The organism is Streptomyces sp. NPDC054863, assembly GCF_053610825.1.
This window is the reverse complement of the sequence record NZ_JBSGZD010000014.1, coordinates 1-55953: the sequence shown is the minus strand read 5'-3', so window position 1 is coordinate 55953 and position 55953 is coordinate 1. Positions and strand designations below refer to the sequence as shown.

Sequence of the window (55953 nt, the reverse complement as noted above, 5' to 3'; positions counted from 1 at the left end):
CCTGTTGAACGGCCCGTCCGGGCACGTCGAGGACGGCGAGGACGTGCGCCGGGCGATGATCCGCGAGGCCGCGGAGGAAATCGGCATCACCCTCTCCCCGGAAGACGTGTCCGTGGCCCTGGTCATGCAGCACCGGGGCCCCGGCGGCCGGCCGCGCACGGGCTGGTTCTTCGAAGCGTGGTACGACCCGGCCGACCCGCCCGCCAACCGCGAGCCCGACAAGTGCTCCGGCCTGTCCTGGCACCCCCTGTCCGCGCTGCCCGACGACATGGTGGCGTACTGCAGGGCGGGCCTGGAGGCGTACCGGGCGGGGGAGCGGTTCGTCCTCCACTGGCACGAGGACGGCGACCCGATCGCCTACGAGGAAGCGGCACGCGACCGCAAGGTCTGGCTCCGGGAATCCGGGACGGTCGGCCCCTGAGCACGGCTGGGTCCTGCCCTTTGCCGACCGTCATCCGTACGCGGGAGGGCTGCGGACAGGTCGTCCCGGGAGAGATCACTGCGCGGCATACCTGGAGGATCGAAACGGATACGAGGTCGAGATCGTGGTGGAAGGCGTCCGGGTGGGGAACGGGTGTGCGCTTTGATGGGGGTCATGAGACATGGAGCGCGGAGGACGTCCGCAGTGCTGCTGCTTCCGCTGGTGCTGGCCGGGTGCGGGACGGAGACGTTCGGGGCGTCCCGGGGCATCGACCGGGGCGAGCTGAAGAAGCGGGCCGGGGAGTCCGCGCTGGAGCACGTCTATGTGACGGAGATACCCGGCTTCACGCTGGCCGCGCAGTCGGTGAACGTCATCGGGCACGACGGCTTCTCCGGTACGTACGTCTCGTCGGGCGGCGGCGGGCAGATCCAGCTCTCCGTGGACCGCGGCACACTGCCCGCCGACGGCTGCGCAGGCTGCACCAAGGACGGCGACCACTGGTACAGCTCCGCCCAGGGTGAGAGCGCGTACCTGCGTGCCGAGGACGGGCACGTGGTGCGGCTCACCGGCTCCGGAGGTGCGGACCGGGCCACGGTCAAGGCCGCCGCGGAGAAGGCCCACCACGCGAGCCCCGAGGAGATGGACGAGGTGCTGCCGGAGGCGGAGGGGCAGGAGCGGGGCGGTTCGCCCGTCGAGCAGGGCGGCCCGCCCGTCGAGCGGGGCGACCTGCCGCCGGTCGGCGACGGAGCACCCCGCAACGACGTGGGTGCTAGCGGCTGACCAGGAGGTCGGTGAACTCTCCTGTACGGGCCGCGAGTTCGAGCGCGTCCAGCGTACGGACGGCCTCGGCCGCCGCCTCGGGGTCGCGGTCCGCGAGACCGCTCTCGGCGAACTCGTCCTCGTCCAGGCGCAGTACGCTCGTCCCGTCCGCCGACCGCCACAGGTCGAGGTCCAGGTCCTCGACCTCCACGCTGGTCACCGGGCCGTCCGCGTGCACGACGGCGGGGCGGGCCACGTCGCAGTACCAGCCCTTGAGGGTGCCGTCGCCGGAGCGGACCTCCTTCACCGCGTACCACCGGTCCCGCCAGTAGTGCTCGACGAAGACGTCCCCCGGCGCGAACTGCACGAACCCGAAGTCCTTCACCGTCTCCCGCGCCCAGTCCGCGCGCACGGTGAGGTGCGTGCCGTCGTCGGAGAGCAGGGTCGCCGGGTAGCGGATCTTGAGGCGGCCGGCCTTGGTGAGGGCGATCTCCACGGGCCCGGCCGACACGGCCGACACGTCCGTTCCGTGTGTGTCAGCCGAGGGTGCGGACATATTCGATCTCCGTGTTGCCGTGTTCGTAGCCGAACCACTTGTTGATGGCCCGCATCGGCCCGTTGACGTCGTCGTTGCTGGTGAACGCCTCGCGGTAGCCCGCCGCGCGGGCCCGGACCAGCGAGTCGTGCTTGGCGGCCTTCGCCAGGCCCAGCCCCCGGAAGTCCCGGCGGGTGCCGGTCATGCCCGAGAGGTAGCGGGTCTCGCCGTCCGTGTGGGCGAGGCTGAAAGAGGCGACCGTACCGTCGTCGGTCACGGCCAGGGTGGTGAGTTCGCGGTCCAGCAGAGGCCTGTTCCAGACGCTCACCAGCCACTCCTCGTACGACTCGATGACCACGGGCACGGAGTTCGGCTCGTCCGCCGCGGCCTCCGCGTCCGCGTCGTACAGCGCACGCGGATCGTCCCCGAGCCGGGCGGCGGCGACCAGCGTCAACCCGTCGGGCAGCGGCGGCGGTTCCGGCAGGACGCGGTCCGCGAGGGCGAGGCGCTGATAGTGCATGGAGTGCGCGGGGGTGCATCCGAGCTTCTCCGCGTAGCCGGCGGACCGGGCGTCCAGTGCCCAGGCGTGCAGGATCGTCGCCCCGTGCAGGGCCAGATGCTCCTCGCCCGCCCGCACCAGTGCGGAACCGATTCCCTGTCCACGGCGGTCCGGGAGGACGACGGGGCCGCAGGCGGCGTGGCCGGGCTCGGCGCTCGTGTGGTGCAGGAAGGCCTGCAACGCGCCCACGATCTCGCCGGTCGTGGTGTCCTCGGCCACCAGGAAACGGGTCTTGGCCTCGGCGGGAGCGGACGCCACGGTGGCCGCGACGCTCGCGGCGGTGGTCAGGTTGAAGGGGAGGGCCGCACGCCGCAGCCGCACCATGGAATCCAGGTCGGAGGTCTCGGGCCGGTAGTCACGGATGATCAGTGTCATATGCGGCGACGGTACGCACCGGGAGGGTGAGGCCGCCTCTTCTTTTTCGGCGGCGGTTCTGCGGTGGGGGACAATCCCTCGCGTGACCGTGACTCTGAAGATCGTCGTGGACTTCGACGACGCCATCGCCCCGTACGAGCAACTCCGCGTCCAGGTCTCGGAGCAGGCCCGCTCCGGGAAGCTGCCGGTCGGCTACAAACTGCCGACCGTACGAGGCCTTGCCGCCGACCTCGGCCTCGCCGCGAACACCGTCGCCAAGGCGTACCGGGCGCTGGAGGCGGACGGGGTGATCGAGACGCGGGGCCGGAACGGGACGTTCGTGGCGGCGGCGGGGGACGCGGCGGAGAGGGAGGCGGCGTCGGCGGCGCGGTCCTACGCGGAGCGGGTACGGCGACTCGGGCTGAGCCGGGCGGCGGCGATCGCGGCGGCGGAAGAGGCGGTACGGGCCGCCTACGCGGACTGACGGGACGGTCGCGAGGGCGTCCGATCGAGGGCCGGGGGCAGGCATTTAGGGGCGCGGGGCTCTCTCCCTGTGCGGCTCCGCCGCGTGGGCGCGACCAGCCACGACGCACCTGCACGACGCCCGCCCCCGCCGACGTCCTCCGGCCGCACCTGCACGACGTCCTCCGGCCGCACTCGCACAACGACCCCCGGCCCGCTCCCTCACAGGTACAGCCCCGCATCGGCACCCCCCTCCCGAGCCCCCGGCACGGCCGTGGGTGACACCCCCCTTCGCAGCGCGTACAGCTCCGCCAAGGTGGCGCCGTCCCGCCCCACCCCCTCCTCCGTCCCCAGCCACCCCACCGCCTCGCGCCGCGACAGCGCGCCCACCTCGATCCGGGCCAGGCACCGCCCCGGCCGTACCACCGCCGGGTGCAACCGCTCCAGGTCCTCGTTCGTGGTGACGCCCACCAGGACGTTCCGGCCCTGCCCGAGCAGGCCGTCGGTCAGGTTCAGCAGCCGGGAGAGCGCCTGGCCCGCCGTGTGCTTCGCCTCGCCCCGGATCAGTTCGTCGCAGTCCTCCAGCAGGAGCAGCCGCCACCGGGACCTGCCGGTGGCCCCGTCGTCCTCACCGATCGCGATGTCCATCAGGTAGCCGACGTCGTTGAACAGCCGCTCCGGATCGAGCACGCAGTCCACCTGGCACCAGTCCCGCCACGACCTCGCCAGTGTCCGCAGCGCGGACGTCTTCCCCGTTCCCGGCGGCCCGTGCAGCAACAAAAGCCGGCCCGCGATGTCGTCCGGCGTCACCTTCATCAGCCGGTCCATCGCGTCGGCCACCGGAGCGGTGTAGTTGCCGCGGACCTCCTCCCACGTCCCGGCCGAGATCTGCCGGGTCGTACGGTGCGGGCCGCGCCTCGGGGACACGTACCAGAAGCCCATCGTGACCGCTTCGGGCTGCGGCTCCGGCTCGTCCTGCGCGCCGTCGGTCGCCTCGCCGAGCACCTTCTCGGCCAGTTCGGGCGAAGTGGCCGTGACGGTCACGTCCGCACCCCGGTTCCAGCGCGACACCAGCAGCGTCCAGCCGTCGCCCTCGGCGAGCGTCGCGCTGCGGTCGTCGTCCCTGGCCGCGCGCAGCACCGTCGCGCCGGGCGGCAGCAGATCGGCCCCGGACCGTACCCGGTCGATGGACGAGCTGTGCGAGTACGGCTGCTCGCCCGTCGCGAACCGGCCCAGGAACAGCGCGTCCACCACGTCCGAGGGGGAGTCGGAGTCGTCGACGTTCAGACGCAGCGGAAGCGCGGACTCCGGGCGTACGGGGCCCGCCGGTTCCGGACGTACGGGGACCTCCGGCACAGCACTCGCGGACTCGCGGTTCGCAGACATGCGGCACATGATCCGGCACCCGGCCGCCCCGCGCACGGACTTTTGCCCCCTGCCGGTCCGTACCGCGACCCGCCGAAGTGCGCCTGCCCGATCCCGGCCGGATCCCGACAAGCCCACCGGAATCCCCACCCCCGCCGCTACTCTGAAAGGTGATGGGACGTCATGGGTGGGACTCGGGGGCGCGGCGGTGGCGGTTCACCGCGCTGATCGGCGTGGGCATGGCCGCACTCGCGCTCGTACTGACCATGTGCACCGCCTGGCCGGGCGACGACGGCAGAGGCGACAGCGCGGGCACTTCCACGGACGGCGCCAAGGTGCACGGCACCCCGCCACTCGACCCCGACAAGCCGAAACCGGACCTCGGCTGGGGCTTCACGCACACCCAGTTCAGCGCGGACGCGGGTGACGAGCGCGCCCGCTCCAGGGCCGAGAAGCTCCTCGCCGCCCAGAAGCTGCCGCAGATCCAGCACCTGATGGGCTGGGGCTCCAACAACCCCGAACCCTCCCCGGGCCGCTACCAGTTCGGCGAGATGGACAGCCGCATCGACCTGATCCGCAGGACGGGCGGCACCCCCGTCGTCACCCTGTGCTGCGCCCCCGACTGGATGAAGGGCGGCAAGAAGGGCGCCGCCAACACCGACTGGTCCAAGAAGTCCCTGGAGACCGCGCCGAGCCCCGCGCACTACGCCGACTTCGCGAAGCTCGCCGGGGTCGTGGCCCGCCGCTATCCGGACGTCAAGCACTTCATCGTGTGGAACGAGTTCAAGGGCTTCTTCGACGACGGCGCCAAACGCTGGAACTACGAGGGCTACACCAAGCTCTACAACCTGGTGTACGCCGAGCTCAAGAAGGTCGACAAGGACATCCTGGTCGGCGGCCCCTACCTCGTCATGGACAGCCTCGAACCCCGCGCCACCCAGGACGCGTCCGCCGTCAAGGGCCCCTGGGGCAGCCTCGACCAGCGCTCCCTGGACGCCTTCACGTACTGGAACGAGAACAAGACGGGCGCGGACTTCGTCGTCGTCGACGGCTCCAGCTACACCAGGGACGACGAACTGCTGCCGTCCGACTTCGGCGCCACCGACAAGCTCACCGCCGTCAGCCGCTGGGTGCGGCAGCAGACCGGCGGCAGACTGCCCCTCTGGTGGGCCGAGTACTACGTCGAACCCGGCGACGCCGAGGACGAACGCGACGGCTGGAGCGAACCCCACCGCGCCGCGGTCCAGGCCGCCGGCATGATCGCGCTCGTACGCGGCGGCACCGGCACCGCCTTCTACTGGAACCCGCAGAACGAGGGCGCGAAGTGCGCGGGCTGCCTGTGGACCTCCACCCAACTCGCCAACGGCGGCGCCGAGTTGACCATGATGAAGCTGATCTCCCGGTTCGCGAAGGAGTTCCCGCCCGGCACCCGCTACGACGACAGGGTCCCGGTCGCCGCCGACGACGTCCCCAACGTCCGGGTGCTCGCGAGCGCGAAGACCGTCCTCGTCGTGAACACCCGCGACCGCGCCATCAAGGCCGAGGTCGACGGCCAGGACTTCGACATGGGGCCCTACGAGGTGCGCTGGCTCACCCGCAGGTAGAGCCACCCGGCCGGCCCGTCAGCCCCCGGACAGCGCCACCCGACCGGCGCCGCCCGGCCTACGAACCCACCCCCGACAGCGACACCAACCGCTCCACCAGTGATCCGAGCAGCACCGCCAGCAGCGGCAGCGAGAACCAGTACGTCGACTGCATCCACCGGAGCTTGCGCACGCTCTCCGGCCGCGCCACCCGCACCACCTCCCGCACCGACAGCAGCACGATCAGCGCCAGCGCCGCCAGTGCGCCGATCACCGACCACGGCGTCCATGTCACCCTCGGCCCGATCGGCCCCGGTTCCGCCTTCGCGACCGGCCCGTCCGGCCGTTCGGCCATCGCGAAGAGCGTCACGTCCTCGTTGGCCAGGACCTTCTTCAGCTCGGGCCTGGCCTCCAGGTTCTTGACCAGGCGCCGCTCCCAGCTCGGCGCGTAGCCCGAGTCCATCTGGAGGTAGACCGTCTGACTGCGGTTGATCATCAGGTACGAGTTCGGGCCCGCGTCCTTCAGCGACTTGACCAGCCCTGCCACCAGGACCGGGTCGCGCGGCGCCTCCGTCGGTTCGTACTGCACCTTCTCCATGTCCTTGGCGCCCCACGGCATCGCAGGCGTGACGTTGTCGACGACGTCGTTGCTCATCCACAGCAGTCGCGTCGTCGGCTCGTCGTGCGCGTACACGAACTCCATCGCCGCGACCTCGCCCGCCCGTACCCGCTCGAACGCCTCGTTGCCCCAGCGCGCCACCAGGAAGCCGCCCATCAGGACGAGCCCGGCCAGCAGCGCGGCGAGCGGGGCGAGGCTGGTGCGGTCCGCGTCTCGTTCGGCCCGGGTCGCACCGGTACGGGGGAAGAAGGCAAGGCCCGCGAGGAGGGCCGCGCCCGGCAGCGCGAACATGAAGACGCGCAGCGCCATCTCGCCGCCGTACGACTGCATGCCGAGCATGAGGAACGGCACGAACGCCAGCACGAGCAGCGAGCGTTCGCTGTAGCCCGCGAACCGGCGCCGCGAGATGCCCCAGCAGGCCAGCGCCATCATCCCGCCGGCCAGCGCCACCCGTACGTACAGCACCAGCTTGTGCGTGGAGCTGCCGCCCTCGATGCGGCCGGCCACCGACGAGGACACGTTGTCGCCCAGCCCGCCGATGCCGCCGAAGAGCTCTTCGAAGTGCCCCGACCAGTACGGCTCGGCGAAGAAGCCGATCCAGACCGCGACCAGCACCGTCAGCAGGATCGGCAGCCCGCGCAGCGTGGAGCGCCCGCAGATCACCAGCAGCATGAGCACCCCGACCATCACGAACGGGGTGAGCTGGTGCGCCGGGACCGTCCCCGCGAACAGGGCGATCAGCACCACGAGCAGCGTCGCCTTCTCGCGCCGCCCGGCCGGCCGCACCTCCGCCTCGCCCGGCCGCCGCCTCGTCCAGATGACGCGCGGCTCGCGGAACCACACCAGCAGGATCGCCACGAAGGCGAGATAGAGCAGATAGGTGTAGCCCTGCGGCGAGAAGTAGTCCTGGCCGACCCAGCCGCTCAGTACGAAGAACCAGGCCCCCGCCCACTTCGCCCGCCAGCCCGCCCGCATCGACTTCATCAGCAGGAACAGCGGTGCCAGGTACAGGAGTTGCATGGTCAGCGGCCACCAGCGGATGACCTCCGACATGTCGGAGATCCCGCACGCCTGGGCCACGAACGTCGCCGCCGCGAAGAATCCCGGCCAGCTCCACCGTGCGTCCAGATCGGGCACCGCGGTCCCGGTGCGGTCGATGTAGTCCATGAAACCCAGGTGCTGCCAGGCCGTCGGGAAGCGCGGCGCCTCCTCAAGGACGGCGGGCAGCGCGTGCAGCGACACCACGGTCGCGATCAGCGCCACGGCGAGGAGGGCGGTCCTCGGCCGCTCCAGCCACAGCATCGACGCGAACGACACCACGAGCAGCGCGGCGCCGATCAACGTGGCCGGCGGCAGCACGGTGACAAGACCGAGCCCGCCGATCCGCTCCAGGTCCGCCTCGCCGATGCCCCGCAGTGGGATCCAGTACAGCAGTACGGCCGCCAACAGCACGGCTCCCACCGCCAGTTCGGGAAGTCGGTGCCGGACGGCGAGGAGGGCGCGGTGCGTCGGGGGAGGGGCGAAGGAGTCCGCGGAGTCCGCGCCGTCCGCCGCCGGTGCGGGCTTCTCGCTCTCCTCGGCGGACGGCGAGGCAACCGGTGTCGACGAGGTCGACGCGGCAGGCGCGAGCGCCGAAGTGCCTTGCGGCGCATGGGACTTCGCGAAACGGTCGGAGGAAGAACCGGGCAGCCGCAGCGCCCAGGTCGGCCGGTGCTCGCCCGCCTTGTCGCTCCGCTCCCCGCTCGCCTCTCCGCTCCCCGCGCCGCTCTCTTTTCCGCCCTCCGGTTCTCCGTCCTCCGTCTTCTTCATGCCCGGTACGACTCCGGAGGCTCCCCGGGGGATGTACAGCCCGGCCGCCGGAGTCTCCGGGCCGATCCGCACGTCCGGTCTGCGCTCCTGGTGGTCGAAGTCGATGTGGGTGCCCAGCGGCAGCGTCGTCGCGTCGCCCAGAGCGGTCCGCAGCGCCCACCGCGGTCCCTCACGGGGCGCCTCCACGGCGGCGGCGCCTTCCCCGGCCTCCGCCTCCGCCCCTTGCTTGTCCTGCGCCTCCTCCGGTACGTCCTCGGGCTCGGACTCCGTCCGTGCGGGAGCCTTCTGCGCCGGGGCGGACCTGACCACCCCGTACAGCTTGAAAGCGGCGATCGTCGCGATCAGCGCGAGGCTGGACACCTCGGCGACGCCCGCGCCCGTCAGGCCCATCCTGGGCAGCAGGAGCAGCGTCAGCCCCAGCACCAGGACACACAACCCGCCCTGGAGATAGGCGAGTCCACCGGTGCGGCTCTGTGCGCGCAGCACCGCGAAGTAGACCTCTATGACCACCCGCAGCAGCGCGCCGATCGCGAACCAGCGCAGCAGCGGAGTGGCCGCCTGCGCGTATCCCGCGCCGAAGACGTGCAGGATGTACGGCGCCCCGAAGAAGAGGACCGCCGCCACCGGCAGCATCAGCTTCGCCATCTTCTTCAGCGCCGCCCGGCAGTTGCGGGCCAGCGACGCCGGATCGTGCGCGCCCTCGACGGTGAGGGAGGCGCCCATGTTGATGGCGAGCAGGTTGACGGTGCCGCCGATGGTGGTGGTGATGTAGAAGTACGCGTTGTCCGACGAGCTGACCTGCGAGGCGACGATCACCGGCACCAGATAGACCACGGCCAGCGAGAACAGCGAACCGGTGTAGTCACCGGCCAGGAACCGCCCCATCTGCCGCGTCGTCGGCGCCTCGGTCAGCCCCTCGGTCGCCTTCACATGCCGCGGCACCAGCCTCCGGAACACCAGGAAACCCAGCGGAATCACCGACACCGCGATCGCCGCGACCCACGACACGAAGACGCCCGCGGTCGGGATCGACGTGGCGATCAGCACCAGCAGCACCAGCTTCACCGCCGAGAAGACGGTGTTGCCCACCGGCACCCACAACGCACTGCGCAGCCCCGTCAGCACCCCGTCCTGGAGCGTCAGCAGCGACCACATGACGACCGCCAGGACGAAGCCGAGACCGTTGAGCGGCCCGTGCAGGAATCTGTACGAAGGCCCCCAGAAGTCCAGCGTGAGCAGGAAGATCCCGGCCGCCACCGCGACGACCAGGGAACTCCCCGCGTACGTACGGAACACCAGCCGCCCGGTGCGGCGGCCGGACACCGGGATGAACCGCGCCAGGGCCCCGGTCAGGGTCAGCGCGGTCAGCCCGGCGAGCAGCTTCATCGCGGCGATCGCCGCCGACCCCTGACCGACCGCGGCGGGCGTGTAGTACCGCGCCGCGACCAGCCAGAAGCTCAGGCCGAGAAGTGCGCTGACCCCCGTGTTGAGCATCAGCGCGTAGGCGTTGCGGAAGAGTGGACTGCCGCCGCCCTTGCGGGGGACCGGCAGCCGCAGCCTCCTGGCCGGCGGGGCCGGCGGGCGCTCCCCGGCCACCGGTCTGTTCTCCCCGGTGTCGCTCCCGGCCTGGGTGGTGGTCGTGTCAGACACGGCTGGCGGCTGCCTCTCGGGACGGGCGCGCCTCTCGGAACTGCCGCGCGAGGCGGACGGCGGAGCGGGACCTGCGTACCACCGCGTATCCCTGGGTGAGCGCCCGCTCCCTGGCGAAGTCGCGGAAGGTCGCCCGGTTCTCCACCATCCGCTCGAACCGCCCGAGGTCTGTGCTGCGCTGAACGGTCACCCTGCGCAGTGCGTACGGGCCCTGGCCGCGCGTGGCCAGGTCGTTGTTGACCGCGAGGGCCTGCCGGAACCCGGCGTCCCGCACCGCCTGCCTGACCCGGCGGCTGGAGTAGCCGTACGGGTAGGCGAGAGAGACGGGAGCGCTCCCGAGCTCGTCGGCGACCAGCTCCCGGCAACGCAGCAGTTCGAACCGGAGCTGCGCGGCGGAGAGTTGGTCGAGCTGCGGGTGGGTGTGGCTGTGCCCGCCGATCTCGGCCCCCGCGTCGGCGAGAGCCCGGACCTGGTCCCAGTCGAGCATGGTGTCCAGGGCGCCCCCCTCGTCGTACCGGCCCTGCAGCCAGCCCGTCGTGACGAACAGGCTGGAGCGGAAGCCGTGCTTGGTGAGCGCGGGCAGGGCATGCCGGTGCACGCCCTCGTACCCGTCGTCGAAGGTGATCAGGACGGGCTTGGGCGGCAGGACGGTGCGTCCGGACCGCCAGGATTCCCCCAGTTCCCCGGTGGTGACGGGGGTGAAGCCGTTCGCGTCGAGCACGGCCATCTGCTCGGCGAAGGACTCCGGCGACACGGACAGCCCGTAGGCGGCCTCGGCGGGCCGGTGTCCGACGGCGTGGTACATCAGGATCGGAACAGCGGTCCCGGCGGACCCTGTGCTCCCGGTGGTGCCCGTGCTCCGAGCGGTCCCCGTGCCCCCGGCGGTCCCCGTGCTCACAGCGGTGCTTCTCATGCGTGCGCCCCCTCGCGTCCCTCGCTCTCCCCGCCCGCGCCGTTCGCCGGTGGTGCGATCGGCTGAGGCGTGAAACTCCCGCCTCCCCGACGGGCCCGTACGCTCCCGAGTACGTACCCGCCCGCCGCCGCGGCCACTCCGCACACGATGGCTCCCGCCCGGCCCGCCCCGCCCGGCCGGCCGAGAACCGCGTCCCGCAGTCCGCGCACGACGCCCCCGGGCAGCACCCGGGTCGTGTAGCGGCGTTCGGACTCAAGTCCCTTGCCCGCACCCACACTTCGCGCCACGAGCGCTTTCGACAAGCCCTCCGCGTACGCCCGGGTGCGGAAATAGCCGAACCTTTCCCGTACCGCGGGCACCTTGTGGTGGATGACCGCCCGGTCGTCGATCAGGAGCACCGCGTCCGGGAGCGCCTTGCCGAGCCGGATGCACAGCTCGGTCTCCTCGCAGCCCAGCGGCCGTCTGTCGCCGTCCCGGCCGATGCCGGTGGCGAAGCCGCCCGCCGCGTCGAAGGCGGACCTGCGGAACGAGGCGTTGCCGCCCAGGACGTTGCGGACCCGCACCTTCCCCTGCGGGATGCCCTTGTACGTACAGCCGACGACCCAGTCGAACTCCTCGGGGAACCAGGCGGGCCGCCCGCCGGACGCCCACGCGGGCATGGTCAGGCCGCCGACCGCCATGACGCGCGGATCGGCGTAACCGGCGGCGAAGTGGTGCAGCCAGTCCCGCTCGGCGACCGCGTCGTCATCGAGGAAGGCGACGAGCTCGCCGCGGGCCGCGGCGATGCCGGTGTTGCGTCCCGCGGAGAGACCGCGGGGGCCCGCGTTGGCGAGCACCCGCACCGGGCGTGCGGCGTCGACGTCCTTGAACTCCTTCTCCAGCCGCTCCTTCAGCGCCGGGTTGTGGTCCACGACCAGCAGCGTCTCCGCCGCCGGCCGCGACTGCGCGTGCACCGAGGAGACCGCCGCGAGGATGTCCTCCCAGCGATCCTCGGTGTACACGCAGACCACCACGGAGAACTCCGGTGTGGGCTGTCCTCTCAAGACGCCTCTCCCCGGCCGATGATCCGGCGGGGCGTGACCACGGGCAGTGCCGCGCGACGCCTGCCGTGCCGCTTGCCGCGCTCCTTGAGGATCACCCTCAGCACCCGCAGCCCGTCGCGCACCGCGGAGAGGTTGCTCATGCCGTGGATGCGCTCGAACTCGTGGCTGGGTATCTCCTGGACGCGCAGGCCCGCCTTGACGACCCGGATGTTCATCAGGGTCTCCACCTCGAAGCCGGTGCAGTCGAGGTCGATCTTGTCGAGGCAGTGCCGCCAGAAGGCGTTGTAGCCGTAGCAGAGGTCGGTGTAGCGGGCGCCGAACTTGGCGTTGACCACCGTGCACAGCACCCAGTTGCCGAGCTTGCGGATGGGCGTCATGTCGTCGGTGCCGCCGCCGTTGGCGAAGCGCGAGCCCTTCGCGAAGTCGGCGCCGGAGACCAGCGCGGAGACGTAGCTGACGATCTCGTGGCCGTCGGCCGAGCCGTCCGCGTCGACCATCACGATGATGTCGCCCGTGCACGCGGCGAATCCCGTGATCAGTGCGTCGCCCTTGCCCTTTCCGGTCTGCCGGACGACTTTCACGCCCGGCCACAGGTCACGGGCCACCTGCACCGTGTTGTCGGTGGAATTCCCGTCGACGAGAACGACTTCGTGAATCCATTCCGGCAGCGTCTTGAAGACGTACGGAAGGTTCTCCGCCTCGTTCATGGCGGGGATCACGACGCTCACGGGCGGAGTGATCGCGAGATGTGAAGAGATCGGCCGGTACTTCAGGCTCTTCTTGATCGCACTGCTGCGGCTGCTGCCATTCGTGGACGGCTCGCCCAGCGGATCTTGTCCTGGTACCGCGGGTCGGAGAAATGAGCTCATGAGTCTTTTCCCTCTCCACCGGTGGACCGCCCGCCCCCGGGCGGTCCGGATGAGTTTCCGGTTCGAAAGGGGGGTTTCACCCCGGCCATGACGGAAGACAACTCCGTACTGGTTGAGGTGAGCTGGCTATTGCTCTGCGCGGAACGTGCCCCGGCAAAAATGGCGCTCGCCGAGCACGGCACCCCCCTACCGCGCTCCCGCACCGGCCTCCATCGCGACGCTTGAGCCCTCCCCTAGAGCCGCTTTGCTTGATGGACCTTTGCGGGTGGATGTATGACGGTATTGATGCTTGGGACCTTATGGCAAGACCTGGAACGCAGCCTCGCTTTTTTGTGACTTTGGCCGTAGTTCGACGGTCACATCCGGAACCGTCCCGATCGGATTTCTCCGATCAGTTTGAGCAGCTTGTCGGCGGGTTCGAACAGTTCAGGCCGCTCCACCACCGTATTCCGCAACGCCCGCACCGGTGTGCGGTGTGCACGATGGCCGAATGCCACCGGGTGACGGCGCATCACCCATCCCTCGGAAACCATGATCTCCCTGGTCTTGAGGGAGTCCTTGTACTCTTTCTGGCCGCGCCCCAGATCGATGTAGGCGATCCCCTCCGAGGCCGCCGATTCCGCGATCTTGAGCTGCATCAGCAAACCCGGCGAATATTTTGCGAACTCCGGGTCGTAGGCCGGGAACCAATTGGAGATGATCCGTTCCGAGCGGGGACCGAAGTGCGCCGCGATCGGCCGGCCGCCCGCGTACAGCACCGACAGCAGCCCCGTGAAGGAGTCCGTACGGGTGTGGAAGAGCTGCTCCACCAGCCGGATGATCCACTCCTGCGAGAAGCGGTCGCTGCGCCCGGTCCTGCGGTACTGCGCGGACTTCCACCGCATCAGCGCCCGCAGCGCCGCCGGGTCGCGCTCGTCGTGCACGTACCGCACTCCGCCGACCCGCCGGTGCAGCCTGCGCTCCTTGGCCTGCACCGACTTGAGGAACTTCGGCGAGTGCTCCCGCAGATGGGCCAGGTACGCGTCGTACCCGTCCAGGGTGTCGATCACCGGAGAGGCGAACCTGCCGGTCGCACCGGCCTCGAACGCGCCCTGCCCCTGCGCGAGATGGTCGAACTCCCACACCGCGAGCCCGCACGCCCGCAGCATCGCCCGGGCGTCCCACTCGAAGCCGGGTCTGTGCACGATGCCCTGACTGTCGGAGACACCCAGTCCCAGTGCCCGGCCCACGCCGGTGGTGGATCTCTGGTACGCGAAGAACGCGGCCGGTTCACCCCCCTCCCGTACGACCCCGATCCGCACCCCGCGCCGGCACCGCCCCAGCGCCAGCGCGAACTCGGGGGACAGGAAAGGGTTCGCCAGCTCGGGCGAGCCGTGCAGGTGCGCCTTGGACTGCATGGCCGTCCAGGACGCCCGGTCGGCGGCGCTGAGTTCGCCGGGCCGGTGGACGGTGAGGTCGAGCCGTGTGCCGTTGGCGCGCGAGCGCGCGTGAGGGTTGTCCACGTCAGGTTGCCTGCCTTCTCGCCGTACGGCCGCCTCGGCGCCGCAGAAGTGTGAGCAGGAAGAGGAGGGCGCTGATCCCGGCAACTGCCGCGATTCCGCCCCTGATCGACCAGAGATGCATGGCCAGCATGGCCTGTGCGACGAGCAGGTTGAGCGCCAGCGCCGCCGCCGCGGACGCCACCGTGCGGCCCGGTGGATCCAGGCCGCGCAGCCACATCGCCACGGCCGCGCCCGGAGCCACCACCATGAAGACGACGGTGAACGGAGCGCGCAGCGGCGACGGCGAGCCGGTGAACGCGAGCACCGCCCCCGCCCCGGCGACGGCCAGTGCCGCCCCGGCCGCCAGAGGGAGAACCTCCCGCCAGGACCGGGCCTTGCCTGACGTCTTGTCACTGATGTTCTGCATGGTCTGCATTGGCGACTTTGCCCCCCGACGCGCCGGATGCCGGGCTTCAATGTCGCGCAGGCTGCGGAGCGCCGTCAAGGATGCGGAAAAAGTGTAAAGAAGATCCGAGCCGAATGTTCTTGGCATGAACACTACCGGCGAGTCACTGTGACTGGTACGACATGAGTGGCGGAAATCCTGCTAAGGGAGGTTCCATGAAACTGACCCGTTTTGCGGCATTCTCATCCTCATTCGTACTCGCCGGAGCTCTGGTCCTGACCGGGGCGAGCGCCGCGAGTGCCGACCAGGGGGTCCAAGGCGTCGACTACGTGGCCCTCGGCGACTCGTACTCCTCCGGGGTCGGCGCCGGCAGCTACGACGGCTCCAGCTGCAAACGCAGCGCCAAGGCCTTCCCCGCCCTCTGGGCTGCCAAGGCATCACCCACAAGCTTTAACTTCGCCGCGTGCAGCGGCGCTCGTACGGGTGACGTCACCGGAAGTCAGTTGACGGCGCTCAGCGCCGCCACCGACCTCGTGAGCATCACCGTCGGCGGCAACGACGCGGGCTTCGCCGACGTCATGACGACCTGTGTCCTACAGGGCGAGTCGGCGTGCATCAACCGGGTCAACCAGGCCCGCGCCTACGTCGATTCGACCCTGCCCGGGAAGCTCGACTCGGTCTACGACGGCATCAGAGCCAAGGCCCCGTCGGCCCGCGTGGTCGTCCTCGGCTACCCCCGCTTCTACAAGATCGGAGGCACCTGCTCGGTCGGCCTCAGCGAGAAGTCCCGTACGGCCATCAACAGCGCGGCCGACTACCTCAACGACGCGACAGCCAAACGCGCCGCCGACCACGGCTACACCTTCGCCGGGGTCGCCTCCGCCTTCTCCGGCCACGAGATCTGCACCCCGACGCCGTGGCTGCACAGCCTCAACTGGGGCAACATCGGCGAGTCCTACCACCCGACCGCCGCCGGGCAGTCGGGCGGCTACCTGCCGGTGATGACTTCTAACGCCTGATCCCGTACGACTGCCTGATTCCGTACGGCCGCCCGATCGCGTACGGCTGCCCGATCCCGTACGTGGAGACCGGCGGCGAGGTGACCCCGCCCGTGGTGGTCGGGGTCACCTCCTCACAAGTGACCGTGAAGGAAACGGAGTGGGAGCTCACCTGGCGCGGACTCTTCACCTCCACCTGGACCGAGTCGTTCCAGGTCGTCCCGTCCTTGTACGTCAGCTCCGTGTGCTGCACCTGCCGGGACGTCGTCCCGGCAGGGAAACTCACGCTCTTCCAGCCGGAGTCGGAGGACTCCCCGCTCTTCGTCCTCCACCGGTACTCGACCTCCGCAGGCGCCCGCCCCACCGTGATCGTCGCGGCGAAGGCGGGCGCCTCGGCCTCGGGCGGCGGACACTTGCCGGAGTAACTGCCGCGCACCGCATGCGCGGTCACCTGCACCACCTGCTGGGGCGGCGGGGCCGTGGTACCGCCGTTGTTGCCCTGGGTGGTGGAGTTGTTTCCGGTCGAGCCACCGGTGCCGCCGGTACTGCTGCCACCGCTGTTGCCCTTGGTGTCGGTGGGGGTGGGTTTGCCGCCGCTGGCAGCTCCAGAACTCCCGTCCTTCCCTCCGGAGTTGGTGTTTCCGGCGGTCGTGCCCCCGCTGGTCCCGGTGCCCGGAGGGTCGTGCCTGGTCAGCGCGTAGACCAGACCCGCGACGGCGAGCAGCAGCACCGCGACGCCGAGCGCGAGCAGCCCGACGGCCCGCCGGGGCTGTTCCTGCGCGGCCGTGGTCCGCCCCGTCTGCCCGTACTGCCCCTGCTGCCCGCCCACCGGCCCGTACGATCCGCTGCCCGGCCCCGGCGAGGGCATCGGCACCGGTACGGGCCGCCGGGGCGTCGGGGCCGTGACCGTCGGGCTGCTGTGCGCCGCCTGGCCCCCGATGTCCCGCACCGTGCCCCCGGCGGCCACCAGCCGCAACTGCCGCTCGGCGTCCGCGGCCGACATCCGCTCGGCCGGATCCTTGCGCAGCAGCCCCTCGATCACCGGGCGCAGCGCCCCAGCCCGGGTCGGTGGCGGCAGCTCCTCGTCCACCACGGCACGCAGTGTGGAGAGCGGCGTGTCCATCCGGAACGGCGTGCTCCCCTCGACCGCCGCGTACAGCATCACGCCCAGCGCCCACAGGTCCGACCCGGGGCCGGGGGTGCGCCCCATCGCCCGCTCGGGCGCCAGGAACTCCGGCGAGCCGATCAGCTCGCCCGTCATCGTCAGCGCGGAGGTGCCCTCGACCATGGCGATGCCGAAGTCGGTGAGGACCACCCGCCCGTCGTTCCCGAGCAGTACGTTGCCCGGCTTGACGTCCCGGTGCAGCACCCCCGCGTCGTGCGCCGCCCGCAGCGCGGCGACGACCTCGGCGCCGACGTGCGCGGCCCGCTGCGGGGTGAGCGTGCCCTCCGCGTCCATCACGTCGGACAGGCTGAGGCCCCGCACCAGCTCCATCACGATCCACGGGCGGCCGTCCTCGGTCGCCACGTCGTACACCGTCACCACGTTGCGGTGCGAGATCCGGGCCGCGGCCCACGCCTCCCGCTCCAGCCGGGCGTACAGCCTGCTCCGGTCGGTGCCGCCGAGCCCGGCCGGCGCCCGGACCTCCTTCACGGCGACCTCGCGGCCCAGCACCTCGTCGCGGGCCCGCCACACGATGCCCATACCGCCCTGCCCCAAGGGGGCCAAAAGGCGGTATCGGCCCGCCACCACCCTGTCTTCGCCCGGTACTTCACTCACAGGACAGACCCCCCGATCCGCAGCAGAGCGGCATCATGGTCGAAACCACTCCAAGCTAGCTCAACTCCGCCCTCCTGCCGCCCCCTTGAACAATTACGGTCCGTCAACACCGATACCCCTGTGATGAATCCCGTGGGCGGGATACACGGGTGTCACGACGGGGAGATAGGGTTAACCTGCCCGGTGACGGGTGCCCTCGTACGGGTGGGGAGTGACATGGAACAGATAACGGTGCGCAGCAGGCCCCGGGTGCCTGCCATCACATGCGGGAGCAGTGCGACCAGCTCGCGGCTCGACCGCCATCTCTCGGTGCTCGGCGGCCCTGCCGTCCCGCAGCGCGAGACGGCCGAGGCCACGATGCTGATGCGTGAACTGACCTCGCGCGAGGTGCCGCGCACACGCAACACCAGCAGGGGCACGCGGATCTCGCGCGTCTCGCTGTTCGCGCCGCTCAGGCGGCTGCGCAGGTCGTTGCTCGGCAGCCGCCGAGGCTGACCGGCGGCTGATCCCGCACGCACAAGCAGAGGCCGCTCAACTGCCCATCCATCCGTCATTCCCGGGGCAGGGGGGCGGCTTTTGGCTGCCCCGGCACAGCTGATCTAGAGCAGGGCGAACTGGCCTCCCGGCCCCTCCTCGTGGTGGTCGAGGACCGACGCGGGCCGCCGCGCCGCCACCGGTACGGGCAGGACGCCCGCCGCGGTGAGTTCCGCCCGGGTGAGCTGCCCGTCCACGTCCAACTCGCGCTGCCCGTCCGTCAGTTGCGCGTACAGCGTCAGCACCGTCACCAGCTCCAGCAGCTCCGAGGACCACTCCTGCGGCCACGCCCCCGGCCGGATCGCCTCCAGGGTGCCCGCGGGCGCGGCGGCGGCCCGCTCCTCGAACCACCGCTCCAGGATCCGCACCCCGCCCACCTCGAACTCCCACGCCGCCCCGGGCACCGGCGAGATCCGCCCCGTGGAGCCGAGCAGCAGGGCCGATTCCCCACGGTCGTACGAGATCGAGTCGGGCCGCGGCGGGAGCGTCGCCCGCACGTAGGGGCGCTGCCCGCCCGGCAGGCGCGGGCGCTCGGCGCCGTGCGCGCCGCGCAGTTGGAGTGCGCGCAGCCGGTGGCCCCGCTCCACTCCGGCCGCCCACACCGCGGCGTCCCGGGGCAGCGGCGCCGCGGCGCCCCGCGCCGAAGGCCGGGCGGCGGCCAGGGCCCAGGCGAGCACGTCCTGCGGGGCGACCGCGCAGCCGTAGTGTCCGCTCAGGAAGTCCGTCAGGCCCGGCGTCAGGTTGGGCTCGCGGCCGTCGGGCCTGCGGTACAGGGGCCGGATGCGGCCGGGACGGCCCGCGGGGGAGCGGCCGTCGGGCAGCAGCGCGGTGGCGAGCAGGGCGGGGCCCCGCGCCCCCGGAACGTACCCCTGCTCGACGGCGAAGACCTGGTGGGTGGAGTCGAGCACCCGCCACAGCTCGGGGCGGGCCGCGTCGATGAGCCGGTGATCGGGAATCAGCCACTGTTCGTCGAACGGGCCGTGCAGGATGCGCACCGGTTCCGGACAGCGCCCCGACTCGGCGGCGAACCGCGTCGTGGCGGTCCGCTGACCGGGCAGCGCGGCGACCGAGGTGGCGGGCGTACGGAGGCGGGTCGGGCCGAAGAGTGCGTCACGGTCCGCCGCGGCGGCCCGTATCACCGCGTCCCAGCGCGCCCGCAGGGAAGCGGGATCGGGGCCCGTCACCCAGCCGCGCCCCAGGCGCAGCGGGGCCACGGACCACGGCATGAGGTCGTCCAGCAGCAGGGTCTGCGGCGTATCGGCCATCTCGCTCACGCCCCGCATCGTAGGCGGTGCGCGCGGCGACGGCCGATCCGCGGGCCCGCCCCGAGGATCAGTTCGCCTCGACCGTCACGGTGAAGGAGAACCGGTCGCCCCGGTAGCGGATCCGTGCCACGTCCACGACCCGGCCCTCCACGTCGTACGTCACGCCCGTGTAGTGCAGGATCGGCGACAGCAGCGGGACGTTCAGCAGGCCGGCCGTCTCCGGGTCGGCCAGCGTGGCCTCGATGGTGTCGGTGATGCGGCTGATGCGTACGCCGACGACGTCGCGCAGCACCTTCGTCATCGGCCAGCGCTCCAGGTCGTCGGCCTTGACGCGGTCGGCGATCTCCGGACGTACCGCGTTCTGTGCCCAGTTGGTGGGCTCGCCGCTCTCCGCGTCGTGCCGCAGCCGCCGGTACGTCATCACCTCGGCCACGTCCGGGAAGTACTCGGCCAGCTCGCCGGGGACCGGCACCGGGCCGTGGCCGAGCAGTGTGGTCGGCTCGCCCGACTGCTGGGCCACGATCGCGTCGATCGAGCCGAGGAGACGGCGCGGGGCGCCCCGCCTGGCCCCCGGCTCGATGAACGTCCCCCGCCGCCGGTGCCTGCTGATCAGGCCCTCCGCCTCCAGCTCCTTGAGCGCCTGGCGCATCGTCAGGACGCTGACCCCGTAGTGCGCGGCGAGCTGCTCCTCGGTGGGCAGCCGCAGCGAGGCGTCCGGGGTGCGGCCCAGTATCGAGGCGCGCAGCGACTGGGAGACCTGGTACCAGAGCGGGAGCTTCCGGTTCAGGACGAGGGAGTCGGGGGCGAAGGCGGTCACGGCGGGTCTCCGTCGGTCCTGCGTGCGATTACGGGCGGAAGTGTCGCTGAAGACCCTGCCACACGTCGTCGTACGAGGACTGAAGGTGTTCGGCCCCGGCGGCCTGCTCGGTCGCCGTCACCGGCCAGCGCGTCTCGAACATGAACGCCAGACCGTCGTCGATCTTCTGCGGCTTGAGCTCGGCCGCGCTCGCCCGGTCGAAGGTCTCCCGGTCGGGACCGTGCGCCGACATCATGTTGTGCAGGGAGCCGCCGCCCGGCACGAAGCCCTCCGCCTTGGCGTCGTACGCGCCCTCGATGAGGCCCATGTACTCGCTCATCACGTTCCGGTGGAAGTACGGCGGCCGGAACGTGTCCTCGCCGACCAGCCAGCGCGGCGCGAAGACGACGAAGTCCACGCCCGCCAGGCCCGGGGTGTCGCTCGGCGAGGTCAGGACCGTGAAGATCGACGGGTCCGGGTGGTCGTACGAGATGGACCCGATGACATTGAAGCGGTGCAGGTCGTAGACGTACGGGACGTGGTTGCCGTGCCAGGCGACGACGTCGAGCGGGGAGTGGTCGTAGACGGCCGACCAGAGGTTGCCGCAGAACTTGTTGATCACCTCGACCGGGCCCTCGACCTCCTCGTACGCGGCGACCGGGGCGCGGAAGTCCCGTGCGTTGGCAAGGCCGTTGGCGCCGATCGGGCCGAGGTCGGGGAGCTGGAAGGGGGCGCCGTAGTTCTCGCAGACGTACCCCCGGGCGGTGGCGTCGAGCAGCTCCACGCGGAAGCGGATGCCGCGCGGGATCAGGGCCACCTCGCCCGGCTCGGCGCGCAGCAGGCCGAACTCGGTACGCAGCAGCAGCCCGCCGTGCTCGGGAACGATCAGCAGCTCGCCGTCCGAGTCGCTGAACACCCTTTCCCGCATGGGGGAGTTGGCGTGGTAGAGGTGGATCGCCATGCCGGTGCGCTGGGTGGCGTCGCCGTTGCCGCCGAGCGTCCACAGGCCGGCCAGGAAGTCGGTGCCGGGGGCGGGGTCGGGGAGCGGGTTCCACCGCAGCCGGTTGGGGTCGGGGACGGTCTCGGCGAAGGGGGCGCTCCGGATGCTGCCGTTGTCGACGCGGGAGAACGGCGGGTGCGCGGCGGAGGGGCGGATCCGGTAGAGCCAGGAGCGGTGGTTGTGCGCGCGGGGCTCGGTGAAGGCGCTGCCGCTCAGCTGCTCCGCGTACAGGCCCAGCGGGGCGCGCTGCGGCGAGTTCCGGCCATCGGGGAGCGCGCCGGGAACAGCCTCCGAACTGTGTGCGTTGCCGAAGCCCGAGGAGTACGCCAGGCCCTCCGCGGCCTTCCGTGCCGCTTCGACGTATCGGTCCGTGCCGTTGCCGCTCATCGTCCACTCCCGGTCGGTGAAATAAGGGCTCGCATGAGGAATCCTATGCGTGACAGTAGGATTGCGCGCCCGGAACGTCAACGGTGGGCAAAGGGACGGGCCGAAACGCGTGGGCGGCATGATGGGCCCGTGACCCACGGATACGAGCCCGACGTCCCGGCGGTGGCCGACGCCGCGTCCCTCGGCGTCCCGGCGGTCGACGCCGCAGGTCCTCCCGCTGCTGCCCCGGCCACCGCCCTGCGCCGGGCCCCCGTGCAGCAGCGCAGCGCGGAGCGGCTCACCCGGATACTCGACGCGTGCGCCGCCCTCCTCGACGAGGTGGGGTACGAGGAACTGAGCACCCGCGCGGTCGCCGCGCGCGCCGGAGTGCCGATCGGGTCCGTCTACCGCTTCTTCGGCAACAAACGCGCCATGGCCGACGCCCTCGCCCTGCGCAACCTCGACCACTACGCGCAGCGGGTCGGCGCCGGGGTCGGCGCACTCGCGAGCGCCGACTGGCGGGGTGCGATCGACGTCGTCCTCGACGAGTACCTGGCGATGCGCCGCGGCGTGCCCGGCTTCACGCTCGTCGACTTCGGCATGCAGATACCGGTGGGCCGCCCGGCCGACGAATCCAACCACCGGGTCGCCGACCGGCTGACCGGACTCCTCTCCGCACACCTCGGCCGCACCCCGGACGAGGCGCTGCGCCGCACCTTCCTGGTCGCGGTGGAGGCGGCGGACGCGGTCCTCCAACTCGCCTTCCGCAGCGACCCGTCGGGCGACCCCGAGGTGGTGCAGGAGGCGCGGGAGCTGCTGCGGGCCTATCTGGCGCGGGTACTGGACTGACATCCGCGGGTGGGCGCACGGACCCGGCGCCCGTCCCTTCCCGCGGCCTTGTCCCGGCCTGCTGCCTGTCCCTTCCCGCGGCCTGGTCCCTTCCTGCGGCCCGTCCCTTCCCACGGCCTGGTCCCGGCCTGTGGCCCGTCTCGGCCCGCTGCCCGTGCCTTCCTGCGGCCTGTCCCTTCCTGCGGCCTGTCCCTTCCCGCGTCCTGGTCCCGGCCCGCTGCCCGTCCCGGCCTGCTGCCCGTGCCTTCCTGCGGTCCGTCCCGGCTCGCTGCCCGTGCCTTCCTGCGGCCTTGCGCCGGCCCGCCGCCCGTCCGTTCCCGCAGTCACGCCCAGACCCGGTCTCTGCCCATTCCCACCGTCCCAACCGGTCGGTATGCTCACCCCGTCGCCGAAGCCAGGGAGGCCCCCGTGTCCCGCAGTGCCCGCACCGCGCCCGCCGGTCCCGCGACCGCGACGGAGCACGCCGCAGGTCCGGCCACTGAACCGGCCCTCGACCCGGCGTCCGGCCCGGCCTTCGACCCGGTGCCCGACCGGGCCTCTGGCCCGGTTCTCCGTACGTCTCCCCGTACCGCCCTCCGCATCTGCCCCCTCTGCGAGGCCACCTGCGGACTCACCCTCACCATCGAGGGCACCCGCGTCACCGGTGCGCGCGGTGACGCCGAAGACGTCTTCAGCCGGGGCTTCATCTGCCCCAAGGGCGCCGCCTTCGGTGAGCTGGACGGCGACCCCGACCGGCTGAGGAGGCCCCTCGTCCGTACGAACGGGGAGCTGAGGGAGGCCAGTTGGGACGAGGCCTTCGACCTCATCGCCGCCCGTGTGCCCGCCCTCGTCGCGAACCACGGAGGCAACGCGGTCGGCGTCGTACTCGGCAACCCCAACGTGCACACCATGGCGGGCGCCCTCTACCCGCCCGTACTGCTGTCCACCCTGAAGACCCGCAGCCTGTTCACCGCCAGCACGCTCGACCAGATGCCCAAGCACGTCTCCAGCGGGCTGCTCTTCGGCGACCCCTTCGCCATCCCCGTCCCGGACCTGGACCGCACCGACCACCTCCTCCTGCTCGGCGCCAACCCCCTGGAATCCAACGGGAGTCTGTGCACCGCACCCGACTTCCCCGGCAGGCTCAAGGCGCTGAAGGCGCGCGGCGGCACGCTCACCGTCGTCGATCCGCGCCGCACCCGCACCGCGAAGCTCGCCGACCGGCACCTCGCGATCCGCCCCGGCGCGGACGCCGCACTCCTCGCCGCCCTCGCCCACGTCCTCTTCGAGGAGAAGCTGGTCGACCTGGGAGAGCTGGCGCGAGAGGTGGAAGGGGTGGAGGAGGTCGCCGCCGCCGTCGCCGATTTCACGCCGGACGCGGTCGCCGCGATGAGCGACGTGCCCGCCGAGGAGATCCGCCTGGTGGCACGCGAGCTGGCCGCCGCCCCCACGGCGGCCGTGTACGGGCGGGTGGGCAGCTCCACGGTCGAGTTCGGCACGCTGGCCAACTGGCTCGTCGACGTACTCAACGTACTCACCGGGAACCTGGACCGGCCGGGCGGCGTCCTCTTCCCGCTCTCCGCGACCGCCCCGAAGCCCCGAACTCCCGCTCCCGGCAAGGGATTTGACCTCGGCAGGTGGCGCAGCCGGGTGGGCGGCCACCCCGAGGCCAAGGGCGAACTGCCGCTCGCCGCACTCGCCGAGGAGATCGCGACGCCGGGGGACGGCCGGATCCGCGCCCTGATCACCATCGCGGCCAACCCGGTGCTCTCGGCCCCGGACGGCGACCGCCTCGACCGGGCGCTCGCGGACGGCCTCGACTTCATGGTCGCCGTGGACCCCTACCTCAACGAGACGTCCCGCCACGCGGACGTGATCCTGCCGCCGCCACCGCCCTCCCGCAGCGCGCACTTCGACTTCGCGTTCAACGGCTTCGCGGTCCACGACCAGGTCCGCTACACACCGGCGGCGGTGCCCCCGCAATCCGGCTCCGGTCTGATGGACGAGTGCGAGATCCACGCCCGGCTGATCCTCGCCGTCGGCGGCATGCACGGCGCCGACCCGGCGGTGGTCGACGACCTGGTCATCGACCGTACGCTCGCGAAATCGGGCCTCCCGGAGGCACGGGCGGCGCAGCTCAAGGCGGAACTCACCGGCAGCACAGGGCCCGAACGCCGCCTCGACCTGATGCTCCGCCTCGGCCCCTACGAGGGCCTGACCCTGGCCAAGGTCGCCGCCGCCCCGCACGGCATCGACCTCGGCCCGCTGAAACCCCGCCTCGGCCAGGTCCTCAGGACCCGCAGCGGACGCGTCGAACTGCTCCCCGCCCCCCTCGCCGCCGACCTGCCCCGGCTGCGCAGGGCCCTGGGCAAGCGGCGCGAGGAGGGCACGCTGGTCCTGGTCGGGCGCCGGCACCTGCGCTCCAACAACAGCTGGATGCACAACGTGCCCGCCCTGAACCGCGGTTCCAATCGCTGCACGCTCCAGATCCACCCGCTGGACGCGCAGCGCCTGGGAGTGGCGGACGGCGCGACGGTACGGATCCGGGGCACGGGCGGCGAGGTGGAGGCCCCGGCGGAAATCACCGGCACGGTACGCGCCGGAGTGGTGAGCCTCCCGCACGGCTGGGGCCACGACCGCCCGGGAACCCGCATGTCGGTGGCGGCCCTGCGTCCCGGCAGCAACGTCAACCAGCTCCTGGACGGCTCCCTGCTGGACCCGCTCTCGGGAACGTCGGTGCTGAACGGGTTCGAGGTGACGGTGGCGCCGAAAAACTAACACCGCTAGTTTGGGCTGCGGAAGAATGTGAGTCGCGGAAGCAACTGACGGACCGGACCGGTGGAGGTACTCGATGACGGTGCAGGCGCAGCGGGGCATGTACATCGGCGGCGCATGGCGGCCCGCCGACGGCCAGGACACGATCGCCGTGGTGAATCCGGCGGACGAGCAGGTCATCGGGCACGTCCCGGCCGGTACGGCGGCCGACGTGGACGCCGCGGTGAGCGCCGCCCGGGCCGCGTTCCCCGGCTGGGCGGCCACCCCGCAGGCAGAACGGGCCGCGCTGATCGGCGCGTTGCGGGACGGCCTGGCCGCCCGCCAGGACCGGATCGCGGAAACGGTCACGGCCGAGCTGGGCGCACCGCCCGCCCTCGCCCGGGCCGTGCACGCGGGCTTGCCGGTCCTGGTCGCCGGTTCGTACGCCGAACTGGCCGCGACGTACGCCTTCGAGGAGAGGATCGGCAACTCCACCGTCCACTCCGAGCCCGTCGGCGTCGTCGGGGCGATCACGCCCTGGAACTACCCGCTGCACCAGATCGTCGCCAAGGTGGCCCCCGCGCTCGCGGCGGGCTGCACGGTCGTCCTCAAGCCCGCCGAGGACACCCCGCTGACCGCGCAGCTCTTCGCCGACGTGGTGCACGAAGCCGGCCTGCCCGCCGGTGTGTTCAACCTGGTCACCGGCCTGGGACCGGTCGCGGGCCAGGCACTCGCCGAGCACCCGGGCGTCGACCTGGTGTCCTTCACGGGCTCGACCGCCGTCGGCCGGCAGATCGGCGCGCTCGCGGGCGCGGCGATCAAGCGGGTCGCCCTGGAACTGGGCGGCAAGTCGGCGAACGTCATCCTGCCGGGCGCGGATCTCGCGAAGGCGGTGCATGTGGGCGTGGCCAACGTCATGGCCAACTCCGGCCAGACGTGCAGCGCCTGGACCCGCATGCTGGTCCACCGCGACAGCTACGACGAGGCGGTGTCGCTGGCCGCGGACGCGGTGGCCAAGTACGTGCCGGGCGACCGGGTCGGCCCGCTGGTCAACGCCAAGCAGCAGGCGCGGGTACGGGGCTACATCGAGAAGGGCGTCGAGGAGGGCGCCCGCCTCGTCGCGGGCGGCCCCGAAGCACCCCTCGACAAGGGCTACTACGTCTCACCGACCGTCTTCGCCGACGTCACCCCGGACATGACCATCGCCCAGGAAGAGATCTTCGGCCCGGTCCTCTCGATCCTCCGGTACGAGGACGAGGCGGATGCCCTGCGCATCGCCAACGGCACGGTCTACGGGCTCGCGGGCGCGGTCTGGGCGGCGGACCCGGAGACGGCGAGCGCCTTCGCCCGGGGCATGGACGCGGGGCAGGTCGACATCAACGGAGGCCGCTTCAATCCGCTGGCGCCTTTCGGGGGGTACAAGCAGTCGGGGGTGGGGCGCGAGCTGGGGCCGCACGGGCTTGCGGAGTACCTCCACACGAAGTCCCTCCAGTTCTGACCCGAGGGGCGGGGTGGGGCGGGTCGGTCTGTACGTGCGGGTGCGTCGTGGCCGGCCGCGCAGTTCCCCGCGCCCCTAAAAAGCCTGCCCCCTCAGCCCCCGAGCCCCCTCAGCCCCCGAGCCCCCTTGGGCGGCGGGGCCGCCCCCTGGGGGCGGGACGGTGGGCAAGGGGGCGGCCCCCACGCGGAGCGCACCCCCTCCGCGACCGCCCACCCCCCGACACCGCCCCTCCCATACTCAGGAGCCCGCCCCATGACCCGCGCCGCGATACTCCGAGCACCCCACACCCCCCTCGAAGTCACCGACATCGACCTCCCCGCCCCTGCCCCCGGCCAGGTCCGCATCCGCCTCGCCGCCGCCGGTGTCTGCCACTCCGACCTCTCCCTCACCAACGGCACCATGGGCGTGCCCGTCCCGGCCGTTCTCGGCCACGAGGGCGCCGGTACGATCACCGCCGTCGGCGAGGGCATCACCCACCTCGCCCCCGGCGACGACGTCGTCCTCAACTGGGCGCCTTCCTGCGGCAGTTGCCACGCCTGCGAGCTCGGCGAGGTATGGCTGTGCGCCGACGCCCTCACCGGCGCCGGCGACCTCTACGCCCGTACGGCCGACGGCACCGACCTCCACCCCGGCCTCAACGTCGCCGCCTTCGCCGAAGAGACCGTCGTCGCCGCGAAGTGCGTGCTCCCCGCCCCGCCCGGCATCCCGCTCACCGACGCGGCCCTCCTCGGCTGCGCCGTCCTCACCGGATACGGCGCCGTCCATCACAGCGCCCGCGTCCGCGAGGGAGAGACCGTCGTCGTGTACGGCGTCGGCGGCGTCGGACTCGCCGCCCTCCAGTCGGCCCGCATCGCCGGAGCGGCCCAGATCATCGCCGTCGATATCTCCCCGGCCAAGGAGGAACTGGCCCGTGCCGCCGGAGCCACCGACTACCTCGTCGCCTCCGACACCACCGCCAAGGAGGTCCGCAAGCTCACCGGCGGCCACGGCGCGGACGTCGCCGTCGAGTGCGTGGGCCGCGCCGCCACCATCCGTACCGCCTGGGAATCCACCCGAAGGGGAGGCCGCACCACGGTCGTCGGCATCGGCGGCAAGGACCAGCAGGTCACCTTCAACGCCCTGGAGATCTTCCACTGGGGCCGCACCCTCACCGGCTGCGTGTACGGCAACAGCGACCCGGCCCGCGACCTTCCGGTCCTCGCCGCACACATCCGGGCGGGCCGCCTCGACCTGGCCTCCATGGTCACCGAACGCATCACCCTGGACGGCATCCCGGCCGCCTTCGACAACATGCTCGCGGGCAGGGGCGGCCGGGCACTGGTGGTCTTCTAGACCTTCTCGGCGTCGGTCCCGGAGCCGACGGGGTCAGTGGCCGGGGCGGCGGCGGATTCGGCCACCACCCCTGCCACCACCCCTGTCACCGTTCCTGCAACCGCTCCCGCCGAGCCCCCCGCTGCGCCCCCAGCCGCGCCCTCGGCCGCCGGAACCGCCGCCCGCCGCGCTCGCGACCGCGAGACCGCCACTCCCGCCAGGCACACCAGCCCGCCGAGCAGCGTGATCCACCCCGGTACCTCGTCCAGCAGCAGCCACGACATCAGGACGACGAGCGCGGGCACCGCGTAGGTGGTCGCGCCCATCTTCCCGGCCGTCGTGCGCTTCAGCGCGTACGCCCAGGTGGTGAAGGCCAGGGCGGTCGGGAAGACGCCCAGGTAGACCATGTTGAGGGTGGCGGAGAGCGGGGCGTGGGCCACGTCCCTGACCAGCTGTCCGGCGAACGGCAGGCAGGCCACCGCACCGATCAGGCAGCCGTACGCGGTCGCCTGGAGCGGCGTCGCGTGCCCCAGCGCGGGCTTCTGCGCGACCACGCCGATCGCGTACGTCACGGCCGCCACCAGGCACAGGCCCACGCCGAGCAGTGACGTTCCGCCGCCGCCCGACATCGAGATGCCCACGATCGCCGCACCCGCGAACGAGACCACCATCCCCGCCAGCAGCCGGGGCGGCAGGCCCTCGCCGAGGAACCGGCCGGCGAGCAGCGCCATCAGGATCGGCGCCACGTTCACCACCAGGGACGCGGTGCCCGCGTCGACGAGCTGCTCACCCCAGTTGAGCGCGACCGCGTACGCCCCGAACCACAGCAGCCCGGAGGCGATGATGCCCGGCCAGGCGGCGCGCGGCGGCAGGCCCTCGCGGCGTATCAGCAGCAGCGCCACCAGGACGAGCGAGCCGGACAGCAGCCTGCCCAGCGCCAGCGCGCCCGGCGCGTACGACTCGCCCGCGCTGCGGATCGACACGAAGGCCGAGGCCCACAGCACGACGGTGACACCGGCGGCGGCCAGTGCGAGGGGCTCGGAACGGCCCGTGGGAGAGGAGGGGGTGCTCATGCCGCGATGCTAGGTCATCAACACTTCGGCCGTCACCGAAGTATTGATGCGTCGATGCCGAGCAGATCGGCGAAGGCCCGCTCGCCCGCCGCCGTCACCTTCACCGCCCGCTCGCTCCCGATCCGTGCGCACCACTTCTCCGCCAGGGCGTGACGGCAGAGTTCCGCGCCCGCGATGCCCGCCAGATGGCGCTTGCGCTCGGTCCAGTCCAGGCACGAACTCACCATCGGGCGGCGCCCCTTCGCCTTGAGCAGTTGGATGCCGAGCCCGCCGAACCAGTCCAGGCCCTCGTCCGTGAGTGCGAAGCCGCTGCCCGTCAGCAGCAGCCCGCGCCGCTCCATCGCATCCGTGATCGCGATGCCGAGGCGCCCCGCCAGGTGGTCGTAGCAGGTGCGGCCCCGCGCCATGGCGGAGCTGGCGCTGGAGGCGCGCAGCGTGTGCGGGTTGTCGCGGCCGGGGAGCGCGTACGCGGCGACCGACTCGACGAACTGTGCGGCGGACGCGTCCGCCAGGCGTACGTACCGGTGCCTGCCCTGCCGCTCCTCGGCGAGCAGCCCCGCCGAGACGAGCCTGCTCAGGTGCTCGCTGGCGGTGGAGGCGGCGACGCCCGCCTGCCGGGCGAGCTCGCTCGCGGTCCAGGCGCGGCCGTCGAGGAGGGACAGCAGGAAGACGGCCCTGGTCTCGTCGGCGAGCAGGGAGGCGAAGTTGGCCAGCCTGAGTCCGGGCGTACTGAAGACGACCGCGGTGTCGGCGGAGACGGCTGCGGAGCCGGAGGAGGGCGACATCCTCCCAGAATGCCCTAGGAATGCTTCGGTGCCGACCGAACTGTTTCGCGAGGTGTCCCGCGACTCCCCGTCCCGTAGTTCCCCGCCTCGTACTGGCAGCCGAGCCCGTCCACCAGGGCCCGCAGCCCCGTCTCGAACGCCCCCTCGTCCACCTTCTCCTGCCGGTCCGCGAGCAGATGCGCCTGCCCGAGGTGCGGATAGTCCGCCGGGTCGTAGGCCGCCTCGTCGTCCACGAAACCGCGCGCGAAGGAGCCGAGTGCGGAGCCGGTGATGAAGTACCGCATGAGTGCGCCGATGTACGTCGCCTGGGCGGGCGGCCATCCGGCCCGCACCATCGAGCCGAACACCGCGTCCGCCACCTTCAGCCCGGCCGGCCGGCGCCCCGGGCCGCGCGCCAGCACGGGGACGATGTGCGGGTGTTCGGTCAGTGCCGAACGGTACGAGAGCGCCCAGTCGTGCAGCGCCACCCGCCAGTCCCGCGGGTCGCCCTCGGCGAACATCGACAGGTCGACCTTGGCCGACACCGCGTCCGCGACCGCCTCCAGAATCTCGTCCTTGTTGCGGAAGTGGTTGTAGAGGGAGGGCCCGCTCACCCCGAGTTCGGCAGCGAGCCGCCGTGTGGAGACCGCTTCGAGGCCCTCGGAGTCCACGAGCGCGCTCGCCGTCTCGACGATGCGGTCTCTGCTCAACAAGGGCTTGCGCGGTCGGGCCATGCGGCACATAGTAGGCCTGCCAGTAAGAAACTAGCAGTGCTAATTAAGCGTTGGGGAAACAGCGCCGAGGAAGCGGGTGGGTGTCCGTGAACCTGGAACTCAGCGAGGAGCAGCGTGCCGTCCGGCAGCTCGCGGTGGACTTCGTCGCCCGCGAGATCGCCCCGCACGCCGTCGCATGGGACCGCGCCGAGAACGTCGACAGGTCGATAGTGAAGAAGCTGGGCGCACTCGGCTTCCTCGGCCTGACGATCCCCGAGGAGTACGGCGGCTCCGGCGGCGACCACCTCGCCTACTGCCTCGTCACCGAGGAACTCGGCCGCGGCGACTCCTCGGTGCGCGGCATCGTCTCCGTATCGCTGGGCCTGGTCGCCAAGACGATCGCCGCCTGGGGGAACGAGGAGCAGAAGCGGCAGTGGCTGCCCCGCCTCACCTCCGGCGAGGCCATCGGCTGCTTCGGCCTGACCGAGCCGGGCACCGGCTCCGACGCCGGGAACCTGGTCACCCGGGCCGTCAGGGAAGGCGACGAGTACGTCATCAGCGGCACCAAGATGTTCATCACCAACGGCACCTGGGCGGACGTCGTCCTCCTCTTCGCCCGCTCCACCGACGCCCCCGGCCACAAGGGTGTCTCCGCCTTCCTCGTCCCCACGGACACCCCCGGCCTCACCCGCCGCACCCTCCACGGCAAGCTCGGCCTGCGCGGCCAGGCCACCGCGGAGCTCGTCCTCCAGGACGTCCGCGTCCCCGCCTCCGCCATGCTGGCCCCCGAGGGCAAGGGCTTCTCCGTCGCCATGTCCGCCCTCGCCAAGGGCCGCATGTCGGTCGCCGCGGGCTGCGTCGGCATCGCCCAGGCCGCGCTCGACGCGGCCCTCTCCTACGCGGGCGAGCGCGAGCAGTTCGGCAGGACGATCGCCCACCACCAGCTCGTACAGGAACTGATCACCGACATCGCGGTCGACGTCGACGCCGCCCGCCTCCTCACCTGGCGCGTCGCCGATCTGATCGACCGCGGCGAGCCCTTCGTGACCGAGGCGTCCAAGGCCAAGCTCTTCGCCTCCGAGGCCGCCGTGCGCGCCGCGAACAACGCCCTCCAGGTGTACGGCGGCTACGGCTACATCGACGAGTACCCGGCGGGAAAGCTGCTGCGCGACGCCCGCGTGATGACCCTCTACGAGGGCACCAGCCAGATCCAGAAGCTCGTCATCGGCCGTGCGCTGACCGGGGTTTCGGCCTTCTGAGTACGTTCCTGAGTACGAGAGCGGATGGTGCGCCCCCGTGACGCGGGTCACTCTGGGCCCATGAGCGACACACAGGTCAAGCAGCAGAACACCGGGGCCTACTACGGTCAGGCCATCGCCTCCTTCGCCGTCGCGCTGTCCGCCACCGCCATCGGCATCTTCTACCTCGACGCCAGCGGCTGGGTGCGCGCCTTCCTCGCCGTCGGCGTCCTCTACCTCACCACTTCCTGCTTCACCCTCGCCAAGGTGATCCGGGACAAGCAGGAGGCCGGGCAGATCGTCAGCCGGGTCGACCAGGCGCGCCTGGAGAAGATGCTCGCCGAGCACGACCCCTTCACGAAGCTCTGACGCGGCTAAGCGCTTGCTCAGAGGTCCGGGGTATGGTGTCCGTCCTGCCAGAACGGCGCGCGATACGGACGGAAGGTCGAGCGGATGAGCACGGCGCAGGACACGGCGGAAACGCCCGAAGGCGGCTCGAACGAGGCGTCCGCCTGGGCGGAAGTCGCCCCGGAAGCGGCCAGGAGGCTGCTCGTCGCCGCCGTCGGAGCCTTTGCCGAGCGCGGCTACCACGCCACCACCACCCGTGACATCGCGGGCCGGGCCGGCATGAGTCCGGCCGCGCTCTACATCCACTACAAGACCAAGGAAGAGCTGCTCCACCGGATCAGCCGCATCGGCCACGACAAGGCCCTGCGCATCCTGGAGAGCGCCGCCGACGGCGACGGCAGCGCCGCCGAGCGCCTCGCGGACGCCGTCGTCACCTTCGTGCGGTGGCACGCGGCGCACCACACCACGGCGCGCGTCGTCCAGTACGAGCTGGACGCGCTCGGCGACGAGCACCGCGCGGAGATCGTCGAGCTGCGCCGCAGGAGCGACGCGGCGGTGCGGCGCATCATCAACGACGGCGTGGAGGCCGGGGAGTTCGACGTCCCCGACATCCCCGGCACCACGCTCGCCGTGCTGTCGCTCTGCATCGACGTGGCCCGCTGGTTCAACGTGGAGGGCAGGCGCACCCCCGACGAGGTCGGCGCACTCTACGCCGACCTCGTGCTGCGGATGGTCGTGGCCGGGCCGTAGCGCTCAGAAGAAGTAGCGGGAGATCGACTCCGCCACGCACACCGGCTTCTCGCCGCCCTCGATCTCCACCGTCACCTTCGCCGTGACCTGCACACCGCCGCCCGCCTCGGTGACGTCCGTCAGCACGGCCGTGGCCCGCAGCCGCGAGCCCACCGGCACCGGCGCGGGGAAACGGACCTTGCCCGTCCCGTAGTTGATGCCCATCTTCATGCCCTCGACCCGCAGCACCTGCGGTACGAACGTCGGCAGCAGCGACAGCGTCAGATAGCCGTGCGCGATCGTCTTCCCGAACGGCCCCCGGGCCGCCCGCTCCGGGTCGACGTGAATCCACTGGTGGTCACCGGTCGCGTCGGCGAACAGGTCGATCCGCTTCTGGTCGACCTCCAGCCACTCGCTGTGCCCCAGCTGTTCGCCGATCCCGGCGCGCAGCTCCTCGGCGGACGTGAAGATCCTCGGCTCGGCCATTCCTCTGCTCCCTCTGCTCAAACCTGTTTGGATACTGCCAAAAGCACTGTTCGCATCACGGTTCACATCACTTGTCTAAGCGCTTGCTCAGCATGGTTGGGCCCGGCTGTTCCTGTCAACGGACGCCCACTAGGCTTCACGGGGTGCCGCAGATTCCAGAGAAGATCCACGAGCTCACCGTCGGTCAGCTGTCCGCGCGCAGCGGTGCCGCCGTCTCCGCCCTGCACTTCTACGAGTCCAAGGGCCTGATCAGCAGCCGCCGCACCTCAGGCAACCAACGCCGGTACGAGCGCGACGCATTGCGCAGGGTCGCTTTCGTCCGCGCCGCACAGCGTGTCGGCATCCCGCTCGCCACCATCCGCGACGCACTGTCCGAACTGCCGGACGAGCGCACCCCGACCCGTGAGGACTGGGCCCGGCTCTCCGAGAACTGGCGCTCCGAACTCGACGCCCGCATCAAGCAGTTGGGGCGTCTGCGTGACCACCTCACCGACTGCATCGGCTGCGGCTGCCTGTCCCTGGAGACCTGCGTGCTCTCCAACCCGGACGACGTCATCGGCGACATGATCAGCGGTTCCCGCCTGATGGGCGAGAAGAAGACCTGATCCGGATCCACCCTGGCACGGGTCCACGCTGATCCGGGTCCACGCTGATCCGGATCCGCCCCGATACGGATCCACGCCTCGCCGCGCTGCGGATCCGCAGCCCCCCGCCGGGCTGTAGGGCCGCACGGTGCGGGAGTCGCCACCCAGGTGCTCACGCCACCTCCACCGGCCAGCGAATGTCCTTGGCGGCGCTCACCAGTTGGGCGTTCGACCCGGCGGGGCGGCCGTCCGGGAGCAGCAGCGTGTCCTCCAGGCCGATCCGGGTGGCAAGACCCAGGCGGCGGGCCAGCGCGAGCACCGGCCAGGCGCCGCCGTCCTCGCCGTGCAGCAGCATCGGGGCCCCGCGCACGTCCCCCCTGGACCCCACCGCGCCCCGGCGCGCGAGGTCCGCCAGGAACTGGAGCGCCGAGTCCTCGGCGGTGAGCGGATCGGGATCGGTCACCTCCACCAGCACCCGCAGGGATCTGGACGCCAGCGGGGAACACAGGAAGCGGTCCACCCCCTGCGTGCCGGACCACAGGCCGGACTCCACGGCGACACCGCGCGCGAGCAGCGCCCCGGCGACCTCCTCCGCGCCCGGCTCGTGCCAGTTCACCGAGGCGTGGTCGGGCAGCACCGTCCAGGAGGCGATGCGCTCGATGCGCCTTCGTGGTTCGGGCTCGGTCCAGGCACCGGTCGTCACCCCGACGGGCACGTCCACCGCGCCCCGTATCGCCGTGAGGGTCGCAGCGAGCACGCCCGGTGACAACGTGTCGTCCCCGCAGGGGGACTTGGGGTGTACATGCACTTCCGTGGCACCTGCCGCGACCGCGGCTGCGGCCGACGCGGCCATCGCACCGGGCGACACCGGAACCGCCGCACTGTCACCTGGACCACGCTGACCGTTCACACAGACCTGAATCAAGGGCTCGACCATGTATTCGATGGTGGCACCCACCACTGACAATCAGCCATGCACCGGGCATTCGCACGGTTGTTGCGGGAAAATCCCGAGCGCCCCTGCCGCGATTGCACGAGGTACGCGCACGGGGGGCATGCGCAGGGGACGTGGGTCAGGGGGCGTGCGCACGGGACGTGCGGCTGACACGGGGGGCGCGGCGCCACGGGGAGGGGAATTCCGCCGCGCCCCACGCGCTCACGCCACGGACGCCAGTTCCCGGCGCCGTATCCGCTTGGCCTCCGCCAGCGCCCCGGGCGTCAGGACGGGCTGCGGCACCAGAATTCCGCATCCCGTGCAGACCGGCCCGAACCACGGCTCGTGGACCATGTCCTGCTTCCAGACGATCCGCTCCGAGGCACACACCGGGCAGTGCGTGCCGGGCTCCGACTCCAGGGCGGAGATCAGCCCGCGCAGCACGCCGGCCATCGGCGCCGACGGGTGGACCGCCGGATCGTCGCACCACGCGACCCCGAAACCGCCCCAGGTCCGCCGGTGCCAGTCGTCGAAGGAGCCCGGCCGCCGCAGCCCGTCGTGCTTCTCGCGCTTGCGGCGCTGTGCGAACTCCACCTCGTACGCGAGCCAGACGGCCCGCGCCTCCTCCAGTTCCTCCAGCGCGGCCACCAGCCGCACCGGATCGGGCGCCCGGTCCTCCTGACCGAACCCGTGCCGGGTGCACAGATGGTCCCAGGTCGCCCTGTGCCCGTAAGGGGCGAACCTCTCCAGACACTTGCGCAGCGAATACCGCCGCAGCGCAAGATCACACCTCGGATCACGTACCTGTCTCGCGAGACTCCGAAAACCGGCCATCGCACTGCCACCTCCGTCGCTGGTACTTCGGCGTCGATGAATGGACGTACGAGTGCCCATTTCGGCTCCATCGAAAATCCGATGGGCCCCATCAGGGATCAATTGGTCCCGATTCGCATGAAACGCTCCCGACTCTCCATGCCACTCCACGGCTCGAACGCCTCACTCGAACGTGTGGAGAGCGGGGAAGGGCGAGCGGCGTTCACCTTCCCCGGACCTCCCACCGTCGGCAGCCTCCGGCGCCTCAGCCCAGCTCCCGCTCCCGCGTCTCCGGCAGCGCCAGCACGCACAGCAGCGAGACGACCGCCATCGCGCTCACGTACCAGCCGACCGACGCCGAACCGAAGCCCGCCTGGAGCCGCGTCGCCACCAGCGGCGCGACCGCACCGCCGAGCACCCCGCCCAGGTTGTACGCCAGGGACGCGCCCGAGTAGCGCACCCGTGCCCCGAACAGCTCCGGCAGGTACGCGCCCATCGGCCCGTACACGACCCCCATGCAGAACAGCGCCCCGCCCAGCGCCAGCGCGATCAGCACCGGCTGCCCGGTGTCCAGCAGCGGGAAGATGACGAGCCCCCACACCACCGCCAGCCCGCAACCGACCAGGATCAGCTTGCGCCGGCCGCCCGCGTCGGAGCGCGTCGCCGCGATCCAGGTCCCCGCCGCCAGGAACAGGCAGGCCACCATGGACAGTCCGAGCATGGTGTTGCGGGGCACCCCGAGCGTCGTCGTCGCGTACGACAGGCAGTACGTCGTCGCCGTGTAGAACAGCCCGTACGCGACGATCATGCCGCCCGCGCCGAGCAGCAGCTCGCGCGGGAACTTCCGGAAGACCTCCAGCGTGGGGACCCTGCTGGCCTCCTGCTTCTCCATCACCCGCTGGAACACCGGCGTCTCGCTGATCTTCAGCCGTACGAAAAGACCCACCGCGACCAGCAGGAACGACAGCAGGAACGGAATCCGCCACCCCCAGCTCTTGAAAGCGGCGTCGTCCAGCACCCCCGACAGCAGCCAGAAGATGCCGGTCGCCGCGAAGAAGCCGATGGATGGGCCGAGTTGCGGGAACGCCGCATAGAGGCCGCGCCGGCCGCGCGGCGCGTGCTCCACCGCGAGCAGCGCCGCCCCGCCCCACTCGCCACCGAGCCCGATGCCCTGGAGGAAGCGCAGCAGGACCAGCAGCAGCGGCGCCCAGATGCCCCAGCTGTCGTACCCGGGCAGCAGACCCACCAGGGCCGTCGAGAGCCCCATCAGCAGCAGCGAGACGACCAGGACGGACTTCCGGCCGACCCGGTCGCCGAAGTGACCGAAGATCACCGAGCCGAGGGGACGGGCGGCGAAGGCGACGGCGTATGTGGAGAAGGACGCGAGCGTCGCGTTGAGCGGGGTGAGGTTCGGGAAGAACGCCTCGTTGAGGACGAGCGCCGCCGCCGTCCCGTAGATGTAGAAGTCGTAGAACTCGATGGCGGTGCCGATGAAACTGGCCACCGCCACCCGGCGCAGACTCTCCGGGCTCCCGGAGGGCGCACCGGAGTCGGTGGCGGTGGCATCGTCGGGTTCGGCGGCCGATGTCGCTGTCTTCGTGGTGCGTGGTTCGTCGTTCACGACCGGCAGGGTCTCGGTCGGTGTAGGGGGCAGTCAATAGGCGGGACGGCCGGTCCCACCATGTGGGACTCCCGGGGTCACCGGTACAGCAGGTGCTCCCGCCGCACCCGGCGGAACGCCGCCAGGTCCGCCTGCCAGGCGCCCACCACCTCGGCCGTGCCCGCCCCCGCGTCGATCATGGTCCGCACCCGGGTGTTCCCGGTGAGCTTGTCGATCCAGTGGTCGGGCCGCCACGCGAAGCCGCTCCAGCTCTTCTTCGCCGTCACCAGGAGTGCGATTCCGGTGCGCACCGGGTCGTACGACTCCCGGTCGTGGACGTGCAGTTGGACGCCGCCGATCGTCTTCCCCTGGAACTTGGAGAACGTCGGCGCGAAGTACGCCTCCCGGAACCGCACCCCGGGCAGCCCCTCCGCGTTCGCCGCCTCGGCCCACCGCCGGTCGACGCCCTCCGCGCCCAGCAGCTCGAACGGGCGGGTCGTGCCACGCCCCTCCGAGAGGTTCGTGCCCTCGAAGAGGCAGGTGCCGGAGTACACCAACGCCGTGTCCGCGGTCGGCATGTTGGGGCTCGGCGGCACCCAGGGCAGGCCCGTCGCGTCGAAGAAGTCCCCGCGACGCCACCCCGTCATCCGCACCACCTCAAGAGGCACCGGTTCTGCCAGGAACTCCGCGTTGAACAACAGTGCCAGCTCCGCCACCGTCATCCCGTGCGCCTGCGCGATCGGCTCCCGCCCCACGAACGTCGCGAACGCCCGGTCGAGCACAGGACCCAGTGCCGCCCGCCCGGTCACCGGATTCGGCCGGTCCAGCACCACGAACCGCTTGCCTGCGAGCCGCGCCGCCACCATGCAGTCGTACAGCGTCCAGATGTACGTGTAGAAGCGCGCGCCCGCGTCCTGGATGTCGAAGACGACGGTGTCCACACCGGACGCCGTGAAGACGTCGGCGAGCGGCTGCCCGCTCTTCATGTACGTGTCGTGGACCGGGAGCCCCGTCGCGGGGTCGTCGTAACGCCCCTCGGAGCCGCCCGCCTGCGCGGTCCCCCGGAAGCCGTGCTCGGGGCCGAAGACAGCGGTGAGGTCCACCCGCTCGTCGGCGTGCATCACGTCGACGATGTGCCGGACGTCGGCGGTGACGCCGGTCGGGTTGGTGACGACGCCGACCTTCCGGCCGCGCAACAGCCGGTACCCGTCGGCCGCGAGCCGGTCGAATCCGGTACGCACCCCGCCTCCGCCTCCGCGCCCCGGCCGTGCCGCCGCCGAACCACCGCCGGTGGCGAGCACCCCCACCGTGCCGCCGCCCGCCGCCAGCAGCCCTCTCCTGGACAAGCTCATGTGCGCCACCTCCGTGATCGGACGGTCTGTCATGTCCGCGCACGCTAGTCCGTGCTTCTGCCGTACGGAACGGAACGCGCCCGGATCACCGGCGTCCACCCCTTTCCCCACTCCATACCGACTGGTTAGTCTGCTGAGCAATTCGGCATGGAGAGGCGGACCCCAGATGGATGCGGTGCAGGACGCGGCAGTCGTGGTCACGGGCGCGGGAGGCGGCATCGGAGCCGCACTGGCCCGGAGGTTCGCGGCCGGCGGAGCCCGGGTCGTGGTCAACGACCTGGACGCCGGAAAGGCGAAGGCGGTCGCCGAGGAGATCGGCGCGACGGCCGTGCCCGGGGACGCCTCGGAGATCGTCGACGAGGCGCGCGAAGCCCTCGGCGGCGCGATCGACGTGTACTGCGCCAACGCCGGGGTCGGCTGCGGCGGCGACCCGTTCGCCGAGGAGCTCTGGGAAGCGGCCTGGGACGTCAATGTGATGGCCCACGTGCGGGCGGCCCGTGCGCTGCTGCCCGAGTGGCTGGAAAGGGGGAGCGGCCGGTTCGTCTCCACCGTGTCGGCGGCCGGGCTGCTGACGATGATCGGCGCGGCCCCGTACAGCGTCACCAAGCACGGTGCGCTCGCCTTCGCCGAGTGGCTCTCGCTGACCTACCGCCACAAGGGCGTCAAGGTCCACGCGATCTGCCCGCAGGGCGTACGTACGGACATGCTGACCGCCGCCGGATCGGCGGGCGACCTGGTCCTCGCGCCGACCGCGATCGAACCGGAGGACGTCGCCGACGCCCTCTTCGAGGGCATGGCGGCCGACCGCTTCCTGATCCTGCCGCACCCCGAGGTCGCCGCGTACTACAAGGCGCGGGCGACCGAGCCGGACCGCTGGCTGACCGGCATGAACCAGCTCCAGCAGAAGTGGGAAGGGACGGGCAGGTGACCGGGGCCATGAACGCGGACACCCCGGCGGACTCCGGCTACGCGGCCAAACCCTGGCTCGCCCAGCTCAGCGAGGCACAGCGGGCCCCCGTGCACCCGGCGCCGACCCTCGTGCACGCCTTCCGCCGGAGCGTGGAGCGCGCCCCCGACCGCACCGCCCTCGCCTACTTCGACGGGCGGCTGAGCTACCGCGAGACGGACGCCCTGTCCGACTCGGTGGCCGGCCACCTCGCGGCGAAGGGGCTGCGGCGCGGCGACCGGGTGGCGATCATGCTGCAGAACTCGCCGCACTTCGTGCTCGCGCTGCTCGGCGCCTGGAAGGCGGGCGCCACGGTCGTCCCGCTCAACCCGATGTACAAGTCGGCGGAGGTCGGCCACGCCCTCAAGGACGCCGAGGTCACCGCGCTGATCTGCACGGACCGGGCCTGGCAGGGATATCTGCGGGAGACGGTCGCGGGCGCCCCCTCCGTACGGATCGTGCTGACCGGCTGCGAGCTGGACCTGCAGAGCGCGAACGACGAACGGGTGCTGAACTTCGAACGGGTGCCACGCGCTGCCGACGCCGACGACCTGGTCGAGGTCGCGCGCGCCGGTCTGGATTCACCCCCGGAACGGGAACTCGGGCCCACCGACACGGCGTTGATCAGTTATACGTCCGGCACCAGCGGCACCCCGAAGGGGGCGATGAATTCCCACGGCAACATCATGGTCAACGCGGAGCGGCAGCGCATCGGGCACCCCCTCGCCGAAGGGTCGTCCTACTTCGCCCTCGCCCCGCTCTTCCACATCACCGGCATGGTCTGCCAGCTGGCGACCTGTCTCACCCACGCGGGCACCCTCGTCCTCGCCCACCGCTTCCACCCCCAGGTGGTCCTCGACGCCTTCGCCGAGCACAGGCCCGCGTACACCGTCGGCCCCTCGACGGCGTTCATGGCACTGGCGGCCACCCCGGGCGCCACGCGGGAGCACTTCGCCTCCTTCGAGGTGATCTCCTCGGGCGGCGCCCCGCTGCCGCCCGCGCTGGTGGAGAAGTTCCGGGCGGACTTCGGCCCCTACCTCCGCAACGGCTACGGACTCACCGAGTGCACGGCGCCCTGCGCGGCCGTACCGCCGGAGAAGGAGGCGCCCGTCGATCCGGTGTCGGGGACGCTGTCGGTCGGCGTGCCCGGACCCGACACCGTCGTCCGCATCGTCGACGAGACGGGCGCGGACGTGCCCTTCGGCGAGCAGGGCGAGATCGCGGTACGCGGCCCGCAGGTCGTCACCGGCTACTGGCGGCTGCCCGAGGCCACCGCCGAGACCTTCCCCGACGGTGAACTGCGGACCGGAGACATCGGGTTCATGGACCCCGACGGCTGGCTGTACGTCGTCGACCGCAAGAAGGACATGATCAACACGTCCGGCTTCAAGGTCTGGCCGCGCGAGGTCGAGGACGTCCTCTACAGCCACCCGGAGGTCCGCGAGGCGGCCGTGGTCGGCATCCCCGACGCGTACCGGGGCGAGAGCGTCAAGGCGTACGTCAGCCTGCGCCCCGACGCCGGGACAGGCCCCGAGGATCTGATCGCGTACTGCAGGGAGCGGCTCGCCGCGTACAAATACCCGCGCGAGGTGGAGGTCCTGCCGGAGCTGCCCAAGACGACAAGTGGGAAGATCCTCCGGCGGGAACTGCGTTCCCCGCACTAGCGCAGCGGCACGACAGCTTCCCGACTCCACGCACACTCCACGCATACACGCACGTACACGCAAGGCAGGTGGCGGCAATGGCCAGAACGACGGACCCGGGCGGTACCCCCGTTCCCCAGCGGCTGCTGGCCGCCGCCACCCGGCTCTTCGCCGAGCGCGGCTACGACCGCACCTCCGTCCAGGAGATCGTCGAGGCGGCGGGCGTCACCAAGGGCGCCCTCTACCACTACTTCGGCTCCAAGGACGACCTGCTGCACGAGGTGTACGCACGGGTGCTGCGGGTCCAGCAGGAGCGCCTCGACGCGTTCGCCGACGCCGACGCACCGGTCGAGCAGCGGCTGCGCGACGCGGCGGCGGACGTCGTCGTCACCACCATCGAGAACCTCGACGACGCGTCGATCTTCTTCCGCTCGATGCACCACCTGAGTCCGGAGAAGGACAAGCAGGTACGGGCGGAACGACGGCGCTACCACGAGCGGTTCCGCGCCCTGGTGGAAGAGGGCCAGCAGAGCGGCGTCTTCTCGAAGGCCACCCCCGCCGACCTGGTGGTCGACTACCACTTCGGCTCGGTCCACCACCTGTCGACCTGGTACCGCCCGGACGGCCCCCTGACCCCGCAGCAGGTGGCGGACCACCTGGCCGACCTGCTGCTGCGGGCCCTGAGGCCTTAGCGACAGCCCCGCCGACGCGAGTGCCGGCGGGCCGGCCCGAGCGGCCCGCCGGCACTTCTCGCTACAGGTACTTCTTCAGCTCCCGCCGGGCCAGCGACCTCTGGTGCACCTCGTCGGGACCGTCCGCCAGCCGCAGCGTCCGCGCCCCCGCCCACAGTTCGGCCAGCGGGAAGTCCTGGCTGACACCGCCCGCACCGTACAGCTGCACCGCGTGGTCGATGATGTCGAGCACCGCACGCGGCGTCGCGATCTTGATGGCCTGGATCTCGGTGTGCGCACCCCGGTTGCCGACCGTGTCCATCAGCCAGGCGGTCTTCAGCACCAGCAGCCGCAGTTGCTCGATGGTCACCCGGGCGTCCGCGATCCAGTTCTGCACGACGCCCTGCTGGGCGAGCGGCTTACCGAAGGCACTGCGGCCCACCGCCCGCCGGCACATCAGCTCGACGGCCCGCTCGGCCATGCCGATCAGCCGCATGCAGTGGTGGATGCGCCCGGGCCCGAGCCGCGCCTGCGCGATCGCGAAACCGCCGCCCTCCTCGCCGACCAGGTTCGCGGCAGGCACCCGTACGCCGTCGAAGACGACCTCCGCGTGGCCCCCGTGGTAGTGGTCCTCGTAGCCGTACACCTGCATCGCGCGGCGGATCTCGACGCCCGGAGTGTCGCGCGGCACCAGGATCATCGACTGCTGGCGGCGCACGTCGGCGCCGTCCGGGTCGGTCTTGCCCATCACGATGAAGATCTTGCAATCGGGGTTCATCGCCCCGGAGATGTACCACTTCCGCCCGGTCACGACGTAGTCGGCGCCGTCGGCGGACCGCTCGATCCGCGTCTCGATGTTCGTCGCGTCCGACGACGCCACCTCGGGCTCGGTCATCGCGAACGCCGACCGGATCTCGCCGGACAGCAGCGGCTCCAGCCACTGCTTCTTCTGCTGCTCGGTGGCGAACTGGAACAGCAGCTCCATGTTCCCGGTGTCCGGCGCCGCACAGTTCAGCGCCGTCGGCGCCAACTGCGGCGAACGGCCGGTGATTTCGGCCAGCGGGGCGTACTGGAGGTTGGTCAGCCCCGCGCCGTACTCCTCGTGGGGCAGGAAGAGATTCCACAGCCCCTGCCGCCGCGCCTCCGCCTTCAGCTCCTCCACCACCGGCGGGGTGTCCCACGGCGAGGAGAGCTGCGCCCGCTGCTCGTGCGCGACCGGTTCCGCCGGGTACACATACGCGTCCATGAAGGCGAGCAGCCTGCCGCGCAGCTCTTCGGTCCGTGCGTCGTATGCGAAGTCCATGGGTCTTCAGCCCTTCTGAGGGGTCGTCAGGGTCGTCAGGCCGTGCTCGATGAAGACGGGCACCAGCTCGCCGATCCGGTCGAAGCCGGCGCCGACGGTCTGCCCGAGCGTGTAGCGGTAGTGGATGCCTTCGAGGATCACGGCGAGCTTGAACCAGGCGAACGCCGTGTACCAGTGCACCGCCGACACGTCCCGCCCGGACGCGTCCGCGTAGCGCGCGACGATCTCGTCCGCCGTCGGGTGGCCCGCCGCCGCTGCCGTCGTGGAGATGGGGGAGCCGGGCAGATCCAGCTTCGTCCCGTACATCACCAGGAGACCCAGGTCGGTCAACGGGTCGCCCAGCGTCGACATCTCCCAGTCGAGGACGGCGCGGATGCCGTCGTCGGGGCCGCCGATCAGGACGTTGTCGAGCCGGTAGTCGCCGTGTACGACCGTGGGCGCGGGGGAGTCGGGCAGCGCCCGCCCCAGTGCGGCGTGCAGCTCGTCGATCCCGGCCAGCTCACGGTTGCGGGAGGCGTCCAACTGCTTTCCCCAGCGCCGCAGTTGACGGTCCAGGAAGCCCTCGGGCCGACCGAAGTCGCCGAGCCCCACCGCCGCCGGGTCCACGGCGTGCAGCTCGACGAGCGTGTCGACAAGACCCAGCACGGCGGCCCTGGTCCGCTCCGGGCCCAGCGGAGCCAGCTCCTCAGCTGTCCGGTACGGCGTCCCCGCCACGAACTCCATGACGTAGAAAGGCGATCCGAGCACCGACTCGTCCTCGCACAGCAGGACCGGTGCGGGCACCGGCACCTTCGTCGGATGCAGCCCGCTGATCACCCGGAACTCGCGCTTCATGTCGTGCGCCGTCGCCAGTACATGACCGAGCGGCGGACGACGCGCCACCCACCGCGAGCTCCCGTCCGTGACGTCGTACGTCAGATTGGAGCGCCCTCCCTCGATCAGCCGGGCGGACAGCGGTCCGGCCACCAGACCCGGCCGCTCGCGGTCCAGATGTGCGCGCAGCCGCTCCGGATCGAGACCGGGCGGCGGCGCGGCGGCGGCCTGGGGCCCTGGTGGGGGGACGGTGCTCATACGAGGTACCTCCGGGCGCGTATGTACGTGTGAGATGTCGCGCCCCATGATGCCGACCAGTCGGTATGTCGTCCAGAGGTACCCCCACTCTGTGGCCCTGCCCACTCACCGCACGCCTCGGCCCCCACTCCTCACCTCACCACCGCCGCCCCGAACCCCGCCAGCGCGAGCACACAGCACACCCCCGCCAGCGCCCGCCGCGCCCCCATCGCCTCCGGCCGGGCCCGGCCCAGCTCCCGCATCCTGCGATGCGCGACGACCAGGAACCCCACCCACACCAGCGCGCTCAGCGCGGCGGCCAGCACCCCCACCGGCGTGACCCCGTCGTGGATCGCCTGCTTCCCGGCGAGCACCGCAACCACCGTGCAGGACAAGGTCGTACGCCGCCACGCCAGCCGCGTCCGCTCGGGCTGCAGACCCGGATCACGCTGCTCCGGATCACGCACCTCCCCGGGCGGACTCACCCCTCCCACCCGAACAGCACGACCACCACCATCGCCATCGCGACCACCCCCACCAGCAGGCTCAGCACCGTCGGGAAACGCGTCACCGGCAGGTCCTCGCCACGCCGCATCGCACGCTCGCACCGCACCCAGTGGTTGACCGCGCGCAGTGCGCACAGCGCCCCGGCCGCCAGCAGCGCGAGGGCCATCCCGACCCGTACGCCCCAGCGCAGGTCCGGCAGGAACTGGTCGACCGCGAAACCGGCCCCGACCAGCGCCAGCGCGGTCCGCACCCAGGCCAGGAAGGTGCGCTCGTTGGCCAGCGAGAACCGGTAGTCGGGCGTGTCGCCCTCCTCGCGGATGCGCTGCGGCGCCCACCACAGCCGCAGGCCGTTCACCGGTTCACCAGCATCTCGTAGGCGGCCCGTCCGTCCGGCACCCATTCCCAGGCGTCCGGCCCCGCACCGAGCCGCCGCGCCAGCTCCTCATCGGTCAGGAAGGCGTGCCAGGCGACCTCCTCGACCTGCGGGTCCACCGGCAGCTCGCAGCGCACCTCGTACACATGGCTCCACCAGGTCTGCGCCGTGCCCCCGCGGAGGCCCTCGCCCTCGTAGAGGAACTTGAACAGCGGCACCGGCTGCGCCAGCCCCGACACCCCCAGCTCCTCCTCCGCCTCGCGCAGCGCCGCCGCGTCGTACGACTCGCCCGCGCCGACGACGCCGCCCACGAACATGTCGTACAGGGACGGGAAGACCAGCTTGGTCGCGGTCCGCCGGTGCACGAAGGTCCGGCCCTGCGCGTCCCGTACGCGGATGAAGGTGCAGCGATGGCGCAGGCCCCGCGCGTACACCTCACCGCGCGGGGCCTGTCCGACGACCTCGTCGTTCTCGTCGACGACGTCCAGGATCTCTTCAGCGGGGTTCATGGAGCCCATCCAACATCAGCCGGACGATCACCGACCCGTGACGTGCTTCGCCGTCGGTCCCGTCGTCCAGAGGGAGCCCGTCGGCGTCGACCGGCTTCAGCTGTGCACGAGGACCTTCTCGCGGACCGTGCTCAACCCGCTCGGCATCGCCGGATGACGGCCGAGCAGCACGATCCCCGCCACGATCGCCACCAGCCCGGCAGCCTCCCCGGTCAGCGCCCACGGCCCCGTCTGCAGCCGGTCGCCCAGGAACCCGACCCCGCACGCCACCCCGGCCAGGGGCTGCGCCGCCGTCAGCGCGGGCAGCGACATGCGCAGCGTCCCCGTCTCGAAGGCGCTCTGCACGAGGACGAGCCCGGCGAGGCCGAGCACCAGCACCCCGTACACCTGCCAGCTCCCGAGCAGCGCCGGCCAGCCTCCCTCGCCGAACCGCTGCCCGCTCACCCGGGTCAGCGCGTCCTGCAACCCGTACAGCAGTCCCGCCGACAGTGCGAGCAGTGCGGGCCCCGAACTCATCCGGGACCGCTTCGCATGCGCGATCAGCAGCATCGCCAGCCCCACCACGACCCCGATGACCAGCCAGTGCCGCAGCGGACCCGCCTCGGCCCGGCCGCCGTGCGGCTGCCCCGCCACGAGGAACAGGGCGACCCCGCCCGCGAGCAGCCACAGCCCGGCCCAGCCCTGCCTGCCGAGCCGGCAGCCGGTCCGCCACCGCGACAGCGCCATCGCGAACAGCAGGTTCGTCGCGAGCAGCGGCTCGACCAGCGACACCTCGCCGTGCGAAAGGGCCAGCGCGCCGAGCACCGTGCCCGCCACCATGCAGCCGATCCCGGCCAGCCAGCGCGGCACCCGTACGAGATCGAGCAGCAGCCGCAGCGAGAGGAAGTCGCCGAGCGGAGCCCGCCGGGCGGCATCCTGCTGGAGCACAAATCCGAAACCAAGGCAGCACGCAGCGCTCAGAGCCAGCAACAGAACAGTCAGCGACACCGTGTAAACCCTCAAGTGCGGTGGGGATGCGGGGACTTGGCCGACCATAGCGGCACAAGGGCGGTGATCGCTGCGGCCGCAAGGAAGGTGTGCTTCCGTTACCTGTACCCCCGTAAGGGCCCGGGAAGCAGTCGGTCGAACGGTTGACTAGTTACTTCCGCGTACCGAAGATCGGGCCATGGATGCCAAGGGGAACGACGCCAAGGGCCACGACGCGGGCTCCACAGGCCACGACGCGGGCTCCAAGGGCCACGACGCAGGCTCCGCGGGCCACGACGCGGACGTCATCGTCGTCGGGGCGGGCCTCGCCGGGCTCGTCGCCACCGCCGAGCTGGTCGACGCCGGCCGGAAGGTGATCGTCCTCGACCAGGAGCCCGAGCAGTCCCTGGGCGGCCAGGCGCACTGGTCCTTCGGCGGCCTCTTCCTCGTCGACTCGCCCGAACAGCGCCGGATGCGCGTCAAGGACAGCCGCGACCTCGCCCTCCAGGACTGGCTGGGCACGGCCGGCTTCGACCGCGACGAGGACGCCTGGCCCCGGAAGTGGGCCGAGGCGTACGTCGACTTCGCGGCGGGGGAGAAGCGCCACTGGCTGCACCGGCAGGGCGTCCGCTTCTTCCCGGTCGTCGGCTGGGCGGAACGCGGCGGCTACGACGCGGGCGGCCACGGCAACTCCGTACCCCGCTTCCACATCACCTGGGGTACGGGCCCGGGGCTGCTCGCCCCCTTCGTGCGGCGGGTCCGCGAGGGCGTGGCGCGCGGCCTGGTCACCTTCAGGTTCCGGCACCGCGTGACGGGCCTCTCCCGTACCGCCGGAACCGTGGACACCGTCTCCGGCGAGATCCTTCAACCGTCGGGTGCCGAACGCGGCACCGCCAGCACCCGCACCGTGACCGGGGACTTCTCGCTCCGCGCCCAAGCGGTGATCGTCACCTCCGGCGGCATCGGCGGCAACCACGACCTCGTCCGCGCCCAGTGGCCCGAGCGGCTCGGCACCCCGCCCGCACACATGCTCTCCGGGGTCCCCGCGCACGTCGACGGCCTGATGCTCGGCATCACGGAGGCGGCCGGCGCGAGCCACATCAACCGCGACCGGATGTGGCACTACACCGAGGGGATCCAGAACTGGAACCCCATCTGGGCCAAGCACGGCATCCGGATTCTGCCGGGACCTTCGTCCCTGTGGCTCGACGCCACCGGAAAGCGCCTGCCGGTCCCGCTCTTCCCGGGCTTCGACACCCTCGGCACGCTCGACCACATCATGAAGACCGGCTTCGACCACACGTGGTTCGTACTCGACCAGAAGATCATCGGCAGGGAGTTCGCCCTCTCCGGCTCCGAGCAGAACCCGGACCTGACGGGCAAGTCGGTACGCGGCGTCATCGACCGGGCGAGGGCCGCCGTCCCCGCCCCGGTGAAGGCGTTCATGGACAACGGCGCGGACTTCGTCGTCGAGAAGGACCTCGCCTCGCTGGTGCGCGGCATGAACGCCCTCACCAAGGAGCCGCTCATCGACGAGGCGGACCTGCGCCGCCAAATCGTCGCGCGCGACCGGGAGATGGCGAACCCCTTCACCAAGGACCTCCAGGTCACGGCGATTCACGGAGCCCGCAAGTACCTCGGCGACAAGCTGATCCGCACCGCGACCCCGCACCGGATCCTGGATCCGGCGGCAGGGCCGCTGATCGCCGTACGCCTGCACATCCTGACCCGCAAGTCCCTCGGCGGCCTGGAAACGGACCTCTCCTCCCGCGTCCTGACCCCGGACGGCACGCCGCTGCCGGGCGTCTACGCGGCGGGCGAGGCGGCCGGCTTCGGCGGCGGCGGCGTCCACGGCTACCGCTCCCTGGAGGGAACGTTCCTCGGCGGCTGCATCTTCTCCGGCCGAGCAGCAGGGCGGGCGGCGGCCCGCGCGGTGAGCTGACCGCTTGGGCGCGGGGCGGTGGGTGGTCGTCGTGCGGGCTGCCCGGCGCGGGGCGGTGGACGGTCGTCGTGCGGGTGCGTCGTGGCTGATCGCGAAGTTCCCCGCGCCCCTAAACGCCTGCCCCGGGCCCCCTAAGCGCCGGACGGGCCGGAGTCCAACCGCCCCACGACCCTGAACCTCTCCGCCACCACCCTCGTCGAATCGTCCACGACGAACCCCGGGTCCCCCAGCGCCTCGCGCATCTCCTCCCCGTGCCAGAACCTCTCGTGCGCCTCCCGCCACTGGGCGACCGACGTGTACCCCTCGCCCTCGTCCAGCGCGTGCTGGAGGTCCACGTCGCCGAGGCGCAGGACCCGGACCTCGGTCGTCTCCAGGACCGCCACCTCGCGTCCCTCCGAGTCGATCAGTGCGGCGAGTTCACCGATCGGCGGAAGCTCCTCGTTCTCCGCCTCGTACTCGCACAGCAGCCCCGTCGTCGACACCTTCTCGCCCGACAGCACCGCCGCGACCAGCTGGTCGCGCAACGGGCCGGGGAAGGCGAGCAGGTACGGCGGCAGAGGCGGCAGCGATGCCTGTTCCGCCGGATTTCCGGCATTGGTCGTCAAGTCGTCACCCATGCCGTCATCTTAGAAGGCACACCCCACCCCACCTGGGAATATTCCGTACCCGTCACTCTCAAGTGCGTCACAAAAAGGGAGAGTTGGTGACGGTAAAACCCGTCGGGCCTTGACGTGGAGCCGCCCCTACCGCTTTGCTGTGCGTGATCAAACGCTGGCTCGTCGCGCCGTGGAGGTATCCCGCGGATGGCCCCACCTCCGCCGCTCCTCGGCCGTTCCCGCCGCCGGGGCGAGCCGCCCCCCGACCCGGCCCTCGACGACTTTGAACTCGTCGACGTACGCGACCAGTTGGCACAGGGTCGCTGGACCGGCGTGCGCTCCCTGCTCGCCCGCACCGGCGACGACTGGGACCGCCGCGGCCACCGCCTGCTCGTCCTCGCCGAGCCGAAGGGCAGCCGTGCCTGGGCCCAGGACTGGCTGATCGCCGAGCCGGAGAGCGCCGACGCCACCGCCCTCCTCGCCTGCGCCGAAATCCACCGCGCCCTGCTCGGCAAGGGGTGCCCCGACCTCGCCCGGCAGTCCTGCCGGCGTGCCGCCGACCGCGCGCCGGACGACCCGACCCCGTGGCTCGGCATGCTCCTGCTCGCCCGCCACCTCGGCACCGAGGACGAGGTCACCCAGCTGTACGACCAGGTCAGGCTGCGCCACCCGGAGCACCACCACGCCCACCACCTGATCATCGCCCGGCTCGCGGAGCGACGCCCCGACATAGGGCAGGACCCCCTTCACGAGGTGTACGACTTCGCCGCCTGGGCCGCCGAACAGGCCCCTGCCGACTCCCCGTTGGCCGTCCTCCCCGTCGTCGCGCACGCCGAGCGCTACCGGGCGCTCGCCCTCGCCGGACAGGTGCCGCCCGACCCCGAGGCCTCCGGGCACTGGACCGGCCGCCGCGCCCGCCAGACCATGAAGGCGGCCTTCGACTGGTGGCTGGAGTGGGAGCGCGAGGAGCACCCGCGCTCCCGCGTCGACCTCAACTTCCTCGCCCACGCGAAGTACTGCGAGGGCCGCACCGCGGAGGCCGCCGCGCTCTTCCACCGGATCGGCCCGCACCGCACCGCCGCCCCCTGGTCCTACCCCGACCGGGACCCCCACCAGGCATTCCGCACCGCACGCAGTGTCGCGCTCGGTGACATCTGACACCGGCCCACCCCGCTCCACCCCATCCCGCTCCACCACACCGAAGGGACAACCCCGCGATGGCGACGGGCAGTTCACCCACACGCGCGACCAGAGCGTCCAGCGCGACCGGCAGCAGCGGCGAAGGCAGCGGCGACGCCGGGATCAACACGTACAAGGGTGAGGAGGGGGCTCTGCGGGCGGGCCGCCTCGGCACCCTCGGCCTGCTGCTGTCCGTCCTCGCCGCGAGCGCCCCCCTGATGGTCGTCGCGGGTGTCATGCCCACGATCTTCGGTGTGATGGGAGTGGTCGGCCAGCCGCTCCTGTTCCTCATCCTCGGCGCGGTCCTCCTCCTCTTCAGCGTCGGATACGCGGAGATGAGTCGGCACATCCACAACGCGGGCGCCTTCTACGCCTACATAGCCCGCGGCCTCGGCGCCACCGCCGGCGCCGGTGCCTCCCTGGTCGCCCTGGTCGCGTACAGCGCCATGCAGGTTGGCATCTTCGGCATCCTGGGCTTCGAACTGTCCGGGATCTTCGCCACGTACCTGGGCATCAGCGTCGCCTGGTGGATCCCGGCCCTGGTCTGCGTCGTTCTCGTGGGCTTCCTCGGCTGGCTCAAGATCGACCTCAATGCCAAGGTCCTCGGCGTCCTGCTCCTCATCGAGTGCCTGCTCGTCGTCATCTTCGACATCGCGGCCGTCGTCGAACCGTCGAAGACCGCAGGTCTGTCCCTGAGCGCGTTCGACCCCGGCACCCTCACCGGGCCCGGCGTCGCCCTCGGCACGGCGCTCTGCTTCTCCATCGCCGCCTTCGTCGGCTTCGAGCAGGCCCCGGTGTACGCCGAGGAGACCCAGCGCCCGCACGTGATCGTCTCCCGCGTGATGTTCCTCGGCGTCGCCTACTCCGCGATCTTCCTGGCCCTCAGCTCCTGGGCGGTCAGCGTCGCCGCCGACCCCGCCAAGGTCTCCAGGATGGCCACCAAGGAAGGCCCGGGGATGCTCTTCACCCTGGTCCAGGAACGCCTCGGCGCCACCTTCACCGACGTGCTGCACATCCTCTTCGTGACCGGCATGTTCGCCGCACTCCTCAGCTTCCACAACGTCGTCGCCCGCTACTCCTTCGCGATGGGCCGCGAGGGCCTCCTGCCGGCCGCCTTCGGCCGTACGAACAAGGCGAGCGGCGCCCCCGCCACCGGCTCCGTCCTCCAGTCGGCCGTTTCCCTGGTCGTCGTCCTGGCCTTCGCGCTCACCGACGACAAGCCGATCGACGACCCGACCACCCCCGTCCTGCACCTCTTCACCTGGATGGGCAACGTCGGCGCGCTCGGCGTCATCGTGCTGATGGCCGTGGCCTCGTTCGCCGTGATCGCCTTCTTCGTACGACGCGGAGCGGGCGCGGCACAGAAGTGGCGGCTGCTCTGCTCCGGCCTCGCCGGAATCGCACTGGTGGGCATCGCCGTCTACACCGTCAAGGACTTCGGCATCCTGGTCGGCGCCGAGTCCGGCTCCGCGCTGAGCTGGATCCTGCCCGGCATCATCGGCGTCGCCGCGGTCGGCGGACTGGCGTACGGCGCGGTGCTCAAGGCGAAGAAGCCCGAGGTGCACGCCCGGATCGGCCTCGGCAACGAGGCGTTCCAGCTGGACAAGGCGGCGGCCGAGTCACAAGCGGCACACGGCTGATCCGCCGCCGTCCAATTCTGACGAAACGCTGACGAGAAGCCGCGGCCCCTGGCCCCCGGGGGCCGCGAGTGCTCGAATCGTGGGTGTGACCCCTCAAGCCCCACCACCGGACGAACCGGCACGGTCGAACGACCCGCGCCGAACGACCCCGCGGGACGTGCCCCCCGCGCCGAACGACCCGGCGCGACGTGTCCCCGAGTCGAGCGCCCCCGCGCGACGTGTCCCCGTGCCGAGCGACCTGGCGCGACGTTCCCCCGAGCCGGACGACCCCGCACCCCGCGGCGCCCCGATCGGCCGTCGCCTCGTCCTCGGCATGCTCGGCCTCGGCGCGGCGGGCGTCGCCGCGGCCCCGTACGTCCAGAGCGGCATCGACTCCTTCCTCGGGGCGGCGGCGGGCAAGGACCCCACCGGCGTGACGGGCCTCCTCCCCAACAGCAGCGGCTTCCGCTACTACTCGGTGGCCGCCTCCACCCCGAAGAAGACCGCGCAGACCTACCGCCTCACGGTCGACGGTCTGGTGGACCGCCCCGCCACGTACACGCTGGCGCAGCTGAGGGCGATGCCGCAGACCCGCCTGGTCCGCGACGTCCAGTGCGTCACCGGCTGGCGGGTCCCCCGGACGCCGTTCGAGGGCGTCCAGCTGTCGCACCTCCTCGCCCTGGCCGGTGTGCAGCCGTCCGCCAGGGCGATCCGATTCACCTGCTTCGACGGCACGTACAGCGAGAGCCTCACCCTCCAACAGGCGGGCCGCAAGGACGTGTTGGCCGCCCTGAAGATGCAGGACAAGGACGTCACCCACGCGCACGGCGGCCCGGTCCGCCTCTACGTCGCCCCCATGTACTTCTACAAGTCGGCGAAATGGCTCTCCGGCATCACCGTCACCGACCGGGTCCAGCCCGGCTACTGGGAGGAACTGGGTTATGACGTCGACGCCTGGGTCGGCCGGTCCAACGGCCGCTCCGACACCCCCACCGTCTGAACTCCCCTCCCGCGTGAGGAGGTTCACGCGCACCGCACGCCTGGTGCACCGTACGACCGCGATCCTGATGCTCACCTGCATCGCCACCGCGGCCTGCCTCTACCTGCCCGCCCTCGCCGAGCTGGTGGGACGCCGCCACCTGGTGGTCACCGTCCACATCTGGACGGGCGTCCTCCTCCCCGTCCCGTACCTCCTGGGCCTGGTCTCCCGGGCCTTCCGCACCGACCTCTCGCTCCTCGGCCGTTTCACCCCGTACGACAAGGAATGGCTGCGCGCCGTCCGCCGCCGCCAATTCCGCCGCCCGGCGGGAAAGTTCAACGCGGGTCAGAAGCTGTACGCGGGCTGGATCGCGGGTGCCGCGCTCGTCATGCTCGGCACCGGCCTGCTGATGTGGCTCACCCACCTGACCCCGCTGACCTGGCGCACGAGCGCCACCTTCGTCCACGACTGGCTCTCCCTGGCCATGGGTGTCGTCGTCGCGGGGCACCTCTGGATGGCCCTGACCCACCCGGAGTCCCGGCGCGGCATGCGCACCGGCGAGGTCGACCGCACCTGGGCCGAGACCGAGCACCCGCACTGGCGCCCCTGACCCGAAGCCGTCACGTGTGAGAAATTCATCAGCCCGCCACTTCCTCTTCCGTCACTCTTGACGCACCAGTAACCACGCCCGAGCATTCTCCGCATGGCCTTGTCAGACAGCCGGACAACCCCCGGCGGCGCAACCGGCGGCGGCGCGTCCGGGGCGGACGTCCCCAGCGCGCCCGTCTCCGGCGTGGACGTCCCCGGCGCGGGAGCCGGCACCGACTCCGTACCGAGACGTGTGAGCGCGACCGACGTCGTCCTCACGCACCTCCGTGCCGCCATCGAGACCGGCGAGCTGGCCGTGGGCGACAAGCTCCCCACCGAGGCCCAGCTCGGACGGCACTTCGCCGTCAGCAGGTCCGTGGTCCGCGAGGCCCTGCGCACCCTCCAGGCCCTCGGCCTGACAGTGTCCCGCGCGGGCAAGGGCACGTACGTCGAATCGTCCGGCCCCACCCGCAACCCGGTCTTCGGTTCGTACTCGGCCCGTGACCTGCTCGAAGTACGCCGTCACGTGGAGATCCCCGCGGCGGGGTACGCTGCCACTCGCCGCACCCGGGACGACATCGATCATCTCCTCACGCTGATCGAGAGCATGGAACGCGAGACGGACCCCACCGCCTGGGTGGCTCTGGACACGCTGTTCCACCTCACCGTCGCCCAGGCATCGGGCAACCCCGTCTTCCAGAAGATCATCGAAGAGATACGGGACGCCCTCGCGCGGCAGTCCAGCTTCCTGAACCAACTCGGGGACCGACGACGCCAGTCGGACACCGAGCACCGGGCCCTGGTCGAAGCGATCGTCGAGGGGTCCGAGGGGGCAGCCGTGCACGCCATGGCCGCCCACCTCGAACTCGTCGAGACCGCCCTCAACTCGATCGTGCGCCCCGGACCCGCACATCCCCCACACGAAGGCGAAGCGATACATGAGTGACCGCACCAGCACTGCGGAAGTCTCTTCTGCCCCGCTGTCCGCCCCGTCGACGTCCCCCCACGTCGACCCGGGTGACGAGGGTTACAGCAAGGACCTCAAGTCCCGTCACATCAACATGATCGCCATCGGCGGCGCCATCGGCACCGGCCTGTTCCTGGGCGCGGGCGGAAGGCTGGCGGGCGCCGGCCCCTCCCTGGCGATCGCGTACGCAGTCTGCGGAGTCTTCGCGTTCTTCGTCGTACGCGCACTCGGCGAGCTGGTCCTGTACCGCCCGTCCTCCGGCGCGTTCGTCAGTTACGCCCGTGAGTTCATGGGCGAGAAGGGCGCCTTCGCGGCGGGCTGGCTGTACTTCCTGAACTGGTCCACCACCGCTGTGGCCGACATCACGGCCGCCGCGGTGTTCGCCCAGTTCTGGTCCGCGTTCAGCGACATACCCCAGGGCGTACTCGCCCTCATCGCGCTGGCCGTGGTCCTCACCGGCAACCTGATCTCGGTGAAGTACTTCGGCGAGATGGAGTTCTGGTTCGCGATCATCAAGGTCGCCGCCCTGGTGATCTTCATGGCGATCAGCATCTATCTGGTGGTCACCCAGACCCCGATCGACGGCCACACCCCCGGCTTCTCCACGATCTCCGACAACAACGGCGTCTTCCCGCTGGGCATGATGCCGATGCTGCTCGTCGTGCAGGGCGTCGTCTTCGCGTACGCCTCGGTGGAGCTGTGCGGCGTCGCGGCCGGCGAGACCGAGAACCCCGAGAAGATCCTGCCGAAGGCGATCAACTCGATCATGTGGCGGGTCGGCATCTTCTACGTCGGCTCGGTCGTCCTGCTCGCGCTGCTGCTGCCGTACACGGCCTACAGCGACGACCAGAGCCCGTTCGTCACCGTCATGGACAAGATCGGCGTCCCGGGCGCCGCGGGCATCATGAACCTCGTCGTGCTCACCGCGGCCCTGTCCAGCCTGAACTCCGGCCTGTACTCCACCGGCCGCATCCTGCGCTCGATGTCGCTGGCGGGCTCCGCCCCGAAGTTCACCGGCCTGATGAACAAGGGCCAGGTCCCCTACGGCGGCATCCTGCTCACCGCGGGCTTCGGCGCCCTCGGCGTCGGCCTCAACTTCTTCGTCCCCGACGACGCCTTCGAGATCGTCCTCAACTTCGCCTCGATCGGCATCCTCGGCACCTGGGCGATGATCATGATCTGCTCGCTGCTGTTCTACCGCCGCGCGAAGCAGGGCCTGCTCAGCCGCCCCTCGTACAAGCTGCCCTGGGCCCCGTACACCCAGATCGTGACGCTCGCCTTCCTCGCGGTCGTCGTGTTCCTGATGTGGTACGGGGACGGCGTCGGCCGGACCACCGTCAACTGCCTGCCGCTGATCGCCGCGGCGCTCGTCGGCGGCTGGTTCCTGGTCCGCCGCCGGGTGAACGCCATCGCGGCGGAGCGGGCCGACAAGTCCTGACCCCCGCTGCTCCGTACCGGTCGGCCGCCTCCTCTCCTGGGAGGAGGCCGACCGGCGTATGGTCGGACGTATTGCGAGGTCAGAC

General features: G+C 71.4%; 52 protein-coding genes (1 of these 52 only partly in view). 24 read left to right on the top strand and 28 right to left on the bottom strand.

Features of this window, described 5'->3' with window-relative positions; translation table 11 throughout:
• Nucleotides 1-421, top strand: the 3' portion of a protein-coding gene (locus ACWGIG_RS05200; RefSeq protein WP_453320147.1) for an NUDIX hydrolase. It extends 128 nt beyond the left edge of the window; 421 of the gene's 549 nt are visible here — the last part of the coding sequence; its start codon lies off the left edge, out of view; its stop codon occupies nucleotides 419-421.
• 174 nt (nucleotides 422-595) lie between these two features.
• The gene (locus tag ACWGIG_RS05195) at nucleotides 596-1201 is read left to right on the top strand and encodes a hypothetical protein (protein ID WP_453320146.1); all 606 of its coding nucleotides are present in this window, start codon (nucleotides 596-598) and stop codon (nucleotides 1199-1201) included.
• Here ACWGIG_RS05195 and ACWGIG_RS05190 read toward each other — a convergent pair.
• Both ACWGIG_RS05190 and ACWGIG_RS05185 read right to left on the bottom strand, forming a co-directional pair.
• Entirely contained in the window at nucleotides 1191-1736 is a 546-nt protein-coding gene (locus ACWGIG_RS05190; protein WP_453320145.1) for a DUF402 domain-containing protein, read from the bottom strand. The genes ACWGIG_RS05195 and ACWGIG_RS05190 overlap by 11 nt on opposite strands.
• Entirely contained in the window at nucleotides 1717-2649 is a 933-nt protein-coding gene (locus ACWGIG_RS05185; RefSeq protein ID WP_453320144.1) for a GNAT family N-acetyltransferase, read from the bottom strand. The genes ACWGIG_RS05190 and ACWGIG_RS05185 overlap by 20 nt, the downstream gene beginning before the upstream one ends.
• 88 nt (nucleotides 2650-2737) lie before the next feature.
• Between ACWGIG_RS05185 and ACWGIG_RS05180 the strand changes: the two genes are divergently transcribed.
• Nucleotides 2738-3112 carry a GntR family transcriptional regulator gene (locus ACWGIG_RS05180; RefSeq protein WP_453320163.1) on the top strand — a complete coding sequence of 125 codons (375 nt, stop codon included), beginning with the start codon at nucleotides 2738-2740 and terminating at the stop codon, nucleotides 3110-3112.
• Between the two features lie 200 nt (nucleotides 3113-3312).
• Here ACWGIG_RS05180 and ACWGIG_RS05175 read toward each other — a convergent pair whose 3' ends face one another.
• On the bottom strand, nucleotides 3313-4476 hold the full coding sequence (locus ACWGIG_RS05175) for a DUF5925 domain-containing protein (RefSeq protein WP_453320143.1): 1164 nt from the start codon (nucleotides 4474-4476) through the stop codon (nucleotides 3313-3315).
• A gap of 152 nt (nucleotides 4477-4628) precedes the next feature.
• Between ACWGIG_RS05175 and ACWGIG_RS05170 the strand changes: the two genes are divergently transcribed.
• Nucleotides 4629-6059, top strand: a complete 1431-nt coding sequence (locus ACWGIG_RS05170; RefSeq protein ID WP_453320142.1) for a xylan 1,4-beta-xylosidase — start codon at nucleotides 4629-4631, stop codon at nucleotides 6057-6059.
• A 58-nt stretch (nucleotides 6060-6117) separates the two neighbouring features.
• Here the strand turns inward: ACWGIG_RS05170 and ACWGIG_RS05165 are convergent, their stop codons facing one another.
• The 6 genes from ACWGIG_RS05165 to ACWGIG_RS05140 form a co-directional block, all read right to left on the bottom strand.
• On the bottom strand, nucleotides 6118-10116 hold the full coding sequence (locus ACWGIG_RS05165; RefSeq protein ID WP_453320141.1) for a lipopolysaccharide biosynthesis protein: 3999 nt from the start codon (nucleotides 10114-10116) through the stop codon (nucleotides 6118-6120).
• The gene (locus tag ACWGIG_RS05160) at nucleotides 10109-10921 is read right to left on the bottom strand and encodes a polysaccharide deacetylase family protein (protein WP_453320162.1); all 813 of its coding nucleotides are present in this window, start codon (nucleotides 10919-10921) and stop codon (nucleotides 10109-10111) included. The genes ACWGIG_RS05165 and ACWGIG_RS05160 overlap by 8 nt, the downstream gene beginning before the upstream one ends.
• Nucleotides 10922-11025: 104 nt before the next feature.
• Nucleotides 11026-12072, bottom strand: a complete 1047-nt coding sequence (locus tag ACWGIG_RS05155) for a glycosyltransferase family 2 protein (RefSeq protein WP_453320140.1) — start codon at nucleotides 12070-12072, stop codon at nucleotides 11026-11028.
• Complete coding sequence (locus tag ACWGIG_RS05150; protein WP_453320139.1) at nucleotides 12069-12941, bottom strand: glycosyltransferase family 2 protein; 873 nt, start codon at nucleotides 12939-12941, stop codon at nucleotides 12069-12071. Before ACWGIG_RS05150 ends, ACWGIG_RS05155 begins: the two co-directional genes overlap by 4 nt.
• 356 nt (nucleotides 12942-13297) lie before the next feature.
• The gene (locus ACWGIG_RS05145; RefSeq protein ID WP_453320138.1) at nucleotides 13298-14443 is read right to left on the bottom strand and encodes a GNAT family N-acetyltransferase; all 1146 of its coding nucleotides are present in this window, start codon (nucleotides 14441-14443) and stop codon (nucleotides 13298-13300) included.
• A 1-nt stretch (nucleotide 14444) separates the two neighbouring features.
• Complete coding sequence (locus ACWGIG_RS05140; protein ID WP_453320137.1) at nucleotides 14445-14849, bottom strand: hypothetical protein; 405 nt, start codon at nucleotides 14847-14849, stop codon at nucleotides 14445-14447.
• 194 nt (nucleotides 14850-15043) lie between these two features.
• Between ACWGIG_RS05140 and ACWGIG_RS05135 the strand changes: the two genes are divergently transcribed.
• Nucleotides 15044-15847, top strand: coding sequence for an SGNH/GDSL hydrolase family protein (locus ACWGIG_RS05135; RefSeq protein ID WP_453320136.1), 804 nt, complete (start codon nucleotides 15044-15046; stop codon nucleotides 15845-15847).
• Here the strand turns inward: ACWGIG_RS05135 and ACWGIG_RS05130 are convergent.
• Entirely contained in the window at nucleotides 15837-17531 is a 1695-nt protein-coding gene (locus ACWGIG_RS05130; RefSeq protein ID WP_453320135.1) for a serine/threonine-protein kinase, read from the bottom strand. The genes ACWGIG_RS05135 and ACWGIG_RS05130 overlap by 11 nt on opposite strands.
• A gap of 291 nt (nucleotides 17532-17822) precedes the next feature.
• Between ACWGIG_RS05130 and ACWGIG_RS05125 the strand changes: the two genes are divergently transcribed.
• Nucleotides 17823-18101 carry a hypothetical protein gene (locus ACWGIG_RS05125; protein ID WP_453320134.1) on the top strand — a complete coding sequence of 93 codons (279 nt, stop codon included), beginning with the start codon at nucleotides 17823-17825 and terminating at the stop codon, nucleotides 18099-18101.
• A gap of 104 nt (nucleotides 18102-18205) precedes the next feature.
• On the opposite strand, the gene ACWGIG_RS05120 is transcribed toward ACWGIG_RS05125, so the two are convergent.
• From ACWGIG_RS05120 to hmgA, 3 genes are read right to left on the bottom strand one after another with little or no spacing between them, the layout of a single operon-like run.
• Nucleotides 18206-19423, bottom strand: coding sequence for a type ISP restriction/modification enzyme (locus tag ACWGIG_RS05120; protein WP_453320133.1), 1218 nt, complete (start codon nucleotides 19421-19423; stop codon nucleotides 18206-18208).
• A 49-nt stretch (nucleotides 19424-19472) separates the two neighbouring features.
• On the bottom strand, nucleotides 19473-20222 hold the full coding sequence (locus ACWGIG_RS05115; protein ID WP_453320132.1) for a GntR family transcriptional regulator: 750 nt from the start codon (nucleotides 20220-20222) through the stop codon (nucleotides 19473-19475).
• Nucleotides 20223-20250: 28 nt separating this feature from the next.
• Nucleotides 20251-21588 (bottom strand): homogentisate 1,2-dioxygenase, encoded by a 1338-nt coding sequence (hmgA, locus tag ACWGIG_RS05110; RefSeq protein WP_453320131.1) that lies wholly within the window; start codon nucleotides 21586-21588, stop codon nucleotides 20251-20253.
• Nucleotides 21589-21825: 237 nt separating this feature from the next.
• Between hmgA and ACWGIG_RS05105 the strand changes: the two genes are divergently transcribed.
• The 4 genes from ACWGIG_RS05105 to ACWGIG_RS05090 all read left to right on the top strand — a co-directional run bounded on the left by ACWGIG_RS05105 (nucleotide 21826) and on the right by ACWGIG_RS05090 (nucleotide 27979).
• The gene (locus tag ACWGIG_RS05105; protein ID WP_453320161.1) at nucleotides 21826-22416 is read left to right on the top strand and encodes a TetR family transcriptional regulator; all 591 of its coding nucleotides are present in this window, start codon (nucleotides 21826-21828) and stop codon (nucleotides 22414-22416) included.
• 522 nt (nucleotides 22417-22938) lie between these two features.
• Nucleotides 22939-25173 (top strand): molybdopterin-dependent oxidoreductase, encoded by a 2235-nt coding sequence (locus tag ACWGIG_RS05100; RefSeq protein WP_453320160.1) that lies wholly within the window; start codon nucleotides 22939-22941, stop codon nucleotides 25171-25173.
• A gap of 79 nt (nucleotides 25174-25252) precedes the next feature.
• On the top strand, nucleotides 25253-26647 hold the full coding sequence (locus ACWGIG_RS05095) for an aldehyde dehydrogenase family protein (RefSeq protein WP_453320159.1): 1395 nt from the start codon (nucleotides 25253-25255) through the stop codon (nucleotides 26645-26647).
• Between the two features lie 252 nt (nucleotides 26648-26899).
• Nucleotides 26900-27979, top strand: a complete 1080-nt coding sequence (locus tag ACWGIG_RS05090; protein ID WP_453320130.1) for a Zn-dependent alcohol dehydrogenase — start codon at nucleotides 26900-26902, stop codon at nucleotides 27977-27979.
• Here ACWGIG_RS05090 and ACWGIG_RS05085 read toward each other — a convergent pair.
• The 3 genes from ACWGIG_RS05085 to ACWGIG_RS05075 are packed head-to-tail and all read right to left on the bottom strand — an operon-like array spanning nucleotide 27976 to nucleotide 30529.
• On the bottom strand, nucleotides 27976-29031 hold the full coding sequence (locus ACWGIG_RS05085) for a DMT family transporter (protein ID WP_453320129.1): 1056 nt from the start codon (nucleotides 29029-29031) through the stop codon (nucleotides 27976-27978). The genes ACWGIG_RS05090 and ACWGIG_RS05085 overlap by 4 nt on opposite strands.
• A 32-nt stretch (nucleotides 29032-29063) precedes the next feature.
• Entirely contained in the window at nucleotides 29064-29816 is a 753-nt protein-coding gene (locus ACWGIG_RS05080; RefSeq protein WP_453320128.1) for an ArsR/SmtB family transcription factor, read from the bottom strand.
• Between the two features lie 14 nt (nucleotides 29817-29830).
• A complete protein-coding gene (locus ACWGIG_RS05075; protein WP_453320127.1) occupies nucleotides 29831-30529 on the bottom strand; it encodes a TetR/AcrR family transcriptional regulator in 699 nt (232 codons plus the stop codon).
• Nucleotides 30530-30615: 86 nt separating this feature from the next.
• Here ACWGIG_RS05075 and ACWGIG_RS05070 point away from each other — a divergent pair, with 86 nt between their 5' ends.
• From ACWGIG_RS05070 to ACWGIG_RS05060, 3 genes are all read left to right on the top strand, one after another.
• On the top strand, nucleotides 30616-31767 hold the full coding sequence (locus ACWGIG_RS05070; RefSeq protein ID WP_453320158.1) for an acyl-CoA dehydrogenase family protein: 1152 nt from the start codon (nucleotides 30616-30618) through the stop codon (nucleotides 31765-31767).
• Between the two features lie 60 nt (nucleotides 31768-31827).
• The gene (locus ACWGIG_RS05065) at nucleotides 31828-32115 is read left to right on the top strand and encodes a YiaA/YiaB family inner membrane protein (protein WP_453320126.1); all 288 of its coding nucleotides are present in this window, start codon (nucleotides 31828-31830) and stop codon (nucleotides 32113-32115) included.
• Nucleotides 32116-32199: 84 nt separating this feature from the next.
• Nucleotides 32200-32844, top strand: coding sequence for a TetR/AcrR family transcriptional regulator (locus tag ACWGIG_RS05060; RefSeq protein WP_453320125.1), 645 nt, complete (start codon nucleotides 32200-32202; stop codon nucleotides 32842-32844).
• A gap of 3 nt (nucleotides 32845-32847) precedes the next feature.
• Here the strand turns inward: ACWGIG_RS05060 and ACWGIG_RS05055 are convergent, their stop codons facing one another.
• Complete coding sequence (locus tag ACWGIG_RS05055) at nucleotides 32848-33309, bottom strand: MaoC family dehydratase (protein ID WP_453320124.1); 462 nt, start codon at nucleotides 33307-33309, stop codon at nucleotides 32848-32850.
• Between the two features lie 143 nt (nucleotides 33310-33452).
• Here ACWGIG_RS05055 and soxR point away from each other — a divergent pair, with 143 nt between their 5' ends.
• On the top strand, nucleotides 33453-33914 hold the full coding sequence (gene soxR / locus ACWGIG_RS05050; protein WP_453320123.1) for a redox-sensitive transcriptional activator SoxR: 462 nt from the start codon (nucleotides 33453-33455) through the stop codon (nucleotides 33912-33914).
• A 151-nt stretch (nucleotides 33915-34065) separates the two neighbouring features.
• Here soxR and ACWGIG_RS05045 read toward each other — a convergent pair whose 3' ends face one another.
• The 4 genes from ACWGIG_RS05045 to ACWGIG_RS05030 form a co-directional block, all read right to left on the bottom strand.
• Nucleotides 34066-34818, bottom strand: coding sequence for a 3-keto-5-aminohexanoate cleavage protein (locus ACWGIG_RS05045; RefSeq protein ID WP_453320157.1), 753 nt, complete (start codon nucleotides 34816-34818; stop codon nucleotides 34066-34068).
• Between the two features lie 231 nt (nucleotides 34819-35049).
• Nucleotides 35050-35661 carry a hypothetical protein gene (locus ACWGIG_RS05040; protein WP_453320122.1) on the bottom strand — a complete coding sequence of 204 codons (612 nt, stop codon included), beginning with the start codon at nucleotides 35659-35661 and terminating at the stop codon, nucleotides 35050-35052.
• Between the two features lie 244 nt (nucleotides 35662-35905).
• Nucleotides 35906-37261, bottom strand: coding sequence for an MFS transporter (locus ACWGIG_RS05035; RefSeq protein ID WP_453320121.1), 1356 nt, complete (start codon nucleotides 37259-37261; stop codon nucleotides 35906-35908).
• 77 nt (nucleotides 37262-37338) lie between these two features.
• The gene (locus tag ACWGIG_RS05030) at nucleotides 37339-38592 is read right to left on the bottom strand and encodes an exo-beta-N-acetylmuramidase NamZ family protein (RefSeq protein WP_453320120.1); all 1254 of its coding nucleotides are present in this window, start codon (nucleotides 38590-38592) and stop codon (nucleotides 37339-37341) included.
• 166 nt (nucleotides 38593-38758) lie between these two features.
• Between ACWGIG_RS05030 and ACWGIG_RS05025 the strand changes: the two genes are divergently transcribed.
• From ACWGIG_RS05025 to ACWGIG_RS05015, 3 genes are all read left to right on the top strand, one after another.
• The gene (locus ACWGIG_RS05025) at nucleotides 38759-39520 is read left to right on the top strand and encodes an SDR family oxidoreductase (RefSeq protein WP_453320119.1); all 762 of its coding nucleotides are present in this window, start codon (nucleotides 38759-38761) and stop codon (nucleotides 39518-39520) included.
• A gap of 8 nt (nucleotides 39521-39528) precedes the next feature.
• Nucleotides 39529-41202: a class I adenylate-forming enzyme family protein gene (locus ACWGIG_RS05020; RefSeq protein ID WP_453320118.1), complete on the top strand. Its 1674-nt coding sequence runs from the start codon at nucleotides 39529-39531 to the stop codon at nucleotides 41200-41202.
• A gap of 77 nt (nucleotides 41203-41279) precedes the next feature.
• Complete coding sequence (locus ACWGIG_RS05015; protein WP_453320117.1) at nucleotides 41280-41873, top strand: TetR/AcrR family transcriptional regulator; 594 nt, start codon at nucleotides 41280-41282, stop codon at nucleotides 41871-41873.
• 61 nt (nucleotides 41874-41934) lie between these two features.
• Here the strand turns inward: ACWGIG_RS05015 and ACWGIG_RS05010 are convergent, their stop codons facing one another.
• The 6 genes from ACWGIG_RS05010 to ACWGIG_RS04985 all read right to left on the bottom strand — a co-directional run bounded on the left by ACWGIG_RS05010 (nucleotide 41935) and on the right by ACWGIG_RS04985 (nucleotide 46581).
• Nucleotides 41935-43155, bottom strand: coding sequence for an acyl-CoA dehydrogenase family protein (locus tag ACWGIG_RS05010; RefSeq protein ID WP_453320116.1), 1221 nt, complete (start codon nucleotides 43153-43155; stop codon nucleotides 41935-41937).
• 6 nt (nucleotides 43156-43161) lie between these two features.
• A complete protein-coding gene (locus ACWGIG_RS05005) occupies nucleotides 43162-44226 on the bottom strand; it encodes a phosphotransferase family protein (protein WP_453320115.1) in 1065 nt (354 codons plus the stop codon).
• Between the two features lie 131 nt (nucleotides 44227-44357).
• Nucleotides 44358-44690, bottom strand: coding sequence for a DUF202 domain-containing protein (locus ACWGIG_RS05000; RefSeq protein ID WP_453320114.1), 333 nt, complete (start codon nucleotides 44688-44690; stop codon nucleotides 44358-44360).
• Nucleotides 44687-45112, bottom strand: coding sequence for a YidH family protein (locus ACWGIG_RS04995; protein ID WP_453320113.1), 426 nt, complete (start codon nucleotides 45110-45112; stop codon nucleotides 44687-44689). Before ACWGIG_RS04995 ends, ACWGIG_RS05000 begins: the two co-directional genes overlap by 4 nt.
• The gene (locus ACWGIG_RS04990; RefSeq protein WP_453320112.1) at nucleotides 45064-45594 is read right to left on the bottom strand and encodes an NUDIX domain-containing protein; all 531 of its coding nucleotides are present in this window, start codon (nucleotides 45592-45594) and stop codon (nucleotides 45064-45066) included. The genes ACWGIG_RS04995 and ACWGIG_RS04990 overlap by 49 nt, the downstream gene beginning before the upstream one ends.
• 96 nt (nucleotides 45595-45690) lie before the next feature.
• Complete coding sequence (locus tag ACWGIG_RS04985; protein ID WP_453320111.1) at nucleotides 45691-46581, bottom strand: DMT family transporter; 891 nt, start codon at nucleotides 46579-46581, stop codon at nucleotides 45691-45693.
• A gap of 178 nt (nucleotides 46582-46759) precedes the next feature.
• Here ACWGIG_RS04985 and ACWGIG_RS04980 point away from each other — a divergent pair, with 178 nt between their 5' ends.
• Nucleotides 46760-48502 carry an FAD-binding dehydrogenase gene (locus tag ACWGIG_RS04980; RefSeq protein WP_453320110.1) on the top strand — a complete coding sequence of 581 codons (1743 nt, stop codon included), beginning with the start codon at nucleotides 46760-46762 and terminating at the stop codon, nucleotides 48500-48502.
• A gap of 131 nt (nucleotides 48503-48633) precedes the next feature.
• On the opposite strand, the gene ACWGIG_RS04975 is transcribed toward ACWGIG_RS04980, so the two are convergent.
• Nucleotides 48634-49119, bottom strand: a complete 486-nt coding sequence (locus tag ACWGIG_RS04975) for an ASCH domain-containing protein (protein WP_453320109.1) — start codon at nucleotides 49117-49119, stop codon at nucleotides 48634-48636.
• Nucleotides 49120-49305: 186 nt separating this feature from the next.
• On the opposite strand from ACWGIG_RS04975, the gene ACWGIG_RS04970 reads away from it, so the two are divergent.
• The 6 genes from ACWGIG_RS04970 (at nucleotide 49306) to ACWGIG_RS04945 (ending at nucleotide 55868) form a co-directional block, all read left to right on the top strand.
• Nucleotides 49306-50256, top strand: a complete 951-nt coding sequence (locus ACWGIG_RS04970; RefSeq protein ID WP_453320108.1) for a hypothetical protein — start codon at nucleotides 49306-49308, stop codon at nucleotides 50254-50256.
• 59 nt (nucleotides 50257-50315) lie between these two features.
• Nucleotides 50316-51917 (top strand): APC family permease, encoded by a 1602-nt coding sequence (locus tag ACWGIG_RS04965; RefSeq protein WP_453320107.1) that lies wholly within the window; start codon nucleotides 50316-50318, stop codon nucleotides 51915-51917.
• Nucleotides 51918-52230: 313 nt separating this feature from the next.
• Nucleotides 52231-52896 carry a molybdopterin-dependent oxidoreductase gene (locus ACWGIG_RS04960; protein WP_453320156.1) on the top strand — a complete coding sequence of 222 codons (666 nt, stop codon included), beginning with the start codon at nucleotides 52231-52233 and terminating at the stop codon, nucleotides 52894-52896.
• Nucleotides 52838-53485 carry a cytochrome b/b6 domain-containing protein gene (locus ACWGIG_RS04955; protein WP_453320106.1) on the top strand — a complete coding sequence of 216 codons (648 nt, stop codon included), beginning with the start codon at nucleotides 52838-52840 and terminating at the stop codon, nucleotides 53483-53485. The genes ACWGIG_RS04960 and ACWGIG_RS04955 overlap by 59 nt, the downstream gene beginning before the upstream one ends.
• Before the next feature lie 93 nt (nucleotides 53486-53578).
• On the top strand, nucleotides 53579-54409 hold the full coding sequence (locus ACWGIG_RS04950) for a FadR/GntR family transcriptional regulator (RefSeq protein WP_453320105.1): 831 nt from the start codon (nucleotides 53579-53581) through the stop codon (nucleotides 54407-54409).
• Entirely contained in the window at nucleotides 54402-55868 is a 1467-nt protein-coding gene (locus tag ACWGIG_RS04945) for an amino acid permease (RefSeq protein ID WP_453320104.1), read from the top strand. Before ACWGIG_RS04950 ends, ACWGIG_RS04945 begins: the two co-directional genes overlap by 8 nt.
• The last annotated feature ends 85 nt before the right edge of the window (nucleotides 55869-55953 follow it).

Bases quoted from the DNA above. Each gene is read 5' to 3' on its own strand.
- ACWGIG_RS05195 (WP_453320146.1), top strand. From the start codon at position 596: ATGAGACATGGAGCGCGGAGGACGTCCGCAGTGCTGCTGCTTCCGCTG.
- ACWGIG_RS05190 (WP_453320145.1), bottom strand. From the start codon at position 1,736: ATGTCCGCACCCTCGGCTGACACACACGGAACGGACGTGTCGGCCGTG.
- ACWGIG_RS05185 (WP_453320144.1), bottom strand. From the start codon at position 2,649: ATGACACTGATCATCCGTGACTACCGGCCCGAGACCTCCGACCTGGAT.
- ACWGIG_RS05175 (WP_453320143.1), bottom strand. From the start codon at position 4,476: ATGTCTGCGAACCGCGAGTCCGCGAGTGCTGTGCCGGAGGTCCCCGTA.
- ACWGIG_RS05170 (WP_453320142.1), top strand. From the start codon at position 4,629: ATGGGACGTCATGGGTGGGACTCGGGGGCGCGGCGGTGGCGGTTCACC.
- ACWGIG_RS05160 (WP_453320162.1), bottom strand. From the start codon at position 10,921: ATGTACCACGCCGTCGGACACCGGCCCGCCGAGGCCGCCTACGGGCTG.
- ACWGIG_RS05150 (WP_453320139.1), bottom strand. From the start codon at position 12,941: ATGAGCTCATTTCTCCGACCCGCGGTACCAGGACAAGATCCGCTGGGC.
- ACWGIG_RS05140 (WP_453320137.1), bottom strand. From the start codon at position 14,849: ATGCAGAACATCAGTGACAAGACGTCAGGCAAGGCCCGGTCCTGGCGG.
- ACWGIG_RS05135 (WP_453320136.1), top strand. From the start codon at position 15,044: ATGAAACTGACCCGTTTTGCGGCATTCTCATCCTCATTCGTACTCGCC.
- ACWGIG_RS05130 (WP_453320135.1), bottom strand. From the start codon at position 17,531: ATGGGCATCGTGTGGCGGGCCCGCGACGAGGTGCTGGGCCGCGAGGTC.
- ACWGIG_RS05125 (WP_453320134.1), top strand. From the start codon at position 17,823: ATGGAACAGATAACGGTGCGCAGCAGGCCCCGGGTGCCTGCCATCACA.
- ACWGIG_RS05120 (WP_453320133.1), bottom strand. From the start codon at position 19,423: ATGCGGGGCGTGAGCGAGATGGCCGATACGCCGCAGACCCTGCTGCTG.
- hmgA (WP_453320131.1), bottom strand. From the start codon at position 21,588: ATGAGCGGCAACGGCACGGACCGATACGTCGAAGCGGCACGGAAGGCC.
- ACWGIG_RS05090 (WP_453320130.1), top strand. From the start codon at position 26,900: ATGACCCGCGCCGCGATACTCCGAGCACCCCACACCCCCCTCGAAGTC.
- ACWGIG_RS05085 (WP_453320129.1), bottom strand. From the start codon at position 29,031: ATGAGCACCCCCTCCTCTCCCACGGGCCGTTCCGAGCCCCTCGCACTG.
- ACWGIG_RS05080 (WP_453320128.1), bottom strand. From the start codon at position 29,816: ATGTCGCCCTCCTCCGGCTCCGCAGCCGTCTCCGCCGACACCGCGGTC.
- ACWGIG_RS05075 (WP_453320127.1), bottom strand. From the start codon at position 30,529: ATGGCCCGACCGCGCAAGCCCTTGTTGAGCAGAGACCGCATCGTCGAG.
- ACWGIG_RS05065 (WP_453320126.1), top strand. From the start codon at position 31,828: ATGAGCGACACACAGGTCAAGCAGCAGAACACCGGGGCCTACTACGGT.
- ACWGIG_RS05060 (WP_453320125.1), top strand. From the start codon at position 32,200: ATGAGCACGGCGCAGGACACGGCGGAAACGCCCGAAGGCGGCTCGAAC.
- ACWGIG_RS05055 (WP_453320124.1), bottom strand. From the start codon at position 33,309: ATGGCCGAGCCGAGGATCTTCACGTCCGCCGAGGAGCTGCGCGCCGGG.
- ACWGIG_RS05040 (WP_453320122.1), bottom strand. From the start codon at position 35,661: ATGGCCGGTTTTCGGAGTCTCGCGAGACAGGTACGTGATCCGAGGTGT.
- ACWGIG_RS05030 (WP_453320120.1), bottom strand. From the start codon at position 38,592: ATGAGCTTGTCCAGGAGAGGGCTGCTGGCGGCGGGCGGCGGCACGGTG.
- ACWGIG_RS05025 (WP_453320119.1), top strand. From the start codon at position 38,759: ATGGATGCGGTGCAGGACGCGGCAGTCGTGGTCACGGGCGCGGGAGGC.
- ACWGIG_RS05020 (WP_453320118.1), top strand. From the start codon at position 39,529: ATGAACGCGGACACCCCGGCGGACTCCGGCTACGCGGCCAAACCCTGG.
- ACWGIG_RS05015 (WP_453320117.1), top strand. From the start codon at position 41,280: ATGGCCAGAACGACGGACCCGGGCGGTACCCCCGTTCCCCAGCGGCTG.
- ACWGIG_RS05010 (WP_453320116.1), bottom strand. From the start codon at position 43,155: ATGGACTTCGCATACGACGCACGGACCGAAGAGCTGCGCGGCAGGCTG.
- ACWGIG_RS05005 (WP_453320115.1), bottom strand. From the start codon at position 44,226: ATGAGCACCGTCCCCCCACCAGGGCCCCAGGCCGCCGCCGCGCCGCCG.
- ACWGIG_RS04995 (WP_453320113.1), bottom strand. From the start codon at position 45,112: ATGGGTGCCGGACGGACGGGCCGCCTACGAGATGCTGGTGAACCGGTG.
- ACWGIG_RS04990 (WP_453320112.1), bottom strand. From the start codon at position 45,594: ATGAACCCCGCTGAAGAGATCCTGGACGTCGTCGACGAGAACGACGAG.
- ACWGIG_RS04980 (WP_453320110.1), top strand. From the start codon at position 46,760: ATGGATGCCAAGGGGAACGACGCCAAGGGCCACGACGCGGGCTCCACA.
- ACWGIG_RS04975 (WP_453320109.1), bottom strand. From the start codon at position 49,119: ATGGGTGACGACTTGACGACCAATGCCGGAAATCCGGCGGAACAGGCA.
- ACWGIG_RS04970 (WP_453320108.1), top strand. From the start codon at position 49,306: ATGGCCCCACCTCCGCCGCTCCTCGGCCGTTCCCGCCGCCGGGGCGAG.
- ACWGIG_RS04965 (WP_453320107.1), top strand. From the start codon at position 50,316: ATGGCGACGGGCAGTTCACCCACACGCGCGACCAGAGCGTCCAGCGCG.
- ACWGIG_RS04960 (WP_453320156.1), top strand. From the start codon at position 52,231: ATGCTCGGCCTCGGCGCGGCGGGCGTCGCCGCGGCCCCGTACGTCCAG.
- ACWGIG_RS04955 (WP_453320106.1), top strand. From the start codon at position 52,838: ATGACGTCGACGCCTGGGTCGGCCGGTCCAACGGCCGCTCCGACACCC.
- ACWGIG_RS04950 (WP_453320105.1), top strand. From the start codon at position 53,579: ATGGCCTTGTCAGACAGCCGGACAACCCCCGGCGGCGCAACCGGCGGC.
- ACWGIG_RS04945 (WP_453320104.1), top strand. From the start codon at position 54,402: ATGAGTGACCGCACCAGCACTGCGGAAGTCTCTTCTGCCCCGCTGTCC.